This window comes from Martinezella miluonensis (assembly GCF_900094545.1).
Lineage (GTDB): Bacteria > Pseudomonadota > Alphaproteobacteria > Rhizobiales > Rhizobiaceae > Rhizobium > Rhizobium miluonense.
Map to the genome: position 1 here is coordinate 334,747 of NZ_FMAH01000001.1, position 56,396 is coordinate 391,142.

The 56,396-nt window shown below is 60.5% G+C and carries 57 protein-coding genes and 1 tRNA gene (2 of these 58 only partly in view); 29 read left to right on the plus strand and 29 right to left on the minus strand.

The window, feature by feature from the left end; translation table 11 throughout:
• The 4 genes from pheS to infC form a co-directional block, all read right to left on the minus strand.
• Positions 1-250, minus strand: partial view of a phenylalanine--tRNA ligase subunit alpha gene (gene pheS, locus GA0061102_RS01655; protein WP_092843399.1) — the 5' portion only. Its footprint begins 833 nt before the window's first position; 250 of the gene's 1,083 nt are visible here — the first part of the coding sequence; the start codon lies at positions 248-250; its stop codon lies beyond the left edge, outside the window.
• A gap of 328 nt (positions 251-578) precedes the next feature.
• Complete coding sequence (gene rplT / locus GA0061102_RS01665) at positions 579-983, minus strand: 50S ribosomal protein L20 (RefSeq protein WP_004108079.1); 405 nt, start codon at positions 981-983, stop codon at positions 579-581.
• Positions 984-1,020: 37 nt separating this feature from the next.
• Complete coding sequence (rpmI, locus tag GA0061102_RS01670) at positions 1,021-1,224, minus strand: 50S ribosomal protein L35 (RefSeq protein WP_003570998.1); 204 nt, start codon at positions 1,222-1,224, stop codon at positions 1,021-1,023.
• Positions 1,225-1,542: 318 nt separating this feature from the next.
• Positions 1,543-2,079 carry a translation initiation factor IF-3 gene (infC, locus tag GA0061102_RS01680; RefSeq protein ID WP_028750883.1) on the minus strand — a complete coding sequence of 179 codons (537 nt, stop codon included), beginning with the start codon at positions 2,077-2,079 and terminating at the stop codon, positions 1,543-1,545.
• A gap of 281 nt (positions 2,080-2,360) precedes the next feature.
• Here infC and GA0061102_RS01685 point away from each other — a divergent pair, with 281 nt between their 5' ends.
• Both GA0061102_RS01685 and GA0061102_RS01690 read left to right on the plus strand, forming a co-directional pair.
• Positions 2,361-3,173, plus strand: coding sequence for an alpha/beta hydrolase (locus GA0061102_RS01685; protein WP_092843403.1), 813 nt, complete (start codon positions 2,361-2,363; stop codon positions 3,171-3,173).
• A gap of 236 nt (positions 3,174-3,409) precedes the next feature.
• Positions 3,410-4,009 (plus strand): transglutaminase-like cysteine peptidase, encoded by a 600-nt coding sequence (locus GA0061102_RS01690; protein WP_092843405.1) that lies wholly within the window; start codon positions 3,410-3,412, stop codon positions 4,007-4,009.
• 222 nt (positions 4,010-4,231) lie between these two features.
• Here GA0061102_RS01690 and mbfA read toward each other — a convergent pair whose 3' ends face one another.
• On the minus strand, positions 4,232-5,215 hold the full coding sequence (mbfA, locus tag GA0061102_RS01695) for an iron exporter MbfA (protein ID WP_092843407.1): 984 nt from the start codon (positions 5,213-5,215) through the stop codon (positions 4,232-4,234).
• A 258-nt stretch (positions 5,216-5,473) separates the two neighbouring features.
• Here mbfA and GA0061102_RS01700 point away from each other — a divergent pair, with 258 nt between their 5' ends.
• On the plus strand, positions 5,474-5,941 hold the full coding sequence (locus GA0061102_RS01700) for a group III truncated hemoglobin (RefSeq protein ID WP_092843409.1): 468 nt from the start codon (positions 5,474-5,476) through the stop codon (positions 5,939-5,941).
• A gap of 237 nt (positions 5,942-6,178) precedes the next feature.
• Complete coding sequence (locus tag GA0061102_RS01705; protein WP_092843411.1) at positions 6,179-6,589, plus strand: hypothetical protein; 411 nt, start codon at positions 6,179-6,181, stop codon at positions 6,587-6,589.
• 165 nt (positions 6,590-6,754) lie between these two features.
• Here the strand turns inward: GA0061102_RS01705 and GA0061102_RS01710 are convergent, their stop codons facing one another.
• Together GA0061102_RS01710 and GA0061102_RS01715 are read right to left on the minus strand one after the other, a co-directional pair.
• On the minus strand, positions 6,755-7,669 hold the full coding sequence (locus GA0061102_RS01710) for an EamA family transporter (RefSeq protein WP_092843413.1): 915 nt from the start codon (positions 7,667-7,669) through the stop codon (positions 6,755-6,757).
• Positions 7,670-7,766: 97 nt separating this feature from the next.
• Entirely contained in the window at positions 7,767-8,792 is a 1,026-nt protein-coding gene (locus GA0061102_RS01715; RefSeq protein ID WP_092843415.1) for a histone deacetylase family protein, read from the minus strand.
• A 150-nt stretch (positions 8,793-8,942) separates the two neighbouring features.
• On the opposite strand from GA0061102_RS01715, the gene GA0061102_RS01720 reads away from it, so the two are divergent.
• The gene (locus GA0061102_RS01720) at positions 8,943-9,548 is read left to right on the plus strand and encodes an HAD-IA family hydrolase (RefSeq protein WP_092843417.1); all 606 of its coding nucleotides are present in this window, start codon (positions 8,943-8,945) and stop codon (positions 9,546-9,548) included.
• A 10-nt stretch (positions 9,549-9,558) separates the two neighbouring features.
• Here GA0061102_RS01720 and GA0061102_RS01725 read toward each other — a convergent pair whose 3' ends face one another.
• Both GA0061102_RS01725 and GA0061102_RS01730 read right to left on the minus strand, forming a co-directional pair.
• Entirely contained in the window at positions 9,559-10,080 is a 522-nt protein-coding gene (locus GA0061102_RS01725; protein ID WP_092843419.1) for a GNAT family N-acetyltransferase, read from the minus strand.
• 19 nt (positions 10,081-10,099) lie between these two features.
• A complete protein-coding gene (locus GA0061102_RS01730) occupies positions 10,100-10,672 on the minus strand; it encodes a helix-turn-helix domain-containing protein (RefSeq protein WP_092843421.1) in 573 nt (190 codons plus the stop codon).
• Positions 10,673-10,843: 171 nt separating this feature from the next.
• Here GA0061102_RS01730 and lepA point away from each other — a divergent pair, with 171 nt between their 5' ends.
• From lepA to GA0061102_RS01745, 3 genes are read left to right on the plus strand one after another with little or no spacing between them, the layout of a single operon-like run.
• A complete protein-coding gene (gene lepA, locus GA0061102_RS01735; protein WP_092843423.1) occupies positions 10,844-12,676 on the plus strand; it encodes a translation elongation factor 4 in 1,833 nt (610 codons plus the stop codon).
• 59 nt (positions 12,677-12,735) lie between these two features.
• Positions 12,736-12,966 carry a type II toxin-antitoxin system CcdA family antitoxin gene (locus GA0061102_RS01740; RefSeq protein ID WP_092843425.1) on the plus strand — a complete coding sequence of 77 codons (231 nt, stop codon included), beginning with the start codon at positions 12,736-12,738 and terminating at the stop codon, positions 12,964-12,966.
• Complete coding sequence (locus GA0061102_RS01745) at positions 12,966-13,265, plus strand: CcdB family protein (protein ID WP_092843426.1); 300 nt, start codon at positions 12,966-12,968, stop codon at positions 13,263-13,265. Before GA0061102_RS01740 ends, GA0061102_RS01745 begins: the two co-directional genes overlap by 1 nt.
• A 2-nt stretch (positions 13,266-13,267) precedes the next feature.
• Here the strand turns inward: GA0061102_RS01745 and GA0061102_RS01750 are convergent, their stop codons facing one another.
• Both GA0061102_RS01750 and GA0061102_RS01755 read right to left on the minus strand, forming a co-directional pair.
• A complete protein-coding gene (locus tag GA0061102_RS01750) occupies positions 13,268-13,723 on the minus strand; it encodes a GFA family protein (RefSeq protein ID WP_092843428.1) in 456 nt (151 codons plus the stop codon).
• A 95-nt stretch (positions 13,724-13,818) separates the two neighbouring features.
• Positions 13,819-14,553 carry a type 1 glutamine amidotransferase gene (locus tag GA0061102_RS01755; RefSeq protein WP_092843430.1) on the minus strand — a complete coding sequence of 245 codons (735 nt, stop codon included), beginning with the start codon at positions 14,551-14,553 and terminating at the stop codon, positions 13,819-13,821.
• Positions 14,554-14,739: 186 nt separating this feature from the next.
• Between GA0061102_RS01755 and GA0061102_RS01760 the strand changes: the two genes are divergently transcribed.
• Positions 14,740-15,033 (plus strand): Rdx family protein, encoded by a 294-nt coding sequence (locus GA0061102_RS01760; RefSeq protein ID WP_092843692.1) that lies wholly within the window; start codon positions 14,740-14,742, stop codon positions 15,031-15,033.
• Positions 15,034-15,059: 26 nt separating this feature from the next.
• On the opposite strand, the gene GA0061102_RS01765 is transcribed toward GA0061102_RS01760, so the two are convergent.
• A complete protein-coding gene (locus GA0061102_RS01765; protein WP_092843432.1) occupies positions 15,060-15,488 on the minus strand; it encodes a BA14K family protein in 429 nt (142 codons plus the stop codon).
• A 170-nt stretch (positions 15,489-15,658) separates the two neighbouring features.
• Here GA0061102_RS01765 and GA0061102_RS01770 point away from each other — a divergent pair, with 170 nt between their 5' ends.
• From GA0061102_RS01770 to GA0061102_RS33825, 3 genes are all read left to right on the plus strand, one after another.
• Entirely contained in the window at positions 15,659-17,089 is a 1,431-nt protein-coding gene (locus tag GA0061102_RS01770; RefSeq protein ID WP_092843434.1) for a phosphomannomutase, read from the plus strand.
• Positions 17,090-17,181: 92 nt separating this feature from the next.
• A tRNA-Leu gene (locus GA0061102_RS01775) sits at positions 17,182-17,268 on the plus strand.
• 342 nt (positions 17,269-17,610) lie between these two features.
• Positions 17,611-17,739, plus strand: a complete 129-nt coding sequence (locus tag GA0061102_RS33825) for a hypothetical protein (RefSeq protein ID WP_280949786.1) — start codon at positions 17,611-17,613, stop codon at positions 17,737-17,739.
• A gap of 59 nt (positions 17,740-17,798) precedes the next feature.
• Here the strand turns inward: GA0061102_RS33825 and GA0061102_RS01780 are convergent, their stop codons facing one another.
• The 4 genes from GA0061102_RS01780 to GA0061102_RS01795 form a co-directional block, all read right to left on the minus strand.
• On the minus strand, positions 17,799-18,065 hold the full coding sequence (locus GA0061102_RS01780) for a DUF982 domain-containing protein (protein WP_092843436.1): 267 nt from the start codon (positions 18,063-18,065) through the stop codon (positions 17,799-17,801).
• Between the two features lie 362 nt (positions 18,066-18,427).
• The gene (locus GA0061102_RS01785) at positions 18,428-20,347 is read right to left on the minus strand and encodes a beta-N-acetylhexosaminidase (RefSeq protein ID WP_092843438.1); all 1,920 of its coding nucleotides are present in this window, start codon (positions 20,345-20,347) and stop codon (positions 18,428-18,430) included.
• Positions 20,348-20,372: 25 nt separating this feature from the next.
• Positions 20,373-21,149, minus strand: a complete 777-nt coding sequence (locus tag GA0061102_RS01790; protein ID WP_092843440.1) for an SDR family oxidoreductase — start codon at positions 21,147-21,149, stop codon at positions 20,373-20,375.
• Positions 21,150-21,259: 110 nt separating this feature from the next.
• A complete protein-coding gene (locus tag GA0061102_RS01795; protein WP_092843442.1) occupies positions 21,260-22,123 on the minus strand; it encodes a MurR/RpiR family transcriptional regulator in 864 nt (287 codons plus the stop codon).
• Positions 22,124-22,402: 279 nt separating this feature from the next.
• Here GA0061102_RS01795 and GA0061102_RS01800 point away from each other — a divergent pair, with 279 nt between their 5' ends.
• The 3 genes from GA0061102_RS01800 to GA0061102_RS01810 are packed head-to-tail and all read left to right on the plus strand — an operon-like array spanning position 22,403 to position 25,480.
• A complete protein-coding gene (locus GA0061102_RS01800) occupies positions 22,403-22,888 on the plus strand; it encodes a hypothetical protein (RefSeq protein WP_092843694.1) in 486 nt (161 codons plus the stop codon).
• Positions 22,889-22,899: 11 nt separating this feature from the next.
• On the plus strand, positions 22,900-24,375 hold the full coding sequence (locus tag GA0061102_RS01805) for a M81 family metallopeptidase (protein WP_092843444.1): 1,476 nt from the start codon (positions 22,900-22,902) through the stop codon (positions 24,373-24,375).
• Between the two features lies 1 nt (position 24,376).
• Positions 24,377-25,480: a D-TA family PLP-dependent enzyme gene (locus GA0061102_RS01810; RefSeq protein WP_092843446.1), complete on the plus strand. Its 1,104-nt coding sequence runs from the start codon at positions 24,377-24,379 to the stop codon at positions 25,478-25,480.
• Between the two features lie 326 nt (positions 25,481-25,806).
• Here GA0061102_RS01810 and GA0061102_RS01815 read toward each other — a convergent pair whose 3' ends face one another.
• The 6 genes from GA0061102_RS01815 to GA0061102_RS01840 all read right to left on the minus strand — a co-directional run bounded on the left by GA0061102_RS01815 (position 25,807) and on the right by GA0061102_RS01840 (position 31,736).
• A complete protein-coding gene (locus GA0061102_RS01815) occupies positions 25,807-26,940 on the minus strand; it encodes an ABC transporter ATP-binding protein (protein ID WP_092843448.1) in 1,134 nt (377 codons plus the stop codon).
• Positions 26,941-27,024: 84 nt separating this feature from the next.
• Positions 27,025-28,254: an ABC transporter substrate-binding protein gene (locus tag GA0061102_RS01820; RefSeq protein WP_092843450.1), complete on the minus strand. Its 1,230-nt coding sequence runs from the start codon at positions 28,252-28,254 to the stop codon at positions 27,025-27,027.
• A gap of 34 nt (positions 28,255-28,288) precedes the next feature.
• Positions 28,289-29,146 (minus strand): carbohydrate ABC transporter permease, encoded by an 858-nt coding sequence (locus tag GA0061102_RS01825; RefSeq protein ID WP_092843452.1) that lies wholly within the window; start codon positions 29,144-29,146, stop codon positions 28,289-28,291.
• The gene (locus tag GA0061102_RS01830) at positions 29,143-30,030 is read right to left on the minus strand and encodes a carbohydrate ABC transporter permease (protein WP_092843454.1); all 888 of its coding nucleotides are present in this window, start codon (positions 30,028-30,030) and stop codon (positions 29,143-29,145) included. The genes GA0061102_RS01825 and GA0061102_RS01830 overlap by 4 nt, the downstream gene beginning before the upstream one ends.
• A 13-nt stretch (positions 30,031-30,043) precedes the next feature.
• On the minus strand, positions 30,044-31,204 hold the full coding sequence (locus GA0061102_RS01835) for a Gfo/Idh/MocA family protein (protein ID WP_092843456.1): 1,161 nt from the start codon (positions 31,202-31,204) through the stop codon (positions 30,044-30,046).
• A 199-nt stretch (positions 31,205-31,403) separates the two neighbouring features.
• The gene (locus GA0061102_RS01840) at positions 31,404-31,736 is read right to left on the minus strand and encodes a hypothetical protein (protein WP_092843458.1); all 333 of its coding nucleotides are present in this window, start codon (positions 31,734-31,736) and stop codon (positions 31,404-31,406) included.
• A 346-nt stretch (positions 31,737-32,082) separates the two neighbouring features.
• On the opposite strand from GA0061102_RS01840, the gene GA0061102_RS01845 reads away from it, so the two are divergent.
• Positions 32,083-32,850 carry a glycosyltransferase family 25 protein gene (locus tag GA0061102_RS01845; protein WP_245297893.1) on the plus strand — a complete coding sequence of 256 codons (768 nt, stop codon included), beginning with the start codon at positions 32,083-32,085 and terminating at the stop codon, positions 32,848-32,850.
• Between the two features lie 117 nt (positions 32,851-32,967).
• Here GA0061102_RS01845 and GA0061102_RS01850 read toward each other — a convergent pair whose 3' ends face one another.
• On the minus strand, positions 32,968-34,950 hold the full coding sequence (locus GA0061102_RS01850) for a polysaccharide biosynthesis protein (protein ID WP_092843462.1): 1,983 nt from the start codon (positions 34,948-34,950) through the stop codon (positions 32,968-32,970).
• Between the two features lie 213 nt (positions 34,951-35,163).
• Positions 35,164-36,834, minus strand: a complete 1,671-nt coding sequence (locus GA0061102_RS01855) for a GumC family protein (RefSeq protein ID WP_092843464.1) — start codon at positions 36,832-36,834, stop codon at positions 35,164-35,166.
• Positions 36,835-37,023: 189 nt separating this feature from the next.
• Between GA0061102_RS01855 and GA0061102_RS01860 the strand changes: the two genes are divergently transcribed.
• The 12 genes from GA0061102_RS01860 (at position 37,024) to GA0061102_RS01915 (ending at position 52,389) form a co-directional block, all read left to right on the plus strand.
• Positions 37,024-38,103 carry a glycoside hydrolase family 5 protein gene (locus tag GA0061102_RS01860; RefSeq protein ID WP_092843696.1) on the plus strand — a complete coding sequence of 360 codons (1,080 nt, stop codon included), beginning with the start codon at positions 37,024-37,026 and terminating at the stop codon, positions 38,101-38,103.
• 117 nt (positions 38,104-38,220) lie between these two features.
• Positions 38,221-39,465, plus strand: a complete 1,245-nt coding sequence (locus tag GA0061102_RS01865) for a hypothetical protein (protein WP_092843466.1) — start codon at positions 38,221-38,223, stop codon at positions 39,463-39,465.
• Between the two features lie 38 nt (positions 39,466-39,503).
• Positions 39,504-40,529, plus strand: coding sequence for an acyltransferase family protein (locus GA0061102_RS01870; RefSeq protein WP_092843468.1), 1,026 nt, complete (start codon positions 39,504-39,506; stop codon positions 40,527-40,529).
• A gap of 190 nt (positions 40,530-40,719) precedes the next feature.
• On the plus strand, positions 40,720-41,604 hold the full coding sequence (gene purU, locus GA0061102_RS01875; protein ID WP_092843470.1) for a formyltetrahydrofolate deformylase: 885 nt from the start codon (positions 40,720-40,722) through the stop codon (positions 41,602-41,604).
• Positions 41,605-41,692: 88 nt separating this feature from the next.
• The gene (locus GA0061102_RS01880) at positions 41,693-42,244 is read left to right on the plus strand and encodes a hypothetical protein (protein ID WP_092843472.1); all 552 of its coding nucleotides are present in this window, start codon (positions 41,693-41,695) and stop codon (positions 42,242-42,244) included.
• Between the two features lie 237 nt (positions 42,245-42,481).
• On the plus strand, positions 42,482-45,409 hold the full coding sequence (locus GA0061102_RS01885) for an aminotransferase (RefSeq protein WP_092843474.1): 2,928 nt from the start codon (positions 42,482-42,484) through the stop codon (positions 45,407-45,409).
• 512 nt (positions 45,410-45,921) lie between these two features.
• Positions 45,922-46,116: a hypothetical protein gene (locus GA0061102_RS01890; protein ID WP_037155432.1), complete on the plus strand. Its 195-nt coding sequence runs from the start codon at positions 45,922-45,924 to the stop codon at positions 46,114-46,116.
• Positions 46,117-46,425: 309 nt separating this feature from the next.
• Entirely contained in the window at positions 46,426-47,427 is a 1,002-nt protein-coding gene (locus GA0061102_RS01895) for a P1 family peptidase (protein WP_092843476.1), read from the plus strand.
• A gap of 113 nt (positions 47,428-47,540) precedes the next feature.
• A complete protein-coding gene (locus GA0061102_RS01900; RefSeq protein WP_092843478.1) occupies positions 47,541-49,070 on the plus strand; it encodes an ABC transporter substrate-binding protein in 1,530 nt (509 codons plus the stop codon).
• Between the two features lie 87 nt (positions 49,071-49,157).
• The gene (locus GA0061102_RS01905) at positions 49,158-50,111 is read left to right on the plus strand and encodes an ABC transporter permease (protein ID WP_092843480.1); all 954 of its coding nucleotides are present in this window, start codon (positions 49,158-49,160) and stop codon (positions 50,109-50,111) included.
• Positions 50,108-50,974 (plus strand): ABC transporter permease, encoded by an 867-nt coding sequence (locus tag GA0061102_RS01910; RefSeq protein WP_092843482.1) that lies wholly within the window; start codon positions 50,108-50,110, stop codon positions 50,972-50,974. Before GA0061102_RS01905 ends, GA0061102_RS01910 begins: the two co-directional genes overlap by 4 nt.
• Positions 50,975-50,997: 23 nt before the next feature.
• Complete coding sequence (locus GA0061102_RS01915; RefSeq protein WP_092843484.1) at positions 50,998-52,389, plus strand: amidase; 1,392 nt, start codon at positions 50,998-51,000, stop codon at positions 52,387-52,389.
• A gap of 22 nt (positions 52,390-52,411) precedes the next feature.
• Here the strand turns inward: GA0061102_RS01915 and GA0061102_RS01920 are convergent, their stop codons facing one another.
• Complete coding sequence (locus tag GA0061102_RS01920) at positions 52,412-52,891, minus strand: Lrp/AsnC family transcriptional regulator (protein WP_092843486.1); 480 nt, start codon at positions 52,889-52,891, stop codon at positions 52,412-52,414.
• Positions 52,892-53,015: 124 nt separating this feature from the next.
• On the opposite strand from GA0061102_RS01920, the gene GA0061102_RS01925 reads away from it, so the two are divergent.
• Complete coding sequence (locus tag GA0061102_RS01925) at positions 53,016-53,978, plus strand: DMT family transporter (RefSeq protein WP_092843488.1); 963 nt, start codon at positions 53,016-53,018, stop codon at positions 53,976-53,978.
• A gap of 41 nt (positions 53,979-54,019) precedes the next feature.
• On the opposite strand, the gene GA0061102_RS01930 is transcribed toward GA0061102_RS01925, so the two are convergent.
• The 4 genes from GA0061102_RS01930 to GA0061102_RS01945 form a co-directional block, all read right to left on the minus strand.
• The gene (locus tag GA0061102_RS01930; protein WP_092843489.1) at positions 54,020-54,259 is read right to left on the minus strand and encodes a hypothetical protein; all 240 of its coding nucleotides are present in this window, start codon (positions 54,257-54,259) and stop codon (positions 54,020-54,022) included.
• 76 nt (positions 54,260-54,335) lie between these two features.
• Positions 54,336-55,187, minus strand: coding sequence for a C40 family peptidase (locus GA0061102_RS01935; protein ID WP_092843492.1), 852 nt, complete (start codon positions 55,185-55,187; stop codon positions 54,336-54,338).
• 15 nt (positions 55,188-55,202) lie between these two features.
• Positions 55,203-55,547, minus strand: coding sequence for a MarR family transcriptional regulator (locus GA0061102_RS01940; protein ID WP_047634989.1), 345 nt, complete (start codon positions 55,545-55,547; stop codon positions 55,203-55,205).
• A gap of 305 nt (positions 55,548-55,852) precedes the next feature.
• Positions 55,853-56,396, minus strand: the end of a protein-coding gene (locus GA0061102_RS01945) for a leucyl aminopeptidase family protein (RefSeq protein ID WP_092843494.1). The gene runs 848 nt beyond the window's last position; the window shows 544 of its 1,392 coding nt (coding positions 849-1,392); its start codon lies beyond the right edge, outside the window; it ends in the stop codon at positions 55,853-55,855.

Below are 56,396 nucleotides of genomic sequence, written 5' to 3' on the forward strand. Positions count from 1 at the left end.
CGATCGCGGCCTCCCGCAGCGCGCCCTTACGCTCGTTGATCGCGTCACTGACGGAATTCTTCAGCGCGTTGATCGCTGCGCCGCGTGTCTGCCGCTCTTCCGGCGACATCGAGCCCAGCGTCTTCAACAGTTCCGAGACCGAGCCCTTCTTGCCAAGCGCGGCGACCCTGACGGCTTCGATCGACTGCTCGTCGGTCGCCGCGGCCACGTCGGCCATGAGTTGGGTTTCAAGTGTTACGAGTTCCGTCATCTGATCCTGCCTTGCGGGCGGCGGGCTTGGAACGCCGCTCATTCCGCGGAATAATGGATGAACGCCCGCATCAGACAGCTTGTGGCAACGATGAGGCGCTGCAGATCACTATCCATGTGCAAGCGGCCAATCAACCGGGCAAATGACAAAAACACGCCAAGAATGCGGTCCTTGCCACTTGTCGCCCGATGCGCGACCCATTTTTCGAGCCTCGCCCAACAAGACAGCCTGACACGATGGAAAAGCGTATGCTGCAAAACACAAAACCCGCGCCGGTTTCGCCAGCGCGGGTTTCATAATGAATTTACGAAAGACGTGCGAGGCAGCGTTAGTTAACGGCTGCTTCGAACTCGTTCTTCGTGCCGGCTTCCTTGAGGTACTCAAGCGCCTTCTTCGAAGCAGCAACGAGCGCACCGAAAGCTTCCGACTCATGGATTGCCATGTCGGAAAGAACCTTACGGTCAACTTCGATGCCAGCCTTGGTCAGGCCGTCGATGAAGCGGCCGTAAGTCAGGCCGTGTTCGCGGACGGCAGCGTTGATGCGCTGGATCCAGAGAGCGCGGAAGTTGCGCTTGTTAACCTTGCGGTCGCGATAAGCGTACTGCTTGGAACGATCGACAGCGGCCTTGGCTGTGCGGATGGTGTTCTTGCGGCGGCCGTAGAAGCCCTTGGCTGCCTTCAGAACCTTCTTATGCTTGGCGTGGGCGGTAACGCCTCTTTTTACGCGTGCCATTTCATGATCTCCTTAGTCTATAGCGTTACGAATAGTCTTAGAGACCGTTCGGCAAGTAGTTCTTGATTACCTTACGGCCATCCGGTTCTGCGAGAACCATGGTGCCGCGGGCATCGCGAATGAACTTGTTGGTACGCTTGATCATGCCGTGGCGCTTGCCAGCAGCGGCGGCCTTGACCTTGCCGGTTGCGGTGATCTTAAACCGCTTCTTGGCAGAGGACTTCGTCTTCATCTTGGGCATTTTGCTACTCCTTCGATGCTTCCTGGCGTGCTTTTCTAAAAAGCCCTTCCTACAGGTCCGGACAGGCCGGGCTGCAAAAGGTGCCGGAGCGTTTGTTGTTGAACGGCGGATCCGGTGACGAACCGCCCCGCCAGCATTCTGAACTGCCACGGCATGCCCTGCCGGTCAGTTCGGACGCGCGCTTATAACCGCAGTTGCCCGCAAGTGCAACGGGCCGGATGCGCGATTCTTTGCAGATCGATGACAGAACTATATTGCGGACAAAAGGAAAAAGCCGCCCATGGGACGGCTCCGGCCTCTCTTACATCGACCTGCGCCTCACTTCGGCGCAAGCACCATCATCATCTGGCGGCCTTCGAGCTTCGGCTCGGCTTCCACCTTGGCGATCTCGAGCGTGTCTTCCTTGACCTGCTGAAGAAGCTTCATGCCGAGTTCCTGGTGGGCCATTTCGCGGCCACGGAACTTCAAGGTCACCTTCACCTTGTCACCTTCTTCAAAGAAGCGACCGATCGCCTTCATCTTCACCTCATAGTCATGGGTGTCGATGTTGGGGCGCATCTTGATTTCTTTGACTTCGACGATCTTCTGCTTCTTGCGCGCCTCGGCGGCCTTCTTCTGGTTGGCGTATTTCAGCTTGCCCAGATCGAGGATCTTGCACACAGGCGGTTCAGCATTAGGGGAAATCTCTACCAGATCGAGACCGGCCTCCTCTGCCATTCTCAATGCCTGGTCGGTCGGGACGATGCCCATATTCGCGCCGTCAGCAGCGATGAGCTGTACTTTGGGAATGCGAATTTCCCTGTTGGAACGTGGCCCGTCCTTTACGGGCGCATCGGTTTTAAAGGGTCTGCGAATGGTCGTATTCTCCACGAATTGTTTCGGATAGCTGCAGCCTCTCGCTCCCCGTCAGCGCAACTGACGGAAATGTCGTAAAAGCTATGTTGAAGTCAATAGCATGACATCAGGAAAAAAGCACCTCCCGCGTGTCAACACGGTGTCATAGAGACGCGAGATGCGAGAAGGACACAGTATTATTGCCAAATGACACCAAAGCTCGCGGCAAAGAGCCGAGGATTTTTCGGGTCACGCCCGCGCGAATCTGTTCTATAGAGCAAAAAAACTCCGGGAGTTTCTTGATGTCCGAAGCAGCTACAGCCACCCAGCCGACCTTCCTTTCCGTTGGCACGGGCGACAGCGAACGCCAGATCGCGATCCTTGAGCGCGCCGCCGGCAACGGCGCGAAGAATGTCAGCTTCGTATGGCTATCCGGCTATCGATCCGACATGAGCGGCACCAAGGCGGTGGAACTGGACGCGCTGGCGGAACGGCTCGGTCTCGGCTGTATCCGCTTCGACTATTCCGGCCACGGTCAATCCGGCGGCAAGTTCACCAACGGCACGATCTCGCGCTGGCTGGAAGAGGCGCTCGCGGTGGTCGACCATACCAAGCCGAAGAGGATCGTCCTCGTCGGCTCGTCGATGGGCGGCTGGATTGCGCTCAGGGTCATTCAGGAGCTGCGCAAGCGCAAGAAGGCCCCTGCAATCGCCGGTCTCGTCCTCATCGCGCCCGCGCCCGACTTCACCGTCGATCTCATCGAGCCGAACCTCTCGGGTGTCGAGCGACGCTCGCTGGCGGAGCGCGGCTATTTCGAGGAACCGTCGGAATACAGCCCCGAGCCGAACATCTTCACCCGCGCCCTGATCGAGGACGGCCGCGCCAATCGCGTGCTCACCGGCATCATCGAGACCGGCTGCCCCGTGCACATCCTGCAGGGCATGGAAGACGTCGACGTGCCCTTCTCGCATTCGTTAAAGCTGGTCGAGCACTTGCCAGCCGACGACGTGGTGTTAACACTTGTACGCGATGGCGATCACCGCCTGTCGCGACCGCAGGATCTGGAGCGCATGCTCACCGCCGCAGAGACGCTCGCGCTTCATAATAGTCAGTAAAAACAATCTGATATACTTGAAGTAGCCCGCCGCGAAACCTCCTCGCCGGGCATCGCTTTCGCGCGCCTCCCTAATTCAGGGAGGTATAGAATTATGGCAACTACCTCCTCGATTGTGCCGAAATTAACCATACGCGCCGGTTCCGTCGTTAACACTTAAGTAACGATTGACTTGTCAGGCCCCGCTACATTAACAATTTGTTAACAAATGCAGGGACGATACAAGGAATAGTGGGCGTGCGTATTAAGGGCGTATTGGTTGCCTTCGCTGCTATGATTGCGATGTCTTCGGCGGCAATGCCGGCGTCTCAACGGAGCGTATCGATGACGGTCGGCAACGTCACTTCCCAGCCGATCGGGCACTATGATTTCTGCCAGAGACATACCGACGAATGCGGTCCGGTCCGCAATGTCGGTCCCGTCGATGTGAACGCCGCCTCCTGGGCGCTGATCAACCAGGTCAATCTACGCGTCAACAAGACCATCAGACCGGCAACGGACATGGAAGTCTACGGCCAGGAAGAATATTGGGAATATCCGAAGACCGCCGGCGACTGCGAAGATTTCGCCCTGCTGAAGCGCAGGCTGCTGATGCAGAGCGGCATTTCCGCCTCCAACCTCTTGATGACGGTCGTGCGCAAGCCTGATGGCGAAGGCCACGCGGTGCTGACGCTGCGCACCAAGCAAGGCGACTATATCCTCGACAACCTCGAAGACGAGATAAAGCTCTGGTCGAAGACCCCCTACTCCTACCTGAAGCGCCAGGCGAGCTTCAACACGGGACGCTGGGTCACCATCGAAAACGGCAACGACGTTCTGGTCGGCTCCGTCAAGTAAGCAAGAACCATTCGCTTGATGCAAGAAGGCCGGCCCAACGGACCGGCCTTTCGCTTCTGCTCATGTGTAATAACAGTCCTCACACGCGGATGAGGACGAATTGGTCATCACCACGAACGTCAATGGTTCTTGACGAGGCCAAGAGCGGCCTCGCGCTAACCGATGGCTCCGACGGGCGTTCCCAATTTTAACATTTCGTGAACGGGAGGCCGCAGCCGGGCATCAGACGTTGCCGATCAGAATGCCGGCGCCAAGCACCAACGAACCGCCGAGAACGACCTGGAAGGCAGCGCGCAGGAACGGCGTCTCCATATATTTGTTCTGGATGAAGGCGATCGCCCAAAGCTCGAAGAAGACGACGACGGCTGCCGTGATCGTCGCCGTCCAGAAGTGCGGGATGAGATAAGGCAGCGCATGGCCGAGACCGCCGAGCGCGGTCATGATGCCGCAGGCAAGGCCGCGCTTGATCGGCGAGCCGCGACCGGAAATCTTGCCGTCGTCATGTGCCGCCTCGGTGAAGCCCATCGAGATGCCGGCGCCGACCGAGGCCGACAGGCCGACCAGAAAGGTCTGCCAGGTCTGCTGGGTGGCGAAGGCAGCAGCGAAGATCGGCGCCAGAGTGGAGACGGAACCATCCATCAGGCCGGCGAGGCCAGGCTGCACATAAGTCAGCACGAACTGACGACGCGCCTGCGCATCCTCCTCGTGCTTGACCGTCTCCGGCGTGTGCTTGTCTCCCAGCAGCCGGGCAATGTCTTCGTGGCCCTGTTCGGCCAGCGCCAGATCGCCGAGAAGCTGGCGCGTCGATGCATCGGAAACCTGCTTGGCCGCTTCGACATAGAAATGATAGGCCTGCTGCTCCATCGCCTCGGCCTCCTCGCGAATCGAGTCGAGCGAGAGGTTCTTGCGCAGCCAATCGGGCTTGCGCTCGTAGAAGCCGCGCACATGCTCGCGCCGGATCAGCGGGATACGATCGCCGAAGCGGCGCTGATGCATGTCGATCAGCGTCTTGCGATGGGTATCCTCGACTTCGGCCATGTCCTCGAAAACCTTGGCGGACTCGGGATAGTTCGAGCGCAGGATATCGGCATAGGCGAGGTAAATGCGCGAATCGTCCTCCTCCGCCGCGATGGCAATTGCCAGAATCTCCTGCTCGGAGAGGGAGGTAAAGGGACGTTTCGACGGACGGAACAGGCCAAGCAACATCGGGGCAACCTCATATTTTAGAATTATTCTAATTTTAAAAGGGGTCATCGCGCGGGTCAAGCGCGGAAGCGCTATCACAAGGAGAAATCGCGCTGGATAATTCGCGGCCGTCGGGAAAGACGTCCGCAAATTGAAAGGGGCTTTTGACAGATTGCCGCAACACCTCCATGACGTCTTGGCTATACCGGCAAATTGCTTAGATATCGGGAAACGGAAGCTGGCCGCAGCGATCTCTCGCCCGAGCGCCCGGAGAACACTATGGAACATGAACTACAGGCCCGCGCGGCGCATCTCGCCGGCATTCGCGAGAAAGCCGAAGCGGAAATGGCGAGCATGGGCATCGATGCCGCCTTCATCGATCGGCTGGTCGACACTTTCTATGGGCGCGTACAGGCGCATCCCCGGCTCGGCCCGGTGTTTGACGAACGCCTCACCGGGCGCTGGCCCGACCATATGGAAAAGATGAAGCGCTTCTGGTCATCAGTCGCCTTCAAAAACGGCGCCTATGGCGGCAAACCCGTGCAGGCGCATCTCGGCGTCGAAGGCATGGCGGCCGACCTCTTTCCGGAATGGCTGACGCTTTTCTCGCAGACGCTCTCCGATATCGCACCTTCCGAGCAGGCGAAGGCCTGGTTTATGGCCACGGCCGAACGCATCGCCAAAAGCCTGACGCTCTCGCTCTTCTATAATCCGGCATTGGATGACCCCGCGAGGAAGACGGTCTAACGCATATCGCGCGGACATGCGGAGTTCGGCAGCAGATGCCACCAACAATGGCGAGGCATTCACCCCAGCCTTGCATCATTGGAGGGCGCGTGGAAAGCTGGACATCATGGAACGAGCCACTTCAAAGCAGTCAGCTCTTGGCGAGGACAAACTCACCGAAATTGGATATCAATATCCACTCTCGAAGTTGTCGCCGAACTGCATTGCTCCACTGAAAACCAAAAAGGCTCCCCGCATATGACTGAAGCAGTGGTCAGGAAAACGGGCGGCGTCCCGTCGAATTACGCCATCATATTGTTCGGCTTATTCTTCTTTCCTATCCAGATAGTCGCTATTTTCTTTGCCAAGAAGAGGCGTTACGACGGCGACGACTGGGAAAGGTCCCATTATGAAATGCAGTATCGAAGTGCGGCAGCCTATCTGGCGATAGAACTTGCTTTGTTCATTATCGGCGCAGTGGCGCTACGTTTAACTCCGGCAAGAAATGTCGCCGAGGTAGCGAGCCTTAGGACTTGGATGGGTTTCATCACCTTTGCAGGCTACGTGCCGTTGGCCTGGCTTGCCATACGGTGCATACGAGGCTTGTTTCTGGCAGGGGCGAAAGCACCCTTGGCAAACCCGCGCTCCTACACCATTTGGCCTCACTAGCCAGTCATCATCCGATCAAAGGTGTCTGACACTCGATCGTCCTCTCTCTGCCGATCCTGCAATCTACATAGGGTGATGCGGCTATGCCAATGCCAGCAATGGGCGAGTGGCAGCTGCCACGGCGTTTGCCACGTCAGAACGAGGAAGAACGCGATGCGTCTAGACTCAGCCTTTCGTCGCGAAAATCGTGGCCCCGATGCTGGCGGAAACGACGAGCGCCGTGCCGAACATCTGCGATGGCGTCATCGGCTGCGACAGGATGACGAAGCCGGCAAAGGCGCCGATGGCGGGCTCCAGGCTCATGAGAATGCCGAAGGATGAGGTCGGCATGCGCCGCAGCGCCACCATTTCCAGCACATAGGGAAGGAGCGGCACGAGCAGCGCCAGGCCGGCTATTTCGAGAAGGCCGAAACCCGTCAGATGCGGGACGGCGGAAGCGAAGCCGAAGGGGGTCGAAACCACCGCCGCGACCAGCAGCGACATGGAAAGGCCTTCGAGACCCTGGAAGGCGTTGCCGACCTTCTTCGTCAGCAGGATGTAGCAGGCCCAGCCCGCCCCGGCACCGATGGCAAAGAGGATACCCGGCAGATTGCCGACCCACGCCTCGCCGTCATAGGCCAACAGCAGAACGCCGATCGCGGCGAAGGCAGGCCAGAGAAGTTGGCGACTCAATCCGAAGCCGAGGGTCGCGACCAGCAGAGGCCCGAGAAATTCGATGGCGACGGCAAGACCCAAGGGAATGCGCGCAATCGCCGAAAAGAAGGAGGTCGTCATCAGCGCCGATATGGAGCCGAGCGCCAGCACGCCGATCCATTGCGAGCGGCTGTAGCTCATGATCTTCGGACGGACGATGATCGCAAGGGCGACTGAGGCGAAGACGAGTCGCAGCCATGTCGCGCCAGCCGGTCCATAGGCGTTGATGATCGGAGCCGACAAGGCCGAGCCGAACTGGATGCAGGACATCGACATGACGCACATGAGCACGCCGGCGGCAATGCCACTGGTCGATGGTGCAACATCCGGATGCGGCATCAGCACCGCGCCGCCATCCGTGCCACTCTCGATAAGCTTCTGATCCATGACCTCTCCTATTGGGCGAGGGTTTTAGAGGCCTGGCCTTACGGTGACAAATTCAAACTTTTCATCCTGCGATAAGGTGCTTTGATGCAAGAGCTGCTCAAGCTTCGAGACCTCTCAGCACATTGGCGACGTTGAGGCCGATCTCGGGCACACCATAGCCGCCCTCCATACAGACGAGGACGGGCAGGCCTGCGGCCGCGATGCGCTCGCCCATGCGGATGAAATCCTGCGAGGTCAATGTGAAGAAGGAGATCGGATCGCGCTCGAACGTATCGACGCCGAGCGAGAGCACGATCGCCTGTGCGCCGAACGCCTTGATGCGGGTCAGCGCATCGTCCAGCGCCGCCGCCCATACATCCCATGGCGTGCCGCGCGGCATGGGGTAATTGCGGTTGGCACCCAGGCCATCGCCCTCGCCTTCCTCGTCGGCATGGCCGAGGAAATAGGGAAAGGCATGGATCGGATCGCCATGCAGCGAGGCGGTGAAGACATCGCCCCGTCTATAGAATATGTCCTGCGTGCCGTTGCCGTGATGGAAATCGACATCGAGTACGGCAACCTTGGCCGCGCCATGGTCGCGCAGCCGCTGCGCCGCAACGCCGGCATTGTTGATGAAGCAATAGCCGCCGAAGAGATCGAAGCCGGCATGATGGCCGGGCGGGCGGCAGAGCGCGAAGGCGAAGCGATTGCCGGCGTGGAGCCAATCGGCGCCGGTCAGGGCGCAGCGCATGGAAGCAAGCGCCGCCTCATAAGATCCCTTGGTGATCGAGGTATCGGCGGCATTGGCATAATGGCCGATCATGCCGACAATATTCTCCGGCACGCGCTGGCTGGTGCGCCGCACCGGAAAGGAATTGGAGATAGCCTCGCCCTTGTAGCCAGCGGCGACCCAGCGCTCCCAGACCACGCCCAGAAAATCGAGGTAGGCCGGATCATGCACCTTGCGCGCCGTCTCCAGCCCATAGGCTTCAGGCGCAACGACATCAGTAAAACCGGCCTCCTTGACGGCGGCGAGGATCCATTTGGCGCGGAATGGCGCTTCGAAAGGCGTGACGAGCTGGCCATCATGCAGCTCGGTCTTGGCATCCCTGAGCTTGTGATCTTCCGAGTAAATGACCCGCATCGTCGTCTCCTCCCTTGCAGACTTCGTTATCTTGCTTATGCAAAGGCTTACATGCATCGCGCAGGAGAAAAAAGAGCGGGATGCGGTCTTGCAAGCCATTGCGAACGACGACACCTTCCGCCTGCATTTGAGGAATTGGGGGCACCTGCCATGAAAATCCTGATGGTCGATGTCGACGGCGTCCTGATCCATGGCCGGCCGAGCGACGGGCTGCCGCTTTTCACCTATCTGGAGCGTGATCTCGGGCTGAAGCTGAATGTGCTTCAGGAAACGTTCTTCAAGCCCCATTGGCTGGATATCGTTACCGGTCGCGACGCGCTCGAACCAAGGCTTACGGAGGTTCTTGGCAGGATTGCGCCACAGCTTCATGCGAAAACGCTGATCGACTACTGGTTCGAAAACGACTCCCGCCTCGACCACGGCCTGCTCGAAGACCTCGCCGCGCTGCGTGCTCAGGGAACGAAGATGTTCCTTGCGACCAACCAGGAGCATATGCGAGCCACCTATCTGACGGAGACGCTCGGGCTTTCCTCTCGTTTCGACGACATTTTCTATTCCGCCGCCCTCGGCCATCAGAAGCCCGCAGCCGAATTCTTCCGGCTTGCGACCGAACGCGTGGGGCTGGCCACGAGCGAGATCGGCTTCATCGATGACGTTGAGGCGAATATCGCGGCTGCACGGCAATTCGGCTGGAAGGCGATGCAATGGACAGCAGGCTCGACATTGCGGGACGCCATTGCTGCCTTCTCAGCCTGAGCCGTCCGTTTCAGGCCACGATGCGCTTATAGAACAACGTCGTGTCGCAAAGACCGCCCTCAGGCCACATGGCATAATCGGGCACCACACCGACGCGTTGCCAGCCGAGGCGCGGATAGATCGCCTCCGCATCGCTGCCGGTCGCCGTATCCAGCACCAGCAAGGTCTTGCCGATGCGGGCAGCTTCGCGCTCCGCCGCCTCCATCAAAAGACGGGCCAGACCCTTGCCCCGTGCGGACCTGTGCACCAGCAGCTTCTTCAGATCGCCGCGATGGGGCTGATTCGGCATCTGCGCTGCGCCGATCTGCACCGTTCCGACGACCCTGCCCCCGATCACCGTAACGAGAAGCAGCGTCGCGCCGCATTCGACGCTGTCTGCAACGCCTTGCCAATAAGGCACGGCATCGGCCGGTCCGTAAGGCTGCATGAAGCCGACGGATGCGCCGCCATTGACGCAATCGGCAAGCACGTCGCAAAGATCGGAAAGCATCTCGCGAGCGTCGGCAGCGGAGAGAATACGAATGTCCGGCATGAAAAGGTCCTTGGGATTGTTATGAACGGCCGCGATCGAGGATGACGCTGTAGCGCGCCGACACCTCGCCCGGATTATGGAAGGCGTGGCCGTCGCCGACGCCCATGAAGAGACAATCGCCAGGCAAGAGGCGATAGGCGACGTCGCGGTGCGTTACCTCCATCTCGCCCTCGAACAGCCAGACATGCTGGGTCATGCCGAGACTTGCCGTATTCGGCGGGAAGATCACACGCGCGCCGGCGGGGAAGATGACCTCGACAACGTCGACCTTCGAGCCCGTTCCCGGCGGCGAGACGGCGCGTCTGACATAGCCGGTTCCCGGGTCGCGCCAGATCGCCTGCTGATCGCGGCGGGCAAGCGGCGACACCTCCTCATCCTCCTCTACAAAGAAAGCCGATAGCGAAAGGCCGAGCGCCGCGCAGAGCCGCGACAGCAGCGAGGCCGTCGGGCTCGCCTCCGCCCGCTCGATGCGCGAGATCATGGCGCGGCTGACGGCCGAGGCATTGGCGAGTTCATCCAGCGTCAGGCCGCGGGCGATCCGCAGCTCTTTGATACGTGCGCCGATCGCCAGTTCCAGATCGTCATCTGTCATTGTCTATGTCTCGCGTCTCAAAATTCTACTATAAGAGAAATACATGTTCTTATAACGGAATCAAGAGCCATTCGATGTTCATCGCCGTTGGGCCGGAAAAGGCTAACGTAACGTGAAGATAGCCGCCAAAACCCCGCTTTTCCGCTTTGCGGCGCGGGGCGGCGCTGCTATATGGCGCGCATGAGCACCAATTCGACCACTCCGCTTTCGCATATCCGCAACTTCTCGATCGTGGCCCATATCGACCACGGCAAATCGACACTGGCCGATCGTCTTATCCAGACGACGGGCGGTCTTGCCGAACGCGAGATGTCGGAGCAGGTGTTGGACAATATGGAGATCGAGCGCGAGCGCGGCATCACCATCAAGGCCCAGACGGTGCGCCTGCACTACAAGGCCAACAATGGCGAGACCTATATCCTCAACCTGATCGACACGCCCGGCCACGTCGACTTCGCCTATGAAGTCTCGCGCTCGCTGTCGGCCTGTGAAGGATCGTTGCTGGTGGTCGATGCGTCTCAGGGCGTGGAAGCGCAGACGCTCGCCAACGTCTATCAGGCGATCGACAACAATCACGAGCTCGTCACCGTTCTGAACAAGATCGACCTGCCTGCGGCCGAACCGGACCGCATCAAGGCCCAGATCGAGGAAGTCATCGGCATCGATGCCTCCGAGGCCGTGCTGATCTCCGCCAAAACCGGTCTTGGCATCCCCGACGTTCTCGAGGCTATCGTCCACAAGCTGCCGGCGCCGAAGAGCCCCGGCGGCGAAAAGGCGCCATTGAAGGCGCTGCTGGTCGACAGCTGGTACGACACCTATCTCGGCGTCATGGTTCTCGTGCGCGTCATCGACGGCGTCATGACCAAGGGTCAGACCATCCGCATGATGGGCACTGACGTAAAATACCAGGTCGAGCGCGTCGGTGTGCTCACGCCGAAGATGCTGACAGTCGAGAGCCTCGGCCCCGGTGAGATCGGCTTCATCACCGCCTCGATCAAGGAAGTGGCCGACACCCGCGTCGGCGATACCATCACCGAGGACAAGCGCCCGACCGCCTCAGCCCTGCCGGGCTTCAAGCCTGCCCAGCCTGTGGTGTTCTGCGGCCTCTTCCCGGTCGATGCCGCCGAATTCGAGGATCTGCGCTCGGCCATGGGCAAGCTGCGCCTCAACGACGCCAGCTTCTCCTTCGAAATGGAATCCTCGGCCGCCCTCGGCTTCGGCTTCCGCTGCGGCTTCCTCGGCCTGCTGCACCTGGAAATCATCCAGGAGCGCCTGGAGCGCGAATTCAATCTCGACCTGATCGCGACGGCTCCCTCCGTCGTCTATCAGCTGACCATGACCGACGGTACCGAGATCGAGCTGCACAACCCGGCCGACATGCCCGACGTCGTCAAGATTTCCGAATTCCGCGAGCCGTGGATCAAGGCGACGATCCTGACCCCGGACGATTATCTCGGCTCGATCCTGAAGCTCTGCCAGGACCGCCGCGGCATCCAGACCGAGCTGACCTATGTCGGCAACCGTGCCATGATCACCTACGACCTGCCGCTCAACGAAGTCGTCTTCGACTTCTACGACCGCCTGAAGTCGATCTCCAAGGGCTATGCCTCCTTCGACTACAGCCTGACCGACTATCGCGAGAGCGATCTCGTCAAGATGTCGATCCTCGTCAATGCCGAGCCGGTCGATGCGCTCTCCATGCTGGTGCACCGCTCGGCCGCCGAAAAGCGCGGCCGCGTGATGTGCGAGAAGCTGAAGGACCTGATCCCGCAGCACATGTTCCAGATCCCGATCCAGGCCGCGATCGGCGGGCGCATCATCGCCCGCGAGACGGTGAAGGCGCTGCGCAAGGATGTGACCGCCAAGTGCTACGGCGGCGACGCCACCCGCAAGCGCAAGCTGCTCGACAAGCAGAAGGAGGGCAAGAAGCGCATGCGGCAGTTCGGCAAGGTCGAAATCCCGCAGGAAGCGTTTATTGCAGCGCTGAAGATGGGGGATGAGTGAGACTCTTCTCAATAACGAATTATGCGCATATAGTTTGCGCATAATTTGAGAAACACCTCATGACTCAAACGACAAGAAAAGCCGCAAACTTGTCTCTCGACGAGAGGCTCGTTTCAGACGCACGCGAGTTGAAAATCAATATCTCGCGTGCCGCCGAAGATGGCATAGCGCGCGCCATCAAGGCTGAACGCGAGCGCCTATGGCTTCTGGAAAATACTGAAGCCATCGAACAAGCCAATGCCTATGTTGAAAAACATGGCTTGCCGTTTGGAAAATATCGGCAGTTCTAATGGCAAGGTTCCATGTCTATGGTCTTAAGCAGAGCCAAGTTCTCGCACTGGATCTTCAGTCCGACTTGTTGGAGAGACTCAGCACACGGATGATGGCGCCGCTGCTTCTCGCAGAGGATGTGTCGAAGCCAATGGCAAGACTCAATCCTCAATTTACGATCAACGGCAAGCTATACATTATGGCAACCCAGTTGATGGCGGCAATCCCACTCATCGAAATCGGGGAATTGATCACCGATCTCAGTGCGCACGGCGATCGGATTACCGCCGCGACCGACTTTCTTTTCCAGGGCTTCTGACCTTAATTCCCGGCCATATACTCCTTAATCAACCCCTCATATTCGTCCATGGCCGGCAGCGCGGTATAGCTGTGCTTGGCGGGTATCGTGACCCATGGCAGCTTTTCGCTCGTCCAGGTCTCCATGAAGGGCGTGAACCAGCTGACGTCGTCGAGCATGGTGGCGCGGACATTGACGAACCAGTCGACACCCTCCAGCCGCGTGAAGAGCCAGCTCATGCAATGCGGGCAGAAATAGTGATGGATGGCGTCCCCATGCAGGCCGCCGATGACGGGCTCGCCTTCCGTTACCTCGAAACCCTCCGAGGGAATTGCGACGCTCAGCGAATAGGGGCCGCTCGTCATGCGCTGGCAGCCGGTGCAGTGGCAAGCCATGGTCAGCAACGGCTTGGCGGTGATCTTCAGCCGCACTTGCCCGCAGCGACAGCTGCCTTCGCAGGGTAATTCCAGCGTGCCCATAATCTCATCTCCTCTCATGTTCCAAGACCAGCGACGCGCAGCATCTCGCCATCAAGCTCCGCCAGCTTTTGCCTGTTTAGAAGCTTATGCGTTTCTCAAGCCTCTGCCGCCTGAGGAAGCTCCGCCTGTGTCCTTATTGTCTTTACCCAGGCCCGTGCGATGGCAAGGCCGGCCGTTTCCGCCGCGGCTGCGTGCCGGGTCACGAGCTCGGGATATTTCTCCAGCCAGCCCGGCTCCTTGCGCTCGATCGTTTCCTTGAACTCGCCGCGCCAGCGGTCGACCACGGCGGCATTGGCCTCAAAATGGAACTGCGTGCCATAGGTGGCGCGACCGATGCGAAAGGCCTGGTTCCGCGTCACGCCGTTGGCCGCGAGGCGGGTAGCGCCCGGCGGCAAGGAAAACGTATCGGAATGCCATTGGAAGATGGTGAATTCGTCGCCGACATCGGCCAGCAAAGGATCCGCCCTGCCTTCGTCAGTCAGGCCGATCGACTTCCAGCCGAATTCGTGGGCGGCGCCAAGGAGGTTCTCCCCTTCGTAGGCGCGCGCCAGGATCTGGCTGCCGAGGCAGATGCCGAGCACGGCCTTGTCCTCGCTCTCGAAACGGCGCATGAGCCGCGCCAGCTCTGGCAGATAAGGGTGGGTGTCATCATCGCGCGCGTTTTGCTCGCCACCGAGCACGACAAGCGCATCGTAGGACTTCGTGTCCTTGGGCAGCGCTTCACCGCTCCAGGGGCGGAACCATTCGATCTGCGCCCCAGCCTCTTCGAGCGCGATGCCGAGAGCGCCGAGCGGTGTGTTCTTCATATTCTCGATGATGGCGACGCGCATTCCGATAATCCCCAACCGACAGTCCAATCGGAGATGAGCATGTGGAGAGACGACAGGCAAGGGGTCAGAGCGGTTCGCTTTACCTAATTCCGGACGGAAAACCGCTCAGCACTTTTCCGGCAATTGCTCCGGCTTGCAGGTGAGTAAACTTGAGCATAAATGTCAGCAAACAACGAGGATCATGCAATGAGCGACAAGCCCCGGATCACCATTCTCTACTGCACTCAATGCAACTGGCTGTTGCGCTCCGGCTGGATGGCGCAGGAGCTGCTGCTGACCTTTACCGACAGTCTCGGCGAAGTGGCGCTGATACCCGGAACCGGCGGCGTCTTCGAAATCCACATCGACGGCGAGCTGCTGTGGGAGCGCAAGCGCGACGGCGGCTTCCCTGGACCGAGGGAACTAAAGCAGCGGGTACGAGATATCATCGACCCGGAGCGCGATCTCGGGCACACCGATCGCGCATCGCCGGAAAGCTGAGCCAGTCCTTCCACTCGCCACGGCCGTCAGTCGAAAGGCGAGTGGCACTCCTTGAAGCCGTGATTGATCGTCGAATAGAGATTGGTGCCCGCATTATACGTCCGGTAGCGCTCGGCACACCACATCTCATGCCGCGAGCGCTGCTGGGCCGGCGAAGGATAGACCTCCCGCGGCGGCGTGTAGGTTTCGCGCGGCTGGATCACAATGCGCGGATTGTCGTAGTTGTTCACGCCTCCATTGTAGGGCGGCGTGATGGGAAGCGGTTGGCCGGGCCGGGTGTAGAATTGCCGCTCGCCGAAACCGAAACAGCCGCGAGAATCGCAGATGACAGAATTGGTACTGGGCGGCGAAATGACGATCCTCGGAGGATCCGAAGCCGCGACGGCAAGACCCGCTTGCCCCAGCAGGGCAAACCCAAGAGCACATCCAAGCGCGATCCTGTGAAAAACAGCCATGACAAACTCCAATGTGCCGTACGTCGTGAACCGATGTTGCCGCTGCGGCGCCTCCATCCTTATTTGGGGTCATATAGTGGCAAAACCAGTGTGAAAGCAGCGACCCACGACGAGTTGATCCCGCCCAGCGCTTGCGCCATAACAGCGCAATCATTTCGGGGAGATTGCCTGTGAGCAGCTTGAAATTCGGTACTAGCGGCCTCCGTGGCCTGTCGGTCGACCTCACCGGGCGGGCATCCGCTCTCTATGCGACGGCGTTCGCCCACCATCTGCTGAAAAGCGGCCACGCTGGACCCGGCGATCTCGTCCTTGTCGGCCGCGATTTCCGCGAATCGAGCCCGGCCATCTCGGCCACCTGCATCGGCGCGCTGAGGCGGGCGGGCCTGACGCCGATCGACTGTGGCACATTGCCGACGCCGGCGCTGGCGCTCTACGGGCTGCAGCAGAAAGCGGCCTCGCTGATGATCACCGGCTCGCATATTCCCGCCGACCGCAACGGTATCAAGTTCTACCGGCCGGATGGAGAGATCGACAAGCAGGACGAACTGGCGATCAGCGCCGAAGCAAATGCGATGGTCGATACTCTTCTCGACGAAACGCCTGACCACGCCGAAAATCGCACGGCTGTGACCGAGGCGCTGTTCCTGGAACGCAACAAGGGACTGCTGCCCGCCGGCAGCCTCGCCGGCCTCACCATCGGCGTCTATCAGCACAGCACCGTGGCGCGCGATCTCTTCGGCCAGGTGCTTACTCATTACGGCGCCCGTGTCGTGCCGCTTGGCCGCTCCGAGAACTTCATTCCGGTCGATACCGAAGCAGTCTCTCCCGAGACGATCCGCCTCATGAAAGGCTGGGCGCCGAAGCACGGGCTGGACGCGATCGTTTCGGCCGACGGCGATGGCGACCGGCCGCTGGTGGCGGATGAAACCGGCGAGCCACTGCGCGGCGATCTGCTCGGCCTCATCGCCGCAAACTTCCTCGGCGCCGACGTGGTGGTGACGCCCGTCACCTCTAATTCCGGTATCGAGGCAGCTGGCTCCTATAGCGTTACCCGCACTCGCGTCGGCTCGCCCTACGTGATCGCCGGAATGGACGAGGCCGTGGCCGCGGGCAAGACCAATGTCATGGGCTTCGAGGCCAATGGCGGCACGCTGACGGCCAGCCGCTTCACCGTCGCGGGCAAACCCTTCGATCCGCTGCCGACGCGCGACAGCTTCCTGCCGGTTCTGGCAACGCTCTACGCCGCCGCGAGGGCTGGCAAGCCGCTTTCGACCGTTGCCGGCAGCTATCGCCTGCCGTTTGCCACCGCCGACCGCCTGGAGAACTTCCCGGTCGAAACAAGCACAGCGCTGATGGCTCATCTGCGCGCCTCCGACGCCAATCTTGCGGACTTTCTGGCCCCTATCGCCGGTGTGGCATCGAAGAGCGACATAGATGGGCTGCGGGTCACGCTTGTGGATAACCGAATCATCCATTTCCGTCCCTCCGGCAATGCGCCGGAAATGCGCTGCTACGTGGAAGCAGGAAGCGAAAGCGAGGCAAAGGCCTTGCTGGAACAGGGACTTGGCCTGATCAGGGCATGGGCTGCGGCCCAGGTCTAACCCGGGCTTCAACCGCTTTTTTCACGATTGACACGAAAACTTCAAAAACCCTGTTGACACCGGACGGCCACCCCCTTACATGCGTGTCCGTCGCCCAGATGGCGGAATTGGTAGACGCGCCAGCTTCAGGTGCTGGTACCCGAAAGGGTGTGGAGGTTCGAGTCCTCTTCTGGGCACCATTCCATTTTTGAGAAACGTAGATTTCTCAATTATTTCAAGACTAACGAGTTCCTTTGGAACACATTCGGTTCACCGGATGTGTATGATGGGACTTGTCTTGAAATGGGCGAAGACAGCAAAAATTTCCACTTGGCGATACCTTTAGCGGATACCCTGCAGCGGCCTGCAGAATCCTCCTCCATGGCGGCCATCTCTCGGCGCCCGATGAGGTAGCGCGCCACCTCATGGAGGTCGCGGGTCTGCGCACACGTCATAGCGAGAACTCAGATTTTGGATCATCTTTAAATCGTTGACTGTGGAGAAAACCGCGACCTAATAGGGGAAACCTTGAGGGATTTTCGATGCACCACAAGAGCGACTGGTACGATCTGATTGTTGGCGACGGCAACGTCAACCAGGGGCTGGCGAGGATGATGGGTTCCATCCTCGCGTTCATCGTGGTCTTCGGCGTGATTTTCTGGTTGATCTAACCGATCTCGTTGCCTCCCGCGGCCTAGGACGTTCATTCAGTCCCTGATGTCAGGCAGGTCTAGTGGATGCTCTCCGCATCCGGCTTGACGTAGAGCCCGGCCTCACGCGCCGCTTCAAGAAAAGCCTCCCTCGACTCTTCGGCAGAGACTTTGCCGAGGACGGCATCCAGGCACACCAGGACGGCCGCGTCCGCCACCGGTCCACCTTCAGCGGGCCATTTCTCGCTCATGCAGTTTGCCGCATCGAGCGCGTTGGTAATGATCGCAAAACGGCTGATCCCACCAAGCTCGACTATGACGGGGCTTCTCCAATCACTATTGTCCATGTTGAACCTCCCTCACCCATGGAGCGCCATCAGCGCTGCGATCAAAAATGAACCGGTGCCGGCGCACGCGGCCATGGTCACATGATAATCCGTTGAGACTCACTCCTTGCCTCGGACGACGCTTCGATAACGTCGCGCAAGGGTGGATGTTCCTGGGGCGAAGACGCTCCATCGGGATTTTTTCCGATGCAATCAGGGCGGCTGGCGCTTGGCATCGCCGCGTCGCTTTCCCGTCTCTCATCGCGGATATGAAAAGGCCGCCAAGACTTCTCTCGGCGGCCTGCAGGCAATCCAGAATATAACAGCGCGGCGGCGCCCTATCAGCTATGCCGCTGCCGGACGTCGCGTGATTGCGGCCAGAGCTACAGCTTCGGGCTCAGCCGGACAATCGCGGCAAAGCGCAACCAGTCCTTCTGTGCCCTCGGTGTCCAGGCAGCCTCGGCAATGGCCGGCAGGCGCGGGAAGACCAGGCGGTTGAAATAGTCACGCGAGGTGAAGTTCTCCTGCCAGATGCAGGCCTGCACGCCCTTCATCAGATGCTTCAGCTCTTCCGGGAAATCGCCTTCCGCCTCATAGGCATAGGTATGAGCGGGCGGCACGGTGCCGGCCCAGCTCGCGCCCAGCTCCTGCCAGGCATCGGCCTGTACCATGTCGAGATAATAGGCCTGGCCCGGCGTCATGACGACCTCGTAGCCTTCGCGCGCCAGCTCGATGCCGACTTCCGGCTTTTCCCAGGCCATCAGCAAGGTGCTCTCCGGATCGACGCCGCCGCCATGGGCGACTTCGTTCCAGCCGGCAAGCTTGCGGCCACGCTCGTTGAGCATCGCCTTGATCCGTTTCAAGAAGTAGGATTGCAGGGCGAAGGTGCCCGATATGCCTTCCTTCTCCATGAGCTGGCGCGCCAGCGGCGAAGCGAGCCAGGAACCGTTGGCGACCTCGTCACCGCCGATATGGAGATATTGCGAGGGAAAGAGCTCGACCATTTCGTCGAAGACCTTGGCGAGAAATTCGTAGGTCGGTTCGATGGCCGGGTTCAGAGCATTGTTCGGATAGCCCTGGACGGAATGATAGCTATCAGGCGCTTCCTGCCCGTCCGTCAGGTCAGGCAGGGCGACGAGGGTCGCAGTGCTGTGGCCGGGGATATCGATCTCCGGCACGACCTCGATGCCGAGTGCGGAAGCATGAGCGACGATCTCGCGGACGTCATCCTGCGAGTAGAAGCCGCCGACGGGTTCGGCACCATTGCCGAGCTGCGGCAGCAAAGGCTCGTCCGGCCCGCGCAGAACGCCGGTTGACGTCAGCTGCGGATAGGCACGGATCTCCAGCCGCCACGCCTCATCATCCGTCAGGTGCCAATGGAAGATGTTGAGCTTCAGCCAGGCGAGAATGTCGAGCAGGCGCAGCACGTCGGCCTTGGGCGTGAATTGCCTGGAAACATCGAGATGGCAACCGCGCCAGCCGTAACGCGGATGATCGGAGATGGATCCTGAAACCGGGAAGCGGAACTTGCCGGGTTCGCGACGAGCGCCGTCCAGAAGCTGCGCAAGCGTCGTCAGGCCATAGAGGCGGCCTGAAGCGGCCGAGAAGGCCAGCACAATTTCGTCAGCCGAGAAGGTGAGCTCATAGGCCTCTGCGGCAAGCGCCGGCCGTTCGACGAAGCGCAGCACCCTGCCCTGCGGCGCGGCAATGAGGCTGAAAGGAATGTGGTTGGAAGGAAACAGCCGGCGGAAGAGCGCCTGTGCCGTGGCAAGCGCCTTCACGCTTGCCGCATCGGTTCCCTTCGCCGGATAGAGCGCGACGAGGAAGCCTTCGCCCGGCTTGACATCGATGGATGCAGGCCAAGGCTGAATGGCGAAGGGAAGCTCCAGCCTGCCTTCCGGCAGCAGCACCGGCGGCGGCTCGCTGGTGCGGCCTTCGAGCAGAAGATCCGACGTAAACACCGTGATATGGCTACCGTCTTCAAGCGTGATATAGGCTGATTTGGCGCCATCGGTGCAATGCTTTGCGACGCGGTGGAGGCTGGAAACCGTGAATGTCCAGCTCTCTCCGGGAGCTATGGACAGGCCAGCCGGCGGCGCGAACTCATGAAAATTGGCGTTGCGGCGCACGAAGACGGCATTCTCACAGATCTTCGGATCGATAAAGCGCGTCAGCGTCGTGTAGGCGAGGCGGAAATTCGAAAGAGGCGCATCCGAGAAATTGAAAAGCGTCAGGGTCAAGCGACCATGCTTTCCTCCCTCCGGAGACCAGGTGTTTTCGAGATGATAGGAGGCCGGCTGCATCTAAATTCCCCTTTGGCAACGAGCATCAATAATGATCGGACTGTGTGAAGGTGTGGGCGAGTTCCGCCTGCCCCGCCGTCAAGCCGCAATCGACGGGCAGGCAGACGCCCGTAATGGCCGAGGCGAGCGGACTTGCGAGAAACGACACCGCATTGGCGACATCGACGGGATCGACGACACGACGCAGCGCATACCAGCGCTTGGCCTCCTCGAAGACATTCGGATTTGCGGCGGCACGCACCTCCCAGGCCTGGGTGCGCACGGTGCCCGGTGCAACGGCATTCGAGCGGATGCCGAACTTGCCGTACTCCACTGCCACCAACCGGGTGAAATGCAGGAGCCCGGCCTTGGCGGCGCTGTAAGCGGGATGACCGAAAACGGCCATGCCGTTGACGGAGGCGATATTGATGACCGATCCCTTCGACGCCTTCAGCATGTCCTCGACGGCGCGGAAGCAGAGGAAAGCGGCTTCTAGGTTGAGGACATTGTCGGCGCGCCATATCTCCGGCGTCGTGTCGTGCAAGCTGACCGCACAGGCCGCTCCGGCATTGTTGACCAATGTCCTGAGCGTGCCCAGTCCTGACGCGGCTTTCGCCATTTCGGCCGTGTCGATCTCACGTGTTATATCCGCCTTGAACGCGACGAAACGCTCTGCGGGGCCTAGCGTCTGCGCCGCCTTCTGCGCGGCGGCTTCGTCGATATCGACAAGCAGGATGACATCGTGGTCATCGGCCAGGCGTTTGGCGATGGCGCGACCGATATCGCCTGCGGCCCCGGTAACGATGGCAACGGATTTACTCATATGGCTTTCCTCTGATTAAGTTCCCGAGCGGCGGGCGTCCGCCGCTGTTTGTTGTTTTTCTCTGCGCAATTCCGGACGCAAAACCGCTGCGCACTTTTGCTGGAATTGCTCTAGTCCCCAAGAAGCTGACGGTCGTCGCCATCGCGATGGGTGACAAGCTGCTGCTTGATACGGCGCAATATCACCGTGGCTTGCGGACGAAGGCGATAGGCGACGAGGCTGGCGAGGATGTCGAGCACGGCCAAATAGGCGATGCGCGTCGATGTCGGCCTATAGATATTGTCGCCTTCCGGCAGATCGATCGGCACAGTGATATCGGCGACATGCGCCACGGGGCTTCCGCTTTGTGTCAGTGCGATGGTCGGCACCTTGGCCTCGCGCGCCAGCGTGAAGGCGCGCACCAGCTCGGCATTGCGACCGGAAAAGGAAGAGCCTATCAACACATCCGTCGGCTTGGCAGCAGCGGCCATCATCAGCTGCATGCTGTGGTCGGAACTCGAGGTAATGCGCAGGCCGAGCCGGAAGAGACGGTTCTGTATCTCGCTGGCGATCATCGAGGAATTGCCGCCGGAGCCGAAGGCGTAGATCATCTCCGCGTCGGCAAGCCTGTTTGCCGCCTGCTCGATGGCAGCCACGTCCAGCCCGCGATGCAGCAGAAAGAGCGCATTCTGCGCCTTGGTAATAATGTCCTGGGCGACATCGGCGGGCGCTATGCTCTTCGGCTCGGGCTTGAGGTAGCGCATGCCGACATAGGCGGTGCGGGCCAGCTGCACCTTGAAATCGGAGAAGCTTTCGCAGCCGAGACGGCGGCAGAACCGGGTGACGGTCGGCGGCGAGACATCCGCCTTGCCGGCGAGCTCGATGATGGAAGCGTTGACGGCGAATTCGAAGTCGTTGAGGACGATGTCGGCGATGCGGATTTCCGATTGCGAAAGCCGGCCTCTTTCATCCTGCATGGTCGTGAAGATATCCATCAGCTCCCCCTTTATTCTGTCGCTGGGTTCTAAACGTCCGATGTTTAATAGGCGATGCAAACCATCTCAATCTCGCACTTCGTCACCAATGCCTACTTACGAGTGTGCGAGGGGCGCGGTTTGCCTTTCGCGCCTATCTGACGGGAACCATACATGTGACAAACATCATATGATTCCTGCAAATTATTTTCTTGATACGTTGACAAATGACCATAGAAAGCAGAATTTGACCAGTGAAAATCGGAAATTATGAAAAGAATTTAAATGACGGCGGATACAATGCGTGATCCCTTCAAGAATCCCTTCCCCGCCAGCGATGCCGCCAGGCACGCGATCTGGGAGATGCTCGTAACGCGTGATATCGATGCCTTCCTCGCCGCAGACTGGTCGAGCGTTGCAGGCGATTTCGTCGAAGAGGGCTTCATCGGCATCGACGGCCGGCGTGAAGTCAGCCCCGACAAATGGCGCCTCGCCTTCCCGACCCTGACGGCCTATCGCGACGAGTGGCTGCGCCAGGCGCGCGACTTCGCCACGCAATCCTTCGCCGAAGATCCACGCACGGCCATTTTCACCACGACGACGCTCGAGGATATCGAGATCGAAGGCGACATGGCGCTGGTGCGCAAGAAGTTCAACGGCAGCCTGAAGAAGTCGGATGGCAGCATCGACGTGCTGAAATGGCAGACGCTCTATTATTGCCGCCTGCATGAGGGACGCTGGAAGATCAGCGGCTTTACCGGCTACCTGCCGAATCCCATGGAATAGAGGCGACATCATTGCGCATTTTCACCGCGGCCCTAGCGACCGAGACGAACACCTTCTCCCCCATCTGCATCGACCGACGCGCGTTCGAGGCGTCTCTTTATGCGCCGCCGGGCATGCACCCGGAAACGCCGACGCTCTGCTCCGCCCCGATCACTGTGGGACGGCGGATCGCTATGCAAAAGGGCTGGGAAGTGATCGAGGGCACCGCCACTTGGGCGGATCCGGCCGGACTGGTGAATCGCCTGACCTATGAAGAGCTCAGGGACGAAATCCTCGGCCAGCTGCGGGCGGCAATGCCCGTCGATGCTGTCGTGCTCGGGTTGCACGGCGCCATGGTCGCCGATGGTTACGAAGACACCGAGGGCGATTTCCTCGCGCACGTCCGCGAGATCGTCGGGCCGGATATCCTCGTTTGCGCCGAACTCGATCCGCACAGCCATCTGACAGAGAAGCGCCTCGCCGCTGCGAACTTCTTCGTTTATTTCAAGGAATTCCCGCACACGGATTTCGTCGATCGCGCCGAGGATCTCTGGCGCATCGCCATCGATGCGCTCGAAGGCCGCGTCAATCCAGTGATGTCGGTGTTCGATTGCCGCATGATCGACGTCTTTCCGACATCGCGCGAGCCGATGCGCTCCTTCGTCGACAAGATCATGGCGATGGAAAAGAGCGATGCCGATATCCTGTCGATATCGGTCATTCACGGCTTCATGGCTGGCGATGTGCCGGAGATGGGCACCAAGCTGCTTGTCGTCACCGATAATAAGCCGGATAAGGGATCTGCGATCGCCCGCGATCTCGGGCTGGAACTCTTCTCCAAGCGCGGCACGTTCATCATGCCGCAGATCGACGAGAAGCAGGCCGTCAGCCAGGCCATGGCCGCGACGTCAGGCCCGGTCGTCATTGCCGACCTCTGGGACAATCCGGGCGGCGGCACGGCGGGAGACGCCACCGTCGTCCTTCAGGAACTGCTCGACCGCGGCGCCGCCGACACGGCGATCGGCACGATCTGGGATCCGATGGCCGTGCAGATTTGCATGGCAGCCGGCGAAGGTGCGGAAATTCCGCTGCGCTTCGGCGCGAAATCGGCGCCGGGCACCGGCAACCCCATCGACGGCCACGTCAAGATCGTGCGCCTTGTCACCAATGCCGAGATGCGTTTCGGCGAGAGCTTTGCGCCCTTCGGCGACGCTGCACATATTCAGCTCGCTGGTATCGACATCATCCTGAATTCGACGCGCGCCCAAAGCTTCGACCCGAGCCTTTTCTCGGTCATGGGCATCGACCCCACGACTAAGAAGATCCTGGTCATCAAATCGACCAATCACTTCTATGCATCCTTCTCCAAGATCGCCTCGGAGATCCTTTACTGCTCGGCCGGAACGCCCTATCCAAACAATCCAGCCCGTACCCCTTATCGCCGTGCGCGGAAAGACATCTGGCCGATGGTGGCGGATCCGCATGCGGCAGAACGGAAAGACGCCTGATATGGCACATGATATCGCCTCGGAAATCAGCCCTAAGCCCGGCGACCGGGTCGAAGGGCTATCGACGCCTCGCCCTATCATTGACGAAGACCGGCTGGCTGGGAACATCGCCCGCGTGCAATCCTATATGGATGCACACGGCCTGAACTTTCGGCCGCACATCAAGACGCACAAGATTCCGGCGCTCGCGCGCGCCCAGGTCGCCGCCGGCGCCAAGGGGATCAACTGCCAGAAGATCACCGAGGCCGAAGCCTTCGCCGACGCGGGCTTCGAAGATATCCTGATCACCTTCAACATCCTCGGTGCTGAAAAGCTTGTTCGCCTCTCGGCCTTGAACGATCGCATTTCCGGCTTGAAGGTTGTGGCCGACAGCACCGTCACCGTCGATGGGCTTTCCGCCTGGTTTGCCGAACGCAAGCCGCTCACCGTGCTGGTGGAGTGCGACACCGGCGGTGCCCGATGCGGCGTGCAGACGCCGGAACAGGCAGCCGCGCTCGGCAAGCATATTGCCGGCAAGCCAGGCCTCGTCTTCGGCGGCTTGATGAGCTATCCGAAGCCAAACAATGCTGCGGCGACACAGGCCTTTCTAGCCGAATCCGTCGCACTGCTGAAAAACCAGGGCATCGAGTGCCCGATCGTCAGCAACGGCGGCACACCGAGCCTGTTCGAAGCCCATCTGGTCACGGCCGCCACCGAACACCGTGCCGGAACTTATATCTATAATGACCGCTCCATGGTGCGGGCCGGCCATTGCCGCGAGGAGGATTGCGCGATGCATATCCTCGCCACCGTCGTCTCGCGACCGACCGAAGATCGCGCCGTCATCGATGCCGGTTCGAAGGCGTTGACCTCCGATCTCCTCGGCTTTGCGGATTTCGGCCAGGTGGTGGAGTACCCGGAAGCCGTCATCAAGGGCCTCTCGGAAGAGCATGGCGTAATTGATCTGTCGAACTGCACGGGCGCACGCCCGCAGATCGGAGACAAGATCCGCATCATTCCCAATCACACCTGCGTGGTTTCCAATCTGTTCGATCAGATGGTGTTCCACCGCGACGGCGTGGTGACGCGCGTCGAGGACGTGGCGGCTCGCGGCCTGGTCTGGTAGGCGCAGACACTTTCCTTAAACAGAAAACGGCTGCCTGCGGGCCGCCGTTTTCTTTTGTCTTATAGTTCCTGCCTAGATTGCGCGGTCCGCGCGGTCTTGCATCGGCAGACGACCGCCTCCGTTAGAGCGGCTCAGCGTTTCATGGAATCGCTGACCCACTCTAACCGTCTGTTTGACGCAATTCCGGACGGAAAACCGCTGTGCACTTTTCCTGGAATTGCTTTAACGCATGTCGCGCAAAAGTGTGCAGCGGTTTTGCGACAACGACATGCGCAAAATCAAAGGCCTAAAGCGCAAGAAGCGAATCTGAAAGACCGCGATGCGCTTTAGGAGGCGGTAGAGCTCAAGAGCTCCATGTCGATCTCGGTGAGTTCGACGCGGCGCTCGAAAGCCTGGCCGTTCTCATCGAAGAGGTGGCAATCGGCAATGCGGATGCCGGTCTTCAGCGGCGCCTCCAGGCGGATAGCAGCGCTGCCGGGCAGCGTGGCGCAGAAGTTCTCATCGATGCCCTCGGCGGATGCATAGGCAACCGTCTGTGCCCCCAGATGCTCGACTACGGTCGGCACAATGGTCAATGTCAGATCGCCCTCACCGAGCTGGACATGCTCCGGCCGGATGCCCAGCGTCAGCGTCTTGCCGACCGCCCCCTGGCGTGGTGCCACAGGCAGCACCACCTTCTGGCCCTTGTAGTCTATCTCGACGCCGGCATCGCTGACATTCGTGCACGTCACAGGCAGGAAGTTCATCTTCGGATTACCGATAAACTGTGCGACGAACGTATTCGCAGGCTTATGATAAAGCTCCAGCGGCGCGCCGACCTGCGATATCTCGCCGGCATTGAGAACGACGATCCGGTCGGCCATGGTCATGGCTTCGACCTGATCATGGGTCACATAGATCATGGTCGCCTGCAGCTGATGATGCAGCTTCGCCAGCTCAATGCGCATATCGGCGCGCAGAGCGGCATCGAGGTTCGACAACGGCTCGTCGAAAAGAAAGATCTTCGGTTCGCGGACGATGGCGCGGCCGATGGCGACGCGCTGGCGCTGGCCACCCGACAACATGCCCGGCTTCTGCTGCAAGCGCTGCTCGAGATGCAGAATGCGGGCAGCATGCTCGACTTTGGCCTTGAGCTTGTCTTCCGGCATCTTCTCGACCCGCAACGGGAAGGCAATGTTCTCGAACACCGACATATGCGGATAGAGAGCATAGGACTGGAAGACCATGGCGATGCCGCGCTTGACCGGCGGCAAATCGTTGACGCGGTTGCCATCGATCATGATGTCGCCGCTGGTCACCTCGTCGAGGCCGGCGATCATACGCAGCAGGGTCGACTTGCCGCAGCCGGACGGACCGACAAAGACGATGAATTCACCGTCCGTAACGTCAAGCTCGACGCCCTTGATGACCTCGAAATGACCATAGAATTTCTTGACCTGATTAAGGTGCAGCTTTCCCAAACTCTGTCTCCGCGCGGCGCCGCTACTAGGCGGGCAGGGCTCCAAAGGCCGCGCGCGATGCGCGCGGCCCGGTTACTTGCAGGCTTACTTGTACTGCTCGAGATCCGCAGCTGCCTTCTTCAGGGCATCCGCAGGCTGGGCCTTGCTCGTTACGACCGACTGGACCATCTCGATCATGACGTTCTGGAAGCCCTTGTAATCCTTGAACAGCGGCTCGGGACCACCGTAGCTGATACCGTCGATGAACGGCTTCCAGAAGGGATCCTTCTTCTGGAACTCGTCGACCTGCGGAGACGGACGCAGAGGCGTGAGGCCAGCGCCGCCCTGCAGTTCGTATTCGCCCTGCGGACCAGGAGAGGTGATGAACTTCGCGAATTCGATCGCCTTGTCCTCGACGCCGCTGCCCTTGAAGACGGCAAGGCTATCGGTGATGAGCAGCGTGCCCTGACCCTTGGCCGACGGGCCGAGCGGCAGCGGAGCGACGCCCCAGTTGATCTTCGTTTCCTTCAGGCGATAGGCAGCACCCGAACCAGCCTGGATCATGCCGACCTTGCCATCCAGGAAGATGGCGCGCATTTCGTTCTGCTCGTAAGCCGTCGGTCCTTCGACGGAGTAAGGCGTGATGTCCTTGTAGGCCTGAAGCGCGGCCAGCACTTCAGGGCTGTTGAGGACGACCTTGTTGCCGTCGATCACCTTGCCGTTGTTGCTGTAAATCCAGTGCAGGAACTGGTGCATGGTGTTGTCGAAGGTCTTGGCCGACAGGCCGTAGCCGGGAACGCCGGTCTTTTCCTTGATTGCCTTGGCGTCGGCAATTTCCTCAGCCCAGGTGGTCGGCGGCTTTTCCGGATCGAGGCCCGCCTTCTTGAAGAGGTCCTTGTTCCAGTAGAGCGCCTTGGTCGAGAACGCGATCGGCACGCCCCACTGCTGACCGTCATAGGTGACGGTATCGACGATGTTCGGATAGTAGGTCTTCTTTTCCGCATCCGTCATCGGGACCGGAACGATGAGATCGTTCTCGGCGAACTGCTTGAGCGTGCGCGAGCCGACATAGGCCATGGAGACCGGCGTGCCGGCTGCAGCGAGCGTCGTTGCCTTGTCCTGGCACTGCTCCCAGCCAACGACTTCAGGCTTGACTGCCCAACCCGGATTCTTGTCTTCCCATTGCTTGATATATTTCACATGGATCGGGTCGATGCTGTCGCCGCAATAGATCCAGCTGATCTCCTTGTCGGCGGCATGGGCCGTCACGGCGCCAAGCGCTGTGGAGCCGAGCAAGGCCAGCGCAAGCAGCCCCGTTTTGAAATGGAATGTCACGTTTAAGCTCCCGTTCTCTGGTGGTTGATTGATTTTATTGCTTCACCGCGCCAGCGGTCAGACCGCTGACGAGATACCGTTGTAGGAAGAAGATCACGACCAGCGCCGGCGCGATACCGACGAAGCTTGCGGCCATGAGTTCGTTCCAGACGACCTCCTGCCGGCCGAAATAGGCAAAGAGGCCCACCGGCAGCGGCATGTATTCGGTCTTCGAATTGAAGGTGAGCGCATAGATGAACTGTTGTGCGTAGGAACCGATGAAAGTGGTGATGGCGACGACGGTGATGCCTGGCATGGCGATCGGCAGGATGACGCGACGCAGCGTATAGAAATGGCTGGCACCATCAACAAAGGCCGCCTCGTCGAGCTCTTTCGGAATGCGCATCATATAGGTGCGCAGCAACCAGATCCCGGAGGGAATGAGGAAAGCGACACCCGGTATGATCATGGCAAAATAGGTGTTCAGCACGCCGAAGGAGCGCATGAGCCGGAACAGCGGAATCAACAGCACGGCGCCAGAAAACATGTTGACCGCCAGGAAGGCACCGAGCAGCAGGCCGGAGCCTCTGAACTCGAAACGTGCGAAGGCATAGGCCGCCGGCACCACGAGGATCAGCACGATAATAGTGCTCACGCCGGAAATCAGGAACGAGTTGAAGATATACCAGCCGAAGCCGGGCACGCTGGTCCACATCGTCCGATAGGCCGCGAACGAGCCGTTCTCGGGAATGAAGCGGTAAGGCGACGAGAAAAGCTGGCTGAGCGGCTTCAGCGAGACCAGGAACCCCTCGACGAAGGGCGCCAGCACGAAAGTCAGGAACAGCAGGATTCCGGCATAAATGCCGATGAGCTCGTACCACTTGTAGCGATTGATCATCGAAGGCTGGCTCATCGCTGCTTGGCTCCCGTGGAAAAGCGGCTGGTCAGGCGGAAATAGGCAAGGCAGAAGATCGACAGGAAGATGCAGATCAACACTGCGCGGGCGGCACCCTCACCATATTTGTAGGAGCCGATCGCGGTGCGATAGGTGTCAATGATCATCGTCGTCGTTTCGCCGTTCGGGCCGCCGCGGGTCAAAATCCAGATGATGTCGAAGGAGTTGAAGGTGGCGATCAGCGACAGCATCGACATGGTGACCAGCGAGGGCACCAGCAGCGGCAGGGTGATGCGGCGGAAGCGATAGAAGCGACCGGCGCCATCCGTCCAGGCGGCCTCATAGAGATCATGCGGGATCGCCTGCATAGCCGCCAGCATATAAAGAGTGACCATCGGCACGCCGATCCAGACGTCGGTGACGATCGTCGCCCAGAAGGCCGAGCTACCGTAAGCAAGGAACGCCACCGGGCTGCCGACGATGCCGAAACGCTGCAGCAGGCCTGAAATCATGCCGAACTGGCCATTATACATCCAGCCCCACATGAAGATGCCGATCGCCATCGGCACAACCCAGGGAGGCATGGTCAGCACCCGGAAAAGCGACCGACCCGGAACTGCCGAATTCAAAAGCGCCGCCCCCAACGTGCCGATGATCATCTTGATCGACACGGAGAAGAACGTCCAGATGAAGGTGCGGACGATGACGCCCGCGAAAGTGTCGTTGAAAATCTTCGCATAATTCTCAAAGCCGACCCAATTCGTCACCTTCTTCAACGACGCGTCGGTGAAGGACAGGACAACAGTGTCGACTAGCGGATAGGCGACGATGACGATGACATAAAGAAGGGCTGGAAAGAGAAGGATCCAAGCGAAGATGACTGTGCTGCGTTGAACACCCATCTTGCGCCCCTCCCTAGGCTACTTTTGAATAGAGCGCTTCGTCGAACTCGTCCCAGATCGGTCGGAGATCGACGACAGTCCTCTTCATGCGCGCCTCGTCCATCGAGAGCGCCAGAATGCCCGCCTCAAGCGCATTCTGGGTCGACACCGGCAGGTGCAGGCCCGTCTTGACGTGCGCGATGATATCGGCAGCCATCTGTTCATCGGCTCCGTAGTGCTGCGAAAGCGTCGTGCGCGTCGCATAGGTCTTTTCGATCACCTTTTTGCCGGTCAGCATCTCGTGAACATTGAAATAACCGCGGATGAAGTCGCCTTCTGCCATACCACGCGAGCCCATGATGGCAAAGCGGCGGAACTGGTCCGGCACGTTCAGATTGGTGTGGAAATTCATGCCGACGCCGTTGGCGTATTCGACGATCGCGACCTGATAGTCGATGATGTCGCCATCGCTGTCGAAGACCTTGTCCGATCCCATCCAGCCGCTCGGCTTGCGGTGGAAAAGCTCGAGGTCGTTGATGCCTTCCCGTGCCGGATCGTTTTCCGGAATGAAGCTTTTGCGGCCGCCGAAGCTTGCAACCCGCTCCGGCCGCGCGCCGACGACGCCGTTGTAGAGGTCGAGATCGTGGCAGCACTTCTCCAGCATGAAGCTGCCGGAATAATGCTGGTAGCGGCGCCAGTCGCGCATGAAGAAGGCGCCATGATAGGGCTCGATATGTTCGGACGCTTCGATGGAAACGACATGGCCGAGCTTTCCTTCGGCCTGGGCGACCAGCAGATCGCGGTACATGGGCGAGTAGCGCAGGACGAGACCGACCATCAGCCGTTCATGGCCGAACTTGGCCATCAGCCGAGCAAGCTCGATGCTATCCTGGATGGTCGTAACGATCGGCTTTTCGCAGAAAATCTTGAGGCCGGCTTCGAGGCCGATGCGGATATGCTCGAGATGCAGATGGTTCGGCGAACCGATCATCAACAAATCCATCTTTTCATTCGCAATCAGCTCTTGTGGAGTGGCATAGGCCTTTCCGGCGGAAATGCCCTGCTCGATCAAACCAGGCAGGCCAGCGGGTTCCGGATCGACATAACCGGCAATCTCGAAGCTCTCATCGATCGCCTTGAACACATAGCCCAGATAACCCAGGCGGAATCCCAGCCCAATGATTCCAACTCGCATGCTTTTGAGTTCCCATTACGTAATTTATTTTCGTAATCTTGGGGCAATTTTTCGCATTCGTCAACGACGTTCGCGCATTTACACGGAAACATGAAATTTATTTTCAGATCACAGTCTAAAAAAGCGCAGCCTTCAAGCATGAAGCTGCGCCTGGTTTGACTGCATTGCCGCTTATTTCAGCAGGTCCGTCCGCGCCGTCTTATCGGTCTTGGCTGTTATACTGCCAATATTGATAGTTCGGCTTCCTGGTGCTGGTGGAAATGACGCCGTTTTGCTCACAGACATAGCCCAGGCGCGGCAGGCCGCGATAGTAAAAACCTCTATAGAACTCATCCGAATGCACTGTCGTCGTGCGGCATTCGAATTGCTCATCGGCCGCCATTTTGGGCGCTGTCACCCCTGGCAGATTCCTGTAGGGATAGACGGGAGCGACATACGGCTTGGGGAGAAGCGGATTGTCTGCCAGTGCCGCTACCGGCATGGCTCCAGCAAGGAACAGAGCAGCAATGGCAATCTTCGATTTGTTCCACATGAATTGCTAGGCTCCTTTACCCATGCAAGCGCAACAACCGCACGCCGCATGTTTCCAATATAGTAAGGCCAGCGCCACGCGCCAACCGCCAACCGAACACCCTTTCAATGACGCCGGCAGGCGCAGGCTCCTGGGGCGGGACGGCGGTATTCACGCTTCGTTACACCAAACGAAATGCTTTTATCCCCAAATGCAACGCAGGCGAGCAATCGGAATTTGCGACAATTCGTAAGCATGTTATATAGTAGCAAAACCGCCATTCCAGTAACTGTCGACACGATTTCTGTTTGCAGGAGTAAAAGTCATTCTCGAACAGATTGATCGCCCCCCTCACATGATCAACCCCATGCTTGCTGACGACAGCGCCCAGCAGGTGCGCATCTATATCATCAACCTCGATCGCTCCCGCGATCGGTGGGAGCGTTTGAGCAGCCAGGCGGCGGAATACGATCTGAACGTCACGCGGGTTCCGGGAATCGACGGTCGGGCAATTGAGGAGAAGGATCGCGTCGATTTTCAGCCCGGCTCGTTCATCTACTATAATGGCCGCCAGCTTCTGCCGGGCGAGTATGGCTGTTATCGCAGCCATCTGCTCGCTCTTGAGCAATTCGTCGCCACCGGCGACAAGATGGCCATCATCATGGAAGACGACGTCGATCTCAACGAGAGGCTGATCCCGCGCGCTATCGCTGCAATGGAGAGTGTCAGCGGCGCACGCCTCGTCAAGCTCGTCAATCATCGCCTGGTGGGCTTCAAACCGGTAGGCGAGACCACCGAAAAGGATGTCGTCGGCCGCTGCATGCACGGTCCGCAGGGCTCGGCCGCCTGCTATATCGTCAACCGCAAAGCCGCCATGAACCTGCTGGTGACGCTGAAGCCCCTGCTGCTTCCCTACGACGTCGCCCTCGAGCGCGGCTGGTCCACCGGTGTCGAGACGTTTACGACCCAGGAAAATCTCGTGGAATTCAGCCCGCATCGCGCCGATACAACAATCGGCAAGCGCGTGCACTATCGCGCCGTAAAGCGGCATTTCCTGCTACGGGTGACGGCGCACTGGTTCCGCACCTGCGACCAGCTGCGCCGCTGGCGTTACGCCATCGGCGTCAAGCGGTAAACGAACTCACCTGATGCGGAGATCAGGCGATCGGCGCCGCACAGAAGCGTTCGACCGTTCCGTTTCGCCATCTGCCATCGGTCTGGATGAAAACCGCAACATGCGGTCGAACATGCTCTATAGCGGCACGACGTTGTCGAGGTCCGGCCGGTCGACCGCCAGGTCCGTTTCTCGTTCGCGATAGACCAGATCCACCACTTCACTGCTTGGCGCGTAGCCGGAGACGAGCTTTTCCAGCAAGGCTCTCGCCAAGGGTATGTCGTTTTCGTTCAACGCCGCCTCGAGTGCGGAAAGCCGCTTTGAAAGCTCCAGCCAGGGCAGGAAATCCTCTTTGGCCTGCATGATGCGCGGATGGCTCGTTGGCTGCGGGTTGTCGCCGATCAGCAATTCCTCGTAGAGTTTCTCACCCGGCCGCAGCCCGGTGATTTCCAGCTCGATATCGCCATCGGGCTCATCCGCATCCCGCACGGTCAGGCCGGATAGTTCCACCATGCGACGGGCCAGATCGGCAATGCGCACCGGCTCACCCATATCAAGCAGAAAGACGTCGCCGCCTCCCGACATCGCGCCGGCCTGGATCACCAGCTGCGATGCTTCGGGGATGGTCATGAAATAGCGGGTTATTTCCGGATGTGTCAGCGTGATCGGACCGCCATCGCGGATCTGCTGGCGGAAGAGCGGTACGACGGAGCCGGAGGAACCAAGGACGTTGCCGAAGCGGACCATGGCGAAATGCGTGCCGTCCGTGCCTGGCTTCCGATCGGCATCCATCGCCTGCAGCACCATTTCCGCCAGCCGCTTGCTGGCGCCCATGATGTTGGTCGGCCGCACCGCCTTGTCGGTGCTGATGAGGACGAAGTTCTCCACCCCGTGCTTGCGGGCTGCTTCCGCCGTTATCAGCGTCCCGAGCACGTTGTTGCGGATGCCTTCGACGGGATTGTATTCGACGAGCGGCACATGCTTGTAGGCGGCCGCGTGATAGACGGTCTTCGGCCGCCATGCCTCCATGATCTGCCTGATCCGCTGGCCGTCTCGGACGGAGGCGAGGAAGGGGATGATGCGAATGTCGGCTTGTCCGGCAGAGGCCGCCGACTTCTCCAGCTCGCCGTGAATGGCATAGAGGCCGAATTCGCTCTGCTCCACCAGCAGCAGGGAAGATGGCCCATTCTTCAGGATCTGACGGCAAAGCTCGCTGCCGATCGATCCGCCCGCGCCGGTCACCATGACCACCTTGCCGCGGATGTTTTTCTCGATCAGAGCCCGGTCGGGAGCGATGACGTTGCGGCCGAGCAGATCCTCGATATCGAGTTCGCGCAGGTCGGAGACGGCGACGCGCCCCTGCGCTAGCGCCGTCAGATCCGGCATGGTGCGTACGGTGACGCGCGCCTTGCGCATGTTTTCGAGAATTTCATTGCGTCGCTGCCGCGTCGCATTCGGCAAGGCCAAAAGCACGTCCTTGATGTCACCCGAAGCGGCAAGCGCCGGAAGGTCGGCCGGGTTGTAGATGGGCAGGCCGCCCATGATGCTGCCGTGCATGTTTCGATCATCGTCGAGATAGCCGACCACATTCAGTTCGGCGCTATTGGCAAGAGCGCCCGCAAGCTGCCGGCCCGAAGCACCGGCGCCGTAGATCAATACCTTGGCGAGTTGATTGCGGTTCAGAAGCCGCTGATAGGCATTGCCGAGCCAATAGCGAGTCCACATGCGAGACAGGCCGATTGCGATCAGCAGCAGCAAGGGCTGCAATATACCGACCGTGCGCGGCACGCCCGGCACGCTGATCGCCGTGAAAATCGTCATGAAGGCGAGCGCATAGATCGCCACCGCCTTGACGACGGTCACGAAGGCCGACAGACCGGCGTACCGGAAGATGGCGCGATAGAGGCCCAGCACGATGAAGATGGGGATGGCGACAAGAAGCGAGACGATGGCGGGCAGCCACTCGATGCCTTCCAGGATGACCCAATCGTCGAGGCGCAGGCAGTAGGCGAACCAGACCGTCAGCACGCAGAGGCTGGCATCGACAAGCAAGGCGAGCGCGCGCTTGGTTGGGCGCGGCAATGCCAGAAACGGCAGAACGAGCTTATCCGCGGGCACCATCGGTCAGTTCCCCTTGGTGCCGGTCATCAAAGCGGTACGCTGCTTCTCTCGCATAGATTGTCTCACGATGCGCCGCATGACGTACAATGATCGTATCGCACTTTCATTAGCGGGTCTCAATTCATTCCAGCGCCGACTTACATGTAGAACAGCCGGCGCACAATTGCATCCTCGACGTTGAAGACGCTGCCAGTGCAGAAAGTTGAGAAAAGGTCACTTGCCGAGATAGCTGCGGACAATGGGGTGCCGAAATAGGCCAAGGAGGATGGCAAAGGCCATGCCGATCCCGGCACCGAAGATCGCGCCGGCAATGAACCCGGCCACCATCATCACCTTGCGGCTCGGCCCATCCGCCGTCAGCGGTGGCTCCGCTTCGGAGATGACGCGAATATTGCTGCGCGACAGATCCTGCGCATCGCTGGTCTGACCGGAGCGCTTCAGAAGAGATTCGTAGAGATCGCGGGCGGCAGTGGCCTTGCGCTGCAGCTCGTTGAGGCCGACGAGCTTGCCCGACGTATTGACCTGAGATGCCTTCTGCACCGTCAATTCCTTGCCGATGTCCTGTTCGGCCCTCTGCGCCTGCTCGTAGTCGGAGCGCGCCGAGGTCATCTGCCGCTGCAATTCGTTGCGGATTTCAGCTCCCAGGCTGTCCAGTGACGACTTGGCGGCGAGCAGGCGGGGATGGCGGGCGCCGAGCAGGCTTTGCAGGCTGCCGACATTGGCGGCAAGCGCCGCATATTGCTGGCGCAGACTGCTCAAGGCCGTTGATGTAGCGCTGGCCGCCGGATTGTTGGAGACCACATCCTCGAAGCTCAGCTTGCCGGCGGCATCGGCACGCGCCTTCGCCTCGATCGTCTTCTGCTGCGCGGTCACCAGCATGTCGTTGAGCGCAGTCAGGCGCTTGTCGGAAATCAGATTGCCCTCGACGGCGACGATATCGTTGTCGGCGCGATAGGTTTCGACTGCTTTTTCAGCTGCAAGCACCTGCTGACGCAGATCGTCGAGCCGGCTGTCCAATGCGGTGTTGCTGGTCTTGTAGCTGCTGGCAGCCGCCTTGCTCTCTTCCTGCATGAAGGAAGAGACGAGCTGGTTGGCAATCGTGGCCGATTTTTGCGGATCGCGCGTCGTCACCTTCAACGTCACGACATAGGTGCTCGCCTCGCGGGCGATCTGCACTGCCTTCGCCAGCGTTGCCGTCGCGACATATTTGGCGGTGTCGCCCGTCGTGCCTCCGTTGAACTGTGGATCACGATCGAGCTTCAAAGCGTCGACGACATGGCCAAGCACCCGGCCCGAAGACAGGATCTGCGTCTGACTGTCGATCATCGTCAGGATCAGCTCGGGTGCCGTCGGCGCCTGCTGCGAGGAATCGGCGTTGCCGGCAGGTCGAGGATCGAAATAGAGACTGGTTGCGGCGGAGAATTTCTGCGGTACCAACCGAATGGCGCCCGCGCCCAGGACGGCGCCGACCAGCGCCAGTGCGACAACCAAACGTTTCTTGCCCCAAATCGCGCGAACCGCACTGCGCAGGTCGAGCAAGGGCGTATCGGCACTTGCAGCGGGCAGCGGCTGCATATCGGCCGGCGGCGCGGCAACGGCAACGGCGACGGGCTCCGCCACGGACGCCGCGACCGGCGCTGCAATCGGCTTGGCTATGGGCGCCTTGGCTGCGGGCGACTGGATTGTTTCCGCCTGGAATTCGCGTTTTGTTTGCTCCGGTGCGCGGGCGGCTGCTCTACTTGCCGGCTCCGCCTCGGTAACGAAGTCGCGCGGGCGCAGCAGCGGGCTGCGCGGACGCAAGCCCTGACGCTGCTCGTCAGACGGCTCAATGCCACGCCAACCCGGAAGTTGGTCCGATCGTTTGCTTCGTTCCATTGAGCTCATGTCAGGCTTTCAACGCTCTGCGGGCAAGTCGCGCCCGGCAGATGCCGCAAGTTTAGAAATGTTTGGCTAACGGAACATTAAGGACGCTCACAGGAAGTAACGAATCGGGAACCGGTGAGCCGTTTGCATTCACCATTGCTCAACAGGATGGTCCCTATGAAAATGACGCCTTCAAAGCAGGAGCGTGCCATGGCCGGACCGAAGACGAGACTGTTGCGTTGCCTGTTTGCCGCGACGGTGGCTTTTGCTTCCGCCTTGCCGGCCGGCAACGGGTTTGCCGCATCGCAGCTCTGCTATCGCGGCATCAATCTCTCCGGCGCCGAATATGGCGACCGCGACGGCGCGCTCGGCGTCAACTACACCTATCCGTCGGAAGAGACCGTGCGTTACTTCGCTGGCAAGGGCACGAATGTCGTGCGTCTGCCCTTCCGCTGGGAGCGCTTGCAACCCGTGCTCGGCCAGCCTTTCGACGGGGCGGAACTGCAGAGGCTGAAGGATGCCGTCGATCTCATTCAAAAGCACGGCATGGCCGTCGTCCTCGATCCGCATAATTTCGGCTATTACGACAAGGTGCAGGTGACGCAGGCACCGGCGACGGATCTCGCATTCGGCGATTTCTGGGCGCGGCTTGCCATCGAATTCGCCAATCGCAAGGGTGTCCTGTTCGGCCTGATGAACGAGCCGCACGATATCAAGGCGCCCGACTGGCTGGAGGCGGCCAATACGGCCATCCGCAGCATCCGTACGGTCGGTGCGCGCAATCTCATCCTCGTGCCCGGCACGAACTGGACTGGCGCTGCGAGCTGGGAGGTCGATCGGCTGGGTGGCGGTGCCAATGGCACGGTCATGCTCGGCGTCAAGGATCCGCTCGATTTCTACGCCTTCGAGTTTCATCAATATCTTGACGCCGACAGTTCCGGGACGCATCCGGTCTGCGACGGCAGCGACGCCGCGCAAAAGGGATTGAGCGATGTCACGAACTGGCTGCGCCAGAACGGCAAGCGCGGCTTTCTCGGCGAATTCGGCGTGCCCGGAAGCGAGCCCTGCCTTAACGGCCTGAAGGCGGTCTTCGGCATCATGGCCGACAACAGCGATGTGTGGCTCGGCTGGACTTATTGGGCGGCTGGCGAGTGGTGGCCGCCGCAGGAGCCTCTGAATGTCCAACCACGAAACGGCAAAGACCGGCCGCAGATGAAGACGATCACCACCGCGATCGGCAAGAAGACGCCGCTTGCAGCAAACTGCGCCGCCGTCAAACCGGCCGGCTGATCGATAGCGCGGCCGATGGCCGGGCGGATAGCGCTTTGTCGCGAATCACGAGGCTGCTATCTTTGCGCCGGCATCGTAATGTCGGCCTTGAAAGGTCGCCGCAGCCCCGGACAACAGATGAAGAGCCTCCCCGACAAAGAACGCGTCGATTATCCGATCCTGGCAATCACGCTGTTTTCGGTGCTCTACAACTGCATCCTCGCCTATATCAATCACAACATCATGCAGCTTTCGGTCTCGCATGTCGTGCTCTGCGAGGGGTTGATGATGATCTCGAGCGTGGCCTTTATTTTCAAGAAGGGCATCTACGAGGAGGATCTGCCGCTTGTCCTTTTTCTCGTCTTCACGTTGATCGTGACGATCTATATTACCGTTTTCAATCGCCTGACCTTCATCGATCAGTTCCGCAACGTGCTGATCATTTTCGCCTTTGCAGGCATCGGCAGCTGGGCGAGCGAACGCACGGTGAGGCTCATCTTCCGCATCGCCTGCTTTATGGTGCTCTTGTTCCTCGTCTGCGAAGTCGTCAGCACGCCGTTTTACGTCACGATCTTCCATCCCGCCGAATATTTCGAGAGCACGCGCGGCATCAAGCAAGTGAGCTTCAACACGACCGGCCTCTTCGCCAATGCGCTCGGCTTCCAGGGGCGCTTCTCCTTCGGCCTCATCGATCACCGTTCCTCGTCGATCTTTCTGGAGCAGGTGTCGCTTGCCAATTTCTGCGGCGTCAGCGTCATCTATCTGCTCTCCTTCTGGCCGAAGCTCGGCAAGATCGAGAAGATGCTGTTCATATCGACGATACTGCTGATCCTGCTCACCAACGACACCCGCACCATGCTGATCTTTTCCTGCGTCAGCATCGTCGGCTACTTCCTGTTTCCGAAGATCCCGAAGGTATTCAACCTCATCCTGATGCCGCTCATCATCCTGATCGGCTTCTTCGTGCATTTCATGAAGCCGGACGAGGTCGGCGACAATTTCACCGGGCGCATCGGCGTCACGGTCAAGAAGATGCTCGACCTGGACATCCAGTCCATGCTCGGCCTGTCGATCTCACGCATCGGCGAATTCGCCGACAGCGGCTACGTCTACCTCATCTACGGCTCGACGATCTTCGGCCTGATCGTCTTCTGGCTCTTCGTCTGCCTTTATCCTGCCGGAAAGTCGCCGGCACAGAGACGCTGCGCCCATTCACTCTCTCTTTTCATTTTTCTGAATATGATGATTGGCGGCACGGCGATCTTTTCCATCAAGATCGCCGGGCTGCTCTGGCTGCTTGTCGGTTACATGCGCGCTTCTGAGGAGCCGCGTACCGTGCGAGCGCGGTCGGAAACTTTAAATGGAAGCCGGGTGCCGGGCTGACCGCAATTCGCGTCGGCTACGGCCGCGTGAGGATCGGGATGCTTGTCCAGTTGCAGTATCTGCGTGCCATCGCTGCGCTGATGGTCGTCTATTTTCATTCGGTGCTGCAGGTGCCGAAGGTCGATCCCGGCTTCCAGACCGTGTTCCACCTCTTCGGCGAGACTGGCGTCGACATATTCTTCGTGCTCAGCGGCTTCGTCATGTGGCTGACCACGACGGGGCGGGAAGTGCGCCCGCTGGATTTCTACCGCCGCCGCATCCGGCGTATCGTGCCGCTCTACTGGCTGGCGACCCTGTTTGCGGCCTGTGTCGCGCTCGTGGCGCCGACGCTGCTGAAATCGACGGTCTTCGAATTTCCGCATGTCTTTGCCTCGCTGTTCTTCCTTCCCTGGAAAAACCCGGCCGACCCGACACTGACCGTCCCCGTGGTCGTCCCCGGCTGGACGCTGAACTACGAAATGTTCTTCTATTTCGTATTCGGCCTGCTGCTGCTCGTGCGCGAGAAATGGCGCATGGCCGCGCTCTTCGGCACCATGACGGCCATCATCCTTTTCTGCCGGATCCTGCCGGGCGAGCTGACGGCCGCCAAATTCTACGGCGATCCGATCATCTATGAATTCCTGGCCGGCGTTCTCCTCGCTAAGCTCTATCTCGACAAGATCCTGTTGCCGCAGACGGTTGCCTGGCCGGCGCTGGTGATGGGATTCTCCTTCCTGCTGATCAACGAGACGCTGTGCGACGCCAGCATGCGCTCATACATGTGGGGGATTCCCGCTATCGTCATCGTCTATTCGGCGGTATCGATAGACTTTTCGAAGCTCCCGGTGATCGGCTCGCTGAATTATCTCGGCGACGCCTCCTATAGCATCTATATCACGCACGCCTTCACGCTCGCCGTCCTGCGCGTGGTCTGCGTCCATCTGAATATCGACATCCTGGCGAATGCTCCCATCTTCGTCAGCTGCTGCATCCTCTTCTCGGCGCTCGGCGGCGCCATCGTCCATGAGCTGACGACACCCAGCCGGTGGCGGAAGTGGAAAAGGAAGCCCGCGGTCGCCGTCTGACCGCTCTGGCATCAGATTCTTGCCGTCTTCTCTCACGACGACGGGGATGCGCGGCTGGAAGACGCAATGGGAACGGAATTTTCCCCCGCCTGCCCTAAGCTCTGCCTCAGATTTGGGTCGGGAGCTTTTCCCTGCCGGTTGATTGCGATAAGCGAGCGGCAACAGTGAGCCGCTTTACGAGGTAAGAGATATGAAGAGCTATGTACTGACAGTGGCGTGCAAGTCGACGCGCGGGATTGTGGCGGCGATATCGAACTATCTCGCCGAACAGGGCTGCAACATCGTCGACTCCAGCCAGTTCGACGATCTCGATACCGGCATGTTCTTCATGCGCGTCTCCTTCATCTCCGAGGAGGGCGTTGGTGAGGCGGCACTGGTCGAGGGCTTCAAGCCGATCGCCGAGAAATTTGCCATGGTCGCCGACATTCATGACAGCAAGAAGCGCATGAAGGTGCTGCTGATGGTCTCGCGCTTCGGCCATTGCCTCAACGACCTGCTCTACCGCTGGAAGATCGGGGCGCTGCCGATCGACATCGTCGGCGTCGTCTCCAACCACTTCGAATATCAGAAGGTCGTCGTCAATCACGACATCCCCTTCCACCACATCAAGGTGACGAAGGAGAACAAGCCGCAGGCGGAAGCGCAGCTTCTGGATCTGGTCGAGCAGACCGGCACCGAGCTGATCGTGCTCGCCCGCTACATGCAGGTGCTGTCGGATGCGCTGTGCCGCAAGATGTCAGGGAGGATCATCAACATCCACCACTCCTTCCTGCCATCGTTCAAGGGTGCCAATCCCTACAAGCAGGCCTATGAGCGCGGGGTGAAGCTGATCGGGGCGACGGCGCATTACGTTACCGCCGATCTCGATGAAGGCCCGATCATCGAGCAGGACACGGCGCGCATCACACATGCGCAATCGGCCGACGACTACGTTTCGATCGGCCGCGACGTGGAAAGCCAGGTGCTGGCCCGCGCCATCCATGCGCATATCCACTTCCGCACCTTCCTCAACGGCAACCGGACCGTCGTCTTCCCGGCAAGCCCGGGAAGCTACGCATCCGAGCGCATGGGGTAAGGCGCGGGCTTCCATCGCTCTTTCCTTTTCGTTCCGAAGCCCGATTTGATATTGCTGATATCGAATCGGGCCGAGGCAAGGAAAAGACATGTCATTCTATCGCGATGGGACGCTGCTGCTCACGGCGTTTCTTCTGGGCGCCCCTGCGGTGCACGCCGCCACTGCGGAACAGGATCCCACGAAGATCGATTTTGCCAAGCTGATCGAATGTGCGACCTACGACGTGCCGAGCTACAACGATTTCGCCATGTGGCTGACCGGACCGGAGAGTGCAGCCGCCATGAAGCTATTCGGCATCAGCGAGCTGCCATCAGACAATCCTCTTCTGAGAGAATTTCAGCTGGCGGCCCCGGTAAGCGTCTTCGGGCGGCAGACGAGCAGGGTCGCCTTTGCCTCCTCCGGACCCTTGGCCGTGCTCGACGAGCCTGATCCGCACCCGCTTGCCAAGACACTCGGCGTGACGGCGGCAGTCGACCAGCCGAACAAGTTCCTCGGTGCGAAGGAAATCATGTCGAACCGGGAGCAGCTCGAAAATTCCGATACCGTGCTCCATACGGTCATCTCCCTCAACGTCTCGACAGACGACAGCCACCCCGGCAAGACGCTAGCCGGTTGCAGCTATTCGATCGAGGTCGAATAGTTGGGAACGGGATGGTGAAAAGGCAGTTCGGTCTTCGCCGAAAATCCCGTTCTCATCCTCTGGTTTAGAGCGGGATTCGGATTTCAGGTCCGCCGGATGTAGAATCAGCCCGATCTAGCCGGGCGTGATCTGCGGCCTATCTTCTCCCAATTGCTCGACCGCTCTATCTGTTTTGGGTAATTTTCTTTAGAGTGGAATGGTTTAGTGTCGACACAAGTGAACCATCCGGGGGATGCCATGGCCGACGCCGCGCTCGTAAATCGTATGCAATTGCCGAGACCCGACATTACGCCGGAAGACGCGGCAGAAATTTTGCAGACGCATTACGGCCTAAGCGGGACATTGACCGAGCTCGGCAGCCAACAGGACCGCAACTATCGCATCGATGCCGGCGACAACGCCTATGTGCTGAAGATCTGCCGGGCGGAGTATGAGCTGATCGAGCTTGAGGCGCAGAACGCCGCCATTCGCCATCTGCATGCAAAGCCGGATGCGCCGCGCATACCCGAGGTGGTGCCATCCCTGAACGGCCGCGACATTCTCACCATCACCATCCGCGAACAGGACTATCTGATCCGGCTGCTCGGCTTTCTCCCCGGCCGTACGCTGACTCAGCGCAAACATTTGCCGCCGGCTGCGGCCGCCGGACTTGGCGCGCTTTCCGCCAAGCTCGCCCGCGACCTTGCCGATTTCGACCATCCCGGCCTGCATAGGAACCTGCAGTGGGACCTGCGTAGAGCCGGGCCGGTCGCCGTGCAGCTACTATCGACCATAACGGACCATGAGGCGCGCGACCGCATCGCCAAGGCGATGGTGGCCGCCGTCAAGCGCATCCAGCCGCTCGCAAGCGGCTTGCGCGTTCAGCCGGTGCACCACGACGTTACCGACGACAACGTCGTCAGCCATCCAGATGCGCACGGGCAGCAGGTGCCTGACGGCGTGATCGATTTCGGCGATATTATCCAGGGCTGGCTGGTGGGCGATCTCGCCGTCACCTGCGCATCGCTGCTGCATCATGCGGATGGCAACCCCTTCTATATCCTTCCGGCGATCAAGGCCTATCATGCCGTCTATCCGCTGGAAGAGACCGAAGCCAAGGCATTGTGGCCGTTGATCGTCGCGCGTGCCGTCATCCTGGCCGCAAGCAGCGAGCAACAGCTCGCCATCGACCCCGATAACGAATATGTGCGCGGCAATCTCGATTTCGAGCGGCAGATCTTCGATGTCGCCACCGGCGCGCAGCCGGATGTGATGGAAGCGGCAATTCTGCGGACGATCGGCTCCGATGTCGCCCCGATTGCGACGGACGGCTGGTCAGCGCTTCTGCCCGATATCGATCAGCAGCAGATCGCCGCCATCGATCTTTCCGTAACCGGACGCGATTTTGTCGATGCCAACTGGCAGAAGCCCGACATGGATTGGCGGCTGCTCGCGCAGGCGGCCATCGCTTCCGGCGCGGCGGCGACCCGTTACGGTGAATTCCGCCTGTCTCTCGCCACGCCGCTCAGTATGGCAGCGCCGCAGAATTTCGCCCTGCATAACGACGTGTGCCTGCCGTCCGGCTCGACGGTTACCGCACCTTTCCCAGGTCTCCTGCAGCGGCAAGGGCAACATTTCGTCCTTGTCGGCGAAGAAGTCAGCCTGCATCTCGATGGCCTCGAGAGCGCGCTCGAAGATGGCGCAGCGATAGAACAGGGCGCGACGATCGGGACCATCGGCAGCGAAGGATCGGCGATCGGCGGGCTGCGCATCCAGCTCTGCCGCGTGCCAGGCCTCGTGCCGCCGCTCTTTGCGGCAGCGGACCAGGCGGACGGATGGTCAGCCATCTGCCCCTCCCCCGTCGCACTTCTCAACGCCGCCTGCGAAGCGCCGCGACCGGATGCTTCCGCGCTGCTTTCCCTGCGCAACGCGCACTTCGCCAAGCCGCAGAAACACTATTACGAGACCCCGCCGCAGATCGAGCGCGGATGGCGCGAATTCCTGTTCGATATGCACGGCCGGTGCTATCTCGACATGGTCAACAACGTCACTACGCTCGGCCACGCCCATCCGCGGCTGACGGCTGCCGTTGCGCAGCAATTGTCGCTGCTCAATACCAACTCCCGCTTCCACTATTCGGCCGTCGCGGAGTTTTCGGAACGGCTGGCGATGCTGGCGCCGGAGGGGCTCGACAGCGTCTTCCTCGTCAATAGCGGCTCCGAGGCCAATGATCTCACCATCCGCCTTGCTTGGGCGCATACGGGCAAGAAGAATATGCTCTGCCTGCTGGAGGCCTATCATGGCTGGACGGTCGCGAGCGATGCGGTCTCCACCTCGATTGCGGACAACCCGCAGGCACTGACGACGCGTCCCGACTGGGTCCACCCGGTCACTTCGCCCAATACCTATCGCGGCCCGTTCCGAGGCCCCGATTCGGCATCAGACTACCTTGTCGACCTCACCAATAAGTTGCAGGCGATCGATGAGAAGGGCGACGGCGTCGCCGGCTTCATCGCCGAGCCCGTCTACGGCAATGCCGGCGGTATGGCCCTTCCCCATGGCTATCTTGCCGGCGCATATGATGCCGTACGGCAGCGCGGCGGCCTCTGCATCGCCGATGAGGTGCAGGTGGGCTATGGCCGCCTCGGCGAACACTTCTGGGGCTTCGAAAGTCAGGGCGTGGTGCCCGACATCATCACCATTGCCAAGGGCATGGGCAACGGCCATCCGCTGGGTGCAGTCATCACCCGCCGCGAAATCGCCGAATCGCTGGAACGGGAAGGCTATTTCTTCTCTTCCGCCGGCGGCAGCCCGGTCAGCTGCGTGGTCGGGCTTACGGTTCTCGACATCCTCAGGGACGAGAATCTGCAGGAAAACGCCAGCGTCGTCGGCGATCGTCTGAAGGCGGGGCTGATCGAGCTGATGGATCGCTTCCCGCTGATCGGCGCCGTGCACGGCACAGGGCTTTATCTCGGTGTGGAATTCGTCCGAGGCCGGGAGGCGCTGACGCCAGCCACCGAGGAGACAGCAACGATCTGCGAGCGGCTGCTCGATCTCGGGGTCATCATGCAGCCGACCGGCGATCACCTGAACGTGCTGAAGATCAAGCCGCCGCTGTGTCTGGCGCCGGAGAGCGCCGATTTCTTCGTAAAGGCCCTGGAAAAGGCGCTTCAGGACGGATTTTGATGCCGTCTTTGCGCCGTTAACCATTGAGGTGATTTGGCGGCGAGCGAATTTAAATGCCGTTGGGGCATTGTCGAATCTCCCGCCAGTTCCTATCTGTCTGTCGGTGGTCGGCAAGCCGTCCCGACACGGGTAGCAGTGTGAAGGCATTTAACACAACCTTCCTCACTATTCGCCAGGTGCGGAATTTTATTTTCCTGATCGCCGATTTTTTGACATCTTTCGGAATATGGTTCTGAAGATGAAATTGCTATTATCTACTAATAGAGTAGATAATAGTGCACCGGATCGCCGCGCTCCGTTGTCGGAGCCCTTAGCAAGTACAACGCCAATTGAGGGAGTGACATGCTGAATATTAAAGTCATCGCTTCGATCCTTGGGCGGTCCGTGCTTGGCAATGACCGCTCGGGCACGCTCTCCCGCCCGCGCTGTCGAATGTGACGTTCGTCCTCTTACCGGATTCAAACAGTCAATTCGCCATGTCTGCGCCTTGAGCGCGCAGAGGGAGTCTATGTATGAAGAAGCAAGTTATCGAATACGCCGGCGTTCCCGTCGGCATCGTCGTTCCTGATCAGGATCGGCTCAAGTTCATTGCTGTGAAGTACCATGTCCATGATCTGGACGAGCAGCATTTCAGAAACGCGGACGAAGTGAAGCTTGCGATCCGCGACCTTCTTTCCCGCCAGCCGGCGCAGCCGATCCATGTTTGATGGATCGGCTCGCCTTTACTCTTGGCATCACAAAATCATCCGCCCTCGCCCTTCGACAAGCTTAGGGTGAGGGCTATTTTTTTCACTCCGATTGGCGAATCGAATCCCGCCTCGGCTTTTGAAATCAAACTTTATTGCATGCGAGCGAGAGCTATTCCGCCCTCATGATGAGGTGCGAAAGCACAAAGGGCTGTAGCCTCGAACCGCGAGGGTCGGCCTCAACGCCCACAAACCCATCTTGTCTTTTCACCCTCTTTACGGTCCTATCGCCATGACGACCTTGCGTTGCGAACGGCGAAGGATTTTTTGTTGCCTGATCATCTCAATCTCCTGACCGATATCGAAGGCGTCGCCGTCGGACATTCTACCGATCTTGCGCTTGGCTCCGGTGTCACTGCCATCATCTTCGATGAGCCGGCCGTCGCATCCGGCACAGTTCTTGGCGGCGCGCCGGGCGGTCGGGATACGGCGCTGCTGGAGCCGGCAATGACGGTCGGCGTGGTGGATGGCTTCGTTCTCTCCGGCGGCTCGGCCTTCGGGCTCGATGCCGCAGGCGGAGTGCAGGCGGGCTTGAGGGAGATCGGCCGCGGCTTGCAGGTCGGCGATGTACGAGTGCCGATCGTGCCGCAGGCGATCCTTTTCGATCTCATCAACGGCGGCAACAAGGATTGGGGGCTGCACTCGCCCTATCGCGACCTCGGCTATGCCGCCTTCAAGGCGGCAGGCAAAGGGCCGTTCGCACTCGGCACGGTCGGCGCCGGCACCGGCGCCACGACGGCAACGGTCAAGGGCGGGCTAGGTTCGGCCAGTGCCGTCAGCAGCAGGGGATACAAGATCGCTGCCATCGTCGCCGTCAATGCGCTAGGCTCGGCCACCATCGGCGACGGCCCGCATTTCTGGGCGGCTCCTTTCGAGGAAAATGGCGAATTCGGCAGCCTCGGCATGCCTGAGATCATCGATTCGCGTCTGCGGCTGAAGGGCACCAACATCACCGCCACGACCATCGGTGCCATAGTTACCGATGCTCAGCTGACCAAAGCCGAAGCGCATCGCCTGTCGATCTCAGCGCATGACGGCTTTGCCCGCGCCCTGCTGCCGACGCACCTGCCGCTCGACGGCGACACCGTGTTTGCCGCATCCACCGGCAAGCACGCTCGCGACGACATGCCGAGCTTCATGGAACTCTGCCACCTCGCCGCCATCGTCATGGCGCGCGCAATTGCCCGCGGCGTCTACGAGGCGACGGCACTGCCGGTCGAGGGCGGACAACCCGCCTGGCGAGACAGCTTCACCGGACCGCGGAACATCTGACCGCACATGCACAAACTTTTGGAATTGTGTGCGCACCTGCGAGATGACACTATCTTGAAAAGACCGCATGCCGGTGGGAAGCCGGCTTTGCGGACAAAAGCAAGGGAACTGAGATGACCAAGTTTTCACGCCAGAGCCTTGGCGACATCGCGCGCAGGCTTGTCTGTGGCGCGGCGCTTTCCGCCGGCCTGCTAATGATGGGCCTGACGCCCGCCGAGGCCGCGAAGACGACGCTCAATCTCGGCATGAGTGTCGAGCCGACGGGCCTCGATCCGACGATCGCCGCCCCTGTCGCGATCGGTCAGGTCACCTGGCAGAATATTTTCGAGGGACTGGTTGCCATCGACGAAAGCGGCAAGATCGTGCCGCAGCTCGCAAAGAGCTGGGAGATATCCCCGGATGGCCTAACCTATACGTTCAAGCTGCAAACCGGCGTCAAATTCCATGATGGCGAGGCCTTCGATTCGTCAGCGGCGAAATTCGCGCTCGATCGCGCCCGCGGCAAGGATTCCGTCAATCCGCAGAAGCGCTTTTTCGCGACCATCGCCTCGATCGACACGCCGGACCCGGAAACGCTGGTCCTCCATCTCTCCTCGCCGACCGGCAGCCTGCTCTATTGGCTCGGCTGGCCCTCCTCGGTCGTGGTTGGCCCGAAATCCTCCGCCAACGACAAGACGGCCCCCGTCGGCACCGGCCCGTTCAAATTCTCCGCCTGGGCCAAGGGCGACCATGTCGACCTCGTGAAGAACCCGGACTACTGGAACAAGTCGGTCGACGTGAAGCTCGAAAAAGTGACCTTCCGCTTCATTTCCGATCCGCAGGCGGAGGCCGCTGCGCTGAAGGCCGGCGACGTCGATGCCTTTCCGGAATTCGCAGCCCCCGAGCTCGTAAATTCCTTCGAGGGCAACTCCAGGCTCACGACCAAGATCGGCAATACCGAGCTGAAGGTCGTGGCCGGCATGAACAACACGCGCAAGCCCTTCGACGACAAGCGCGTGCGCCAGGCCCTGATGATGGCGCTCGACCGCAAGACGATCATCGAAGGTGCCTGGTCCGGCTTCGGCACGGCGATCGGCAGCCACTACACGCCGAACGACCCCGGCTACAAGGACCTGACCGGCACGCTGCCCTATGATACCGCTAAGGCCAAGGCACTACTCTCGGAAGCCGGCTATCCAAATGGTTTCACCTTTACCATCAAGACGCCGCAGATGGCCTATGCGCCGCGCAGCGCCCAGGTGATGCAGGCGATGTTTGCCGATATCGGCGTGACGATGAATATCGAGCCGACGGAATTCCCGGCGAAATGGGTGCAGGATGTCTTCAGCGGCCGCAACTACGATATGACCATCGTCGCCCATGCCGAGCCGCTGGACATCGATATTTATTCGCGCGACCCCTATTACTTCAATTACAAGAACCCGGCCTTCGACGAGCTGATGAAGAAGATCCAGCTCACCGCCGATGTAGCCGAACAGAACAAGCTCTACGGAGAGGCGCAGACCATTCTTGCCGAGGACGTGCCGGCCCTCTATCTCTTCGTTATGCCGAAGCTCGGCATCTGGGATAAGAAATTGAGGGGCCTTTGGGAGAACGAGCCCATTCCCTCGAACGTGCTGACCAAGGTATCCTGGGACGATTGATCGCTTCTGCGCGACGATGCCGACGGGCGGATCGCGCCGCCCGTCGTCGAGGTTCACGACGCCGGCACGATCGGCCATGGACATGCTATGATCGCACTGCTTACCCGTCGCATCTTCGGACTCGTCCTGACGCTGATCGCCGTCTCGCTGCTGATCTTTGCCGTCACGGCGCTGCTGCCGGGCGATCCGGCCGCTATCACGCTCGGCACCTCGGCAACACCGGAGACGCTTGCAGCGCTCAGGCATGAGATAGGCCTCGATCAGCCGTTGATCGTCCGCTACGGGCAATGGCTTGCTGGCGCGCTGACGGGTGATCTCGGCAGGTCCTACACTTACGGGGTTCCGGTCGTCGGCCTCATCTCCGAGCGGCTCGCCGTCACACTGCCGCTTGCGGCCCTTGCCATCCTGCTATCCGTCCTTATCGCCGTGCCGCTCGGCGTGGCTGCGGCCGCCAAGCGCGGCGGCTTCTTCGATATCCTCGCCACACTGTTTTCGCAGATGGGTATCGCCGTGCCGGGCTTCTGGGTTGGCCTGCTGCTGGTGCTGGTGTTTGCCACTTCGCTCGGCTGGATGCCGGCTGGCGGCTTTCCCGGCTGGAGCAACGGAGTGTGGCCGGCCTTGAAATCGCTGGTGCTGGCGGCTATCGCGCTGGCGCTGCCACAAGCGGCGGTGTTGACCCGGGTCACCCGCTCGGCCGTGCTCGACACGCTGCACGAGGATTTTGCCCGCACGGCGGTCGCCAAAGGCCTGTCGCGCAGCCGCGTGCTCTGGGGACATGTGGTGCCGAACGCGCTGGTGCCGATACTGACCATCCTCGGGCTGCAGTTCACCTTTCTGGTCGCCGGCGCCGTGCTGATCGAAAACGTCTTCACGCTGCCCGGCCTTGGCCGCCTCGCCTATCAGGCACTCAGCCAGCGCGACGTCATCGTGCTTCAAGATGTCGTGCTGTTCTTTGCCGGCCTGGTGATCGTCGTCAACTTCCTGGTGGATCTCTCCTATTTGGCCATCGATCCGCGACTGCGGGCCGGAGGCGCACGATGACGACCGCCGAAGCAAGAGCTGCCGCCCAGCCCTCCCGCCGCCGTTTTCGGGCGCTACGACGGATGAACCTCGTTGTCGGCGCCTTGATCATCCTCGCCCTCGTCTGCGTCGCCATCGTCTCGCTATTCTGGACGCCGGTGCCGCCCGCAAAAATGCAGATCATCCACAAGCTGCAGCCGCCCTTCGGCTTCGGGCTTCTCGGCACCGATCAACTCGGCCGCGACGTTTTGTCGATGCTGATGGCCGGCTGCTGGAATTCGCTGTCGATCTCCGTGTCGGCCGTCGCGATCGGCGGGACGGTCGGGACAATCATCGGCGTTTCCGCCGCCGCCCAACGCGGCCTGTTCGAGGCACTCGTCATGCGGGCTTGCGACGTGATCTTCGCACTGCCGCCGATCCTTTCGGCCATGATCCTCGGCGCGTTTCTCGGGACCGGGCGCATGACGGCCATTATAGCCATTGCGGTTTTCATGGTGCCGGTGTTCGCCCGTGTCGCACTCGGCTCGGCTCTGCAGGCGTGGAGCCGGGACTATGTGCTGGCGGCACGCGCCATCGGCAATACACAGCTTGCCATCACGCTCCGCCACGTCCTGCCAAACATCATGGGCAGCATCATCGTCCAGGCGACGATCCAGCTCGGTCTTGCGATTCTGACCGAGGCCGGGCTTGCATTCCTGGGCCTCAGCGTGCCACCGCCGGCACCGACCTGGGGCCGCATGCTCGCAGATGCGCAGACCTATTTCCACGTCGCGCCGTGGCTGGCTCTTTCGCCGGGCCTTGCCATCGCGCTCTCCGTGCTCGGCTTCAACCTGCTCGGCGACGGGCTGCGCGATCTCCTTGACCCTCGCGAGGCGACGCGCTGACTAGGACATAAAGAGTATAGACCATGACCGAACAGACCGATCTTTCCATCCGTGAATTAAGGCGCAAATTCACTAAGAAGTGCCTGTCTCCCAGCGAATACTGGCTGGCGCTCGAACAGCATATAGAGGCATGGGAGCCGACGATATCGGCGCTTTATGCCTATGATCCCGAGGATGCCCGCAGGCAGGCGGCCGCCTCCACGGAGCGTTGGGCAAAGGGCGAGCCGCTCGGGGCTCTGGATGGCATTCCGGTGACGCTGAAGGAACTGATCGCCACCAAGGGGCAGGCGGTGCCGCTTGGCACGGCGGCTGTCGAGCTTGTTCCCGCCGCTGAGGACGCGCCGATCGCCGCACGCCTGCGCGAGGATGGGGCGGTGATTTTCGCCAAGACCACCTGCCCTGACTACGGCATGCTCTCCTCCGGCCTTTCCAGCTTTCACAAGCTCAGCCGCAATCCTTGGGACCCGAGCCAGAATCCGGGCGGCTCCAGCGCGGGTGCATCGGCTGCGGCCGCAGCCGGCTATGGACCGCTGCATATCGGCACCGACATCGGCGGCTCGGTGCGCCTGCCGGCAGGCTGGACGGGTATTTTTGGCTTCAAGCCGAGCCATGGCCGCATTCCGGTCGATCCCTATTATGTCGGGCGCTGTGCCGGGCCGATGACCCGCACGGTCGAGGACGCCGCCTTCTCGATGGCGACGCTCTCGCGCCCCGACTGGCGCGATGGCACCAGCCTGCCGCCGAACGAAATCGACTGGATGGATCTCGGCATCGACGTCAGCGGCATGAAGATCGGTCTGATGCTCGATGCAGGCTGCGGCTTGCCCGTCGATGACGAGGTGCGCGATGCAGTCGTTGCCGCCGCCAAGCGCTTCGAGGAGGCAGGCGCCATCATCATCGATGTCGCGCCGGTGCTGACCCGACAGATGCTGGATGGCCTCGATGTCTTCTGGCGTGCGCGCTTCTGGGGCGACATCATGGGACTGAGCGAGGAACGCCGCAACTCGATCCTGCCCTATATCCATAGCTGGGCGAAAGGCGGCGCCGACATCAGCGGCGTCGATGCGGTTCGCGGCTTCAACCAGACGATCGAAATGCGCAAGAGCTGCGGAAAACTCTTCGCAGCGGTGGACGCCGTGCTTTCGCCGACCAATCCGATCGTCTCCTATCCCGCGGAATGGGCTTCTCCCACCAACGATCCCGCCCGGCCTTTCGAGCATATCGGCTTCACGGTTCCGTGGAACATGTCCGAGCAGCCGGCCTCGTCCATCAATTGCGGCTTTTCCCGTTCCGGCATGCCGATCGGCCTGCAGATCGTCGGCCCGCGCTTCGGCGACATGCTGGTGCTTCAGCTTTCCAAGGCCTTCGAGGACTGGAGCGGCGGCGTGACGAACTGGCCAAAGCGCCCGGCATAAGCAAGGCACCCCGGAAAGCCGGCTAATCCCGCGTGAGTGGCAAGGAAAGACCGATCTTCACGCGGTCCATGGCAACGAGCGATTTGAACTTCGTCACGTTCGGATTGTCGTGGAAGAGGCGGCGGGTGAGCGCCTGGTATTCGGACATGCTGGCCACCACGATGACGAGAACGAAATCCGCCTCGCCGGTCACCTGATAGCATTGCTGAACTTCGGGCGCCTCGAGGAAGCTGCGCTTTATTGCATTGATAAGCTCATAGCGCTCGTCGGCGACCTGCACTTCGACGATGATGGTGATCGGCAAGGCCACCGCCGCGGGATCGACGACCGCAATATTCGCCTGGATGACGCCGCTTGACTGCATCCGCTTAATGCGCCGCTGCACGGCCGGCGCCGACAGATGGACCAGGTCGCCTATCTGGCGCTGTGGAACGGTGCTGTCCTTTTGGAGGATTTCGAGAATCGCCAGGTCGAATTCATCGAGATCGGCAGATTTGCGCATTTCAAAACATCCTTACCGCAAAGAGGAAACAAAATTGCATGGAAGCTGGCAAAATGGAGCCAAATACTCGTTCCCTGTGTACTAGGTTTGCGCCACACATCACCTGATTTGCAAAGGCAAAAGAATGTCACGGCCCGATATCGACTACGATACGCTTTCTCCAGACCTCGGCGAAAGGGCGGGTGCAAATAGTCCTGCCGCCGGCAAGGCCGGCTCCGACGATTCAAAGGGGTTTCTTTTCGGGCTGGTGGCGATGGTGTTGGCGGCGCTGGCGATGAGCATCTCGCCCAGTCTCGTGCGCCTCGCCGATGTCGGTCCCTATGCCAGCGCATTCTGGCGTGTCTTCCTTGCCCTGCCGATCCTTTGGGTGTGGATGCGCCATGCCGAGGCGGCAGAGCCCGCCGCACCTCGCGCCAGTTTCACTATGGCCACTATGCTTGCCGGGATCGCCTTCACCGGAGACCTGTTTTTCTGGCATATCTCCATCCTGCGGACCACCATCGCCAACGCGACCTTCTTCGCGACCATGGCGCCGCTATGGGTCGTCATCTTCGGCTGGCTGCTCTTGCGGCAGAGGGTCAGTCGCGCAACGCTCGTCGGGCTTCTCGTCTGCCTGACGGGCGGTACGGCGCTGGTGGTGCAGAGCCTTGCGTTCAATCCGAGCCGCGCCGTCGGCGATGGCCTCGCAGTTGTCACCGGCGCCTTCTTCGGCCTCTATTTCCTGGCTGTCGGCGCGGCGCGCGGCGGGACGAACGCTGCGCGCGTCACCTTCGAGCTCAGCGTCATTACATCGGTGCTTCTGTTCCTCGTCGCCATCTTCTTCGAGCCGCGCATATTGCCGCAATCGGCCTCCGGATGGGGCGTCCTGCTGGCGCTCGGCCTTATCAGCCATGCCGGCGGCCAGGGACTGGTCTCCGTGGCGCTGGGGAGGCTGCCAACGGTCTTCTCGTCACTCGTCATTTTCCTGGAAACGATCGCAGCGGCCCTTTTCGCCTGGATCCTGTTTGGCGAAAACGTCACGCTGATACAGGCGCTGGGCGGCGTCATCATCATCGCCGGCATCTGGATTTCCCGGCCGCGTAGCTAATAGAGGTGCCCGCGCCAAGAAGGAGCCGGCGCCGGGTCGCCTCAAAGCGTGGCGGCGCCCTTCTGTTCGGTGTCGGCATGCAGGTCGTGCAGCGCTTTTTCGATAACGCGCAGATCGTCCTGAAGGCCGTCATCGGCGCTCATAGAGCTCTCGCTGCCGGCACGCTGGATGCCCCGAGCTTCGCTCTGCAGCTCGCGCAGCCGATCTATCTTGCCGCTCTTGCGCAAGTGGCCGTCGTGCAGAATATCCCGAACCGTCTTTTCCATAGCGGTGACGGGCATGTCTCTTCCTCCTCTCGATAAAACATATCGATCAGAGGGGACAGCGAACGAGCGGAAAGACTGTTCCGAGCGAGGATCAGCCGACCAAGCGGCGATAGCCGGTCGGGTACTCGTAGAGCCAGCCGATGCGCTCGACGGCGGCGGCGAAATTCTCGCGTGTCACGGTCATCGTGTGGCCATTGGCATGAACGATGGTCTCCGCGTCCTCCATGATCGCGACATGGCCCTTCCAGAAGACGAAATCGCCGCGCTTCAGCTCCTCGCGAGCAATCGGCTCGCCGAGGCCGGCGGCCTGCATATCGGTATCGCGAGGAGCGGCGCGTCCGGTCATCGACAGCGCCAGTTGCACCAGCCCAGAGCAATCGATGCCGAGACCAGAGCGGCCACCCCAGAGGTAGGGCGTCTCGAGAAAGCGCAGGGCGACGTCGACGTAATCGCCGCCATCATCAAAGCCGATCGGCTGCACATGCTTGGCAAAGATGGCAGTGCCATCCTCGAGGACGGCATAGTGGTTGCCCCGCGCCTCGGCGGTCCCGGTGACGCGCACGCGGCTACCCATCGAAAGCACCGTAACATGCGGCTTGCGCAATTCCGGCTCGGGATAGACGAAGGTGCGCTGCGGGACGACGATATGCGTCGCCGCCGCCCCTTCCCTGACCGCGGTTTCAGGGAGATAGCCGACGTAGCCGTCCGCGATCGCCTTGACCCAGCACCAGCCGTTGCTGCGCTCAAAAACGATTACCTCTTCGCCCATCAGCAATTCGGTATCGATGCCGGCGGCGAGATCCGGCTTCGACCGAAGGGCTACGACAGGCACGGAAACCTGAGCCTTGCTGCCTTCGACGAAGCGTTCGGCCTCGACCTTGCCTCTGAGGGAAGTTTCGGCGAGGTCAGGTCTGAAAGCATTGAGACGACGGTCGAGCGTCATGAAGCAATTCCCGAATTACAGTTTGCGGCCGTGCTCGATGACGAGATCGCCGAGTTTTTCCAGATAAAGCGCGCCGGTGACGGTGCGCTTGATGATGACATTGCGGCGATCCCGGTCGTCGCGCACGCGGTCGACCAACCCCATCTCACCCATGGTGTCAAGCGCCCTGGTGATGACCGGCTTGGTGACGCCGAGCGTCGCGGCAAGGCCGCGCACGGTGTGCGGCGGAGGCACGAGATAGATCTGCAGCAGGATCGCTGTCTGCCGCAAAGTCAAATCATGATCTTCGCGGCGCACCTGAGCGAGCGTTACGCCATGCCAGAGGCCAAGAGCCTGCGAGGCGGAGAGATCTAGCGGCACGGACAACCCCGAAAATCGTTACGCTACCGTTCCAGTTTCGACCAAGATCGTGGCGGATTCAAGGGGAATTCATCGACCCCTTCTCCCCGCGATGCGGGGAGAAGGTGGGACCGAGACATTGAGCGGAGCGAAAGGTAGAGGGCCCGGATGAGCGGCTTTCTCTCGACTGCCGACGCGAAAAGGATGGCCATCCTCTCGATCCGGTTATCGCCGCTGGTCAGGTCAGCCCGACTTTGTCGCGCTTATGTGCCTGGCTCCCCACCCTAACCCTCTCCCCGCAATGCGGGGAGAGGGGTACTTTGTCCTTACCGTACGCTTTGCCTGATGTGGTGATACAGCGCGCGGATCGCCTGCGCCTCGCCGCCGCCGGGCGAATGCGGACGTTCGCTCGGCGCCCATCCGAAGATATCGAAATGCGCCCAGCTCGGCGTCTTCGTGACGAAGCGCTTGAGGAACAGCGCCGCGGTGATCGAGCCGGCCATGCCGCCGGCCGGCGCATTGGTAATATCGGCGAATTTGGTACGGATATCCTTGTCGTAGCCCATATAGAGCGGCATGCGCCACAGCGGGTCGTCGGTCTCCAGGCTCGCTTCGGTCAGATCGCTGGCGAGCTCGCTATCGTCCGTGAAGAACGGCGGCAAATCGGGGCCGAGCGCGACGCGAGCGGCTCCCGTCAACGTCGCCATGTCGATCATCAGGTCCGGCGCATCTTCATCGGCATAGGCCAGCGCATCGGCGAGGATCAGCCGGCCCTCGGCATCGGTATTGTCGATCTGCACGGTCAGGCCCTTGCGGCTCCTGTAGATGTCCCCCGGGCGAAACGCATTGGCCGAAATCGAGTTTTCGACA

Bases quoted from the DNA above. Each gene is read 5' to 3' on its own strand.
- rplT (WP_004108079.1), bottom strand. From the start codon at position 983: ATGGCACGCGTAAAAAGAGGCGTTACCGCCCACGCCAAGCATAAGAAG.
- rpmI (WP_003570998.1), bottom strand. From the start codon at position 1,224: ATGCCCAAGATGAAGACGAAGTCCTCTGCCAAGAAGCGGTTTAAGATC.
- GA0061102_RS01685 (WP_092843403.1), top strand. From the start codon at position 2,361: ATGTCCGAAGCAGCTACAGCCACCCAGCCGACCTTCCTTTCCGTTGGC.
- mbfA (WP_092843407.1), bottom strand. From the start codon at position 5,215: ATGTTGCTTGGCCTGTTCCGTCCGTCGAAACGTCCCTTTACCTCCCTC.
- GA0061102_RS01700 (WP_092843409.1), top strand. From the start codon at position 5,474: ATGGAACATGAACTACAGGCCCGCGCGGCGCATCTCGCCGGCATTCGC.
- GA0061102_RS01705 (WP_092843411.1), top strand. From the start codon at position 6,179: ATGACTGAAGCAGTGGTCAGGAAAACGGGCGGCGTCCCGTCGAATTAC.
- GA0061102_RS01710 (WP_092843413.1), bottom strand. From the start codon at position 7,669: ATGGATCAGAAGCTTATCGAGAGTGGCACGGATGGCGGCGCGGTGCTG.
- GA0061102_RS01715 (WP_092843415.1), bottom strand. From the start codon at position 8,792: ATGCGGGTCATTTACTCGGAAGATCACAAGCTCAGGGATGCCAAGACC.
- GA0061102_RS01720 (WP_092843417.1), top strand. From the start codon at position 8,943: ATGAAAATCCTGATGGTCGATGTCGACGGCGTCCTGATCCATGGCCGG.
- GA0061102_RS01725 (WP_092843419.1), bottom strand. From the start codon at position 10,080: ATGCCGGACATTCGTATTCTCTCCGCTGCCGACGCTCGCGAGATGCTT.
- GA0061102_RS01730 (WP_092843421.1), bottom strand. From the start codon at position 10,672: ATGACAGATGACGATCTGGAACTGGCGATCGGCGCACGTATCAAAGAG.
- lepA (WP_092843423.1), top strand. From the start codon at position 10,844: ATGGCGCGCATGAGCACCAATTCGACCACTCCGCTTTCGCATATCCGC.
- GA0061102_RS01740 (WP_092843425.1), top strand. From the start codon at position 12,736: ATGACTCAAACGACAAGAAAAGCCGCAAACTTGTCTCTCGACGAGAGG.
- GA0061102_RS01745 (WP_092843426.1), top strand. From the start codon at position 12,966: ATGGCAAGGTTCCATGTCTATGGTCTTAAGCAGAGCCAAGTTCTCGCA.
- GA0061102_RS01750 (WP_092843428.1), bottom strand. From the start codon at position 13,723: ATGGGCACGCTGGAATTACCCTGCGAAGGCAGCTGTCGCTGCGGGCAA.
- GA0061102_RS01755 (WP_092843430.1), bottom strand. From the start codon at position 14,553: ATGCGCGTCGCCATCATCGAGAATATGAAGAACACACCGCTCGGCGCT.
- GA0061102_RS01760 (WP_092843692.1), top strand. From the start codon at position 14,740: ATGAGCGACAAGCCCCGGATCACCATTCTCTACTGCACTCAATGCAAC.
- GA0061102_RS01765 (WP_092843432.1), bottom strand. From the start codon at position 15,488: ATGGCTGTTTTTCACAGGATCGCGCTTGGATGTGCTCTTGGGTTTGCC.
- GA0061102_RS33825 (WP_280949786.1), top strand. From the start codon at position 17,611: ATGCACCACAAGAGCGACTGGTACGATCTGATTGTTGGCGACGGCAAC.
- GA0061102_RS01780 (WP_092843436.1), bottom strand. From the start codon at position 18,065: ATGGACAATAGTGATTGGAGAAGCCCCGTCATAGTCGAGCTTGGTGGG.
- GA0061102_RS01785 (WP_092843438.1), bottom strand. From the start codon at position 20,347: ATGCAGCCGGCCTCCTATCATCTCGAAAACACCTGGTCTCCGGAGGGA.
- GA0061102_RS01790 (WP_092843440.1), bottom strand. From the start codon at position 21,149: ATGAGTAAATCCGTTGCCATCGTTACCGGGGCCGCAGGCGATATCGGT.
- GA0061102_RS01795 (WP_092843442.1), bottom strand. From the start codon at position 22,123: ATGGATATCTTCACGACCATGCAGGATGAAAGAGGCCGGCTTTCGCAA.
- GA0061102_RS01800 (WP_092843694.1), top strand. From the start codon at position 22,403: ATGCGTGATCCCTTCAAGAATCCCTTCCCCGCCAGCGATGCCGCCAGG.
- GA0061102_RS01810 (WP_092843446.1), top strand. From the start codon at position 24,377: ATGGCACATGATATCGCCTCGGAAATCAGCCCTAAGCCCGGCGACCGG.
- GA0061102_RS01825 (WP_092843452.1), bottom strand. From the start codon at position 29,146: ATGAGCCAGCCTTCGATGATCAATCGCTACAAGTGGTACGAGCTCATC.
- GA0061102_RS01830 (WP_092843454.1), bottom strand. From the start codon at position 30,030: ATGGGTGTTCAACGCAGCACAGTCATCTTCGCTTGGATCCTTCTCTTT.
- GA0061102_RS01835 (WP_092843456.1), bottom strand. From the start codon at position 31,204: ATGCGAGTTGGAATCATTGGGCTGGGATTCCGCCTGGGTTATCTGGGC.
- GA0061102_RS01840 (WP_092843458.1), bottom strand. From the start codon at position 31,736: ATGTGGAACAAATCGAAGATTGCCATTGCTGCTCTGTTCCTTGCTGGA.
- GA0061102_RS01845 (WP_245297893.1), top strand. From the start codon at position 32,083: ATGCTTGCTGACGACAGCGCCCAGCAGGTGCGCATCTATATCATCAAC.
- GA0061102_RS01850 (WP_092843462.1), bottom strand. From the start codon at position 34,950: ATGGTGCCCGCGGATAAGCTCGTTCTGCCGTTTCTGGCATTGCCGCGC.
- GA0061102_RS01855 (WP_092843464.1), bottom strand. From the start codon at position 36,834: ATGAGCTCAATGGAACGAAGCAAACGATCGGACCAACTTCCGGGTTGG.
- GA0061102_RS01860 (WP_092843696.1), top strand. From the start codon at position 37,024: ATGGCCGGACCGAAGACGAGACTGTTGCGTTGCCTGTTTGCCGCGACG.
- GA0061102_RS01865 (WP_092843466.1), top strand. From the start codon at position 38,221: ATGAAGAGCCTCCCCGACAAAGAACGCGTCGATTATCCGATCCTGGCA.
- GA0061102_RS01870 (WP_092843468.1), top strand. From the start codon at position 39,504: ATGCTTGTCCAGTTGCAGTATCTGCGTGCCATCGCTGCGCTGATGGTC.
- purU (WP_092843470.1), top strand. From the start codon at position 40,720: ATGAAGAGCTATGTACTGACAGTGGCGTGCAAGTCGACGCGCGGGATT.
- GA0061102_RS01880 (WP_092843472.1), top strand. From the start codon at position 41,693: ATGTCATTCTATCGCGATGGGACGCTGCTGCTCACGGCGTTTCTTCTG.
- GA0061102_RS01885 (WP_092843474.1), top strand. From the start codon at position 42,482: ATGGCCGACGCCGCGCTCGTAAATCGTATGCAATTGCCGAGACCCGAC.
- GA0061102_RS01890 (WP_037155432.1), top strand. From the start codon at position 45,922: ATGAAGAAGCAAGTTATCGAATACGCCGGCGTTCCCGTCGGCATCGTC.
- GA0061102_RS01900 (WP_092843478.1), top strand. From the start codon at position 47,541: ATGACCAAGTTTTCACGCCAGAGCCTTGGCGACATCGCGCGCAGGCTT.
- GA0061102_RS01905 (WP_092843480.1), top strand. From the start codon at position 49,158: ATGATCGCACTGCTTACCCGTCGCATCTTCGGACTCGTCCTGACGCTG.
- GA0061102_RS01910 (WP_092843482.1), top strand. From the start codon at position 50,108: ATGACGACCGCCGAAGCAAGAGCTGCCGCCCAGCCCTCCCGCCGCCGT.
- GA0061102_RS01915 (WP_092843484.1), top strand. From the start codon at position 50,998: ATGACCGAACAGACCGATCTTTCCATCCGTGAATTAAGGCGCAAATTC.
- GA0061102_RS01920 (WP_092843486.1), bottom strand. From the start codon at position 52,891: ATGCGCAAATCTGCCGATCTCGATGAATTCGACCTGGCGATTCTCGAA.
- GA0061102_RS01925 (WP_092843488.1), top strand. From the start codon at position 53,016: ATGTCACGGCCCGATATCGACTACGATACGCTTTCTCCAGACCTCGGC.
- GA0061102_RS01930 (WP_092843489.1), bottom strand. From the start codon at position 54,259: ATGCCCGTCACCGCTATGGAAAAGACGGTTCGGGATATTCTGCACGAC.
- GA0061102_RS01935 (WP_092843492.1), bottom strand. From the start codon at position 55,187: ATGACGCTCGACCGTCGTCTCAATGCTTTCAGACCTGACCTCGCCGAA.